Source organism: Paucibacter sp. KCTC 42545 (assembly GCF_001477625.1).
In the GTDB taxonomy this organism is placed as follows: domain Bacteria; phylum Pseudomonadota; class Gammaproteobacteria; order Burkholderiales; family Burkholderiaceae_C; genus Paucibacter_A.
In genome coordinates this window covers 849,703-907,373 of record NZ_CP013692.1, presented here as the reverse complement: position 1 = coordinate 907,373, position 57,671 = coordinate 849,703, and the positions used below count along the sequence as shown (strand labels likewise).

Genomic DNA, 57,671 nt, shown 5'->3' with positions numbered 1-57,671 from the left:
ACGCCGGCGAAGCGGTTGAAGTAGAGGTCGATGTAGTCGCGCGCGGCCTTTTGCTCGATGCCCAGGGACTGTGCCAAACCGAAAGCGCCCATGCCGTAGATCAGGCCGAAGTTGATGGTCTTGGCATAGCGGCGCTGCTCGGTGGTGACCTCGCTCACCGATGTATTGAACACTTCTGAAGCGGTGGCGCGGTGCACGTCCAGGCCTTCGCCGAAGGCGCGCAGCAGGCCCGGGTCTTCGCTGATGTGAGCCATGATGCGCAGCTCGATCTGCGAATAGTCGGCGCTGACGATGCTGTGGCCGGGCAGCGCCACAAAGGCCTCGCGCACGCGGCGGCCTTCCGCGGTGCGGATGGGAATGTTCTGCAGATTGGGCTCATTGCTCGACAAGCGTCCGGTCACCGTCACCGCCTGGGCGTAATTGGTGTGCACCCGGCCGGTCTGCGCATTGATCATCAGCGGCAGCTTGTCGGTATAGGTGCTTTTGAGCTTGGCAAGGCTGCGGTATTCCAGAATCTTGGCCGGCAGCGGGTAATCCAGCGCCAGCTTGTCCAGCACTTCTTCATCAGTAGAAGGCGCACCGGTGGCAGTCTTCTTGACGATGGGCAAACCCTGCTTGGTGAACAAAATCTCGCCGATCTGCTTGGGGCTGCCCATATTGAAAGGCTGACCGGCAATGTCGTAAGCCTCTTGCTCCAGCGTCAGCAAGCGCTGACCCAGCTCATGGCTTTGCGCTTGCAGGCGGCTGGCGTCGATCAGCACGCCTGTCGATTCGATGCGGGCCAGCAAGGCGCTGGTGGGCATCTCGATGTCGCGGTAGACCCGCAGCAAGCCGGCTTCGGCCTCGATCTGCGGCCACAGCTGCTGATGCACCTGCAAGCACATGTCCGAGTCTTCGCTGGAATACTCCGCCGCCTTGGCCACTTCCACCTGGGCAAAGGGAATCTGATTGACGCCCTTGCCGCACAGGTCTTCGTAGCTCAGGCCGGCGCGGCCCAGGTGCCGCTCACCCAAGGCGCCCAGGCCATGGGTTTTGTGCGCTTCCAGCACATAGCTTTCCAGCATGGTGTCGTGCTGCACGCCGCGCAGCTGGATGCCGTGATTGGCCAGCACATGGGTGTCGTACTTGAGGTTCTGGCCGAGCTTGTGCGCATGGGCGTCTTCCAGCCAGGGCTTGAGCTTGGCCAGCACTTCTTCTAGAGGCAGTTGGGTCGGGGCGTCCGGCCCTTCGTGGCGAAGCGGAATATAGGCCGCCTCACCCGCTTTGACGCAGAAGGAGATGCCGACGATGCGCGCGCGCATGGGGTCGAGCGAATCGGTCTCGGTGTCCAGCGCGGCCAGGCTGGCGGACTGCAGCTTGGCCAGCCAGGCGTCAAAGCTGGGCCAGTCGAGGATGGTGCTGTAGTTACGTTCCTGCACGGCGGCGGGCAGTTGCGGCGCCGATGCATCGGCAGATCCGTCGCCGAACAAATCGCCGCTGGTGGCACCGGTGGAAGCGGGCGCGGCAGTCTTGGCGCCAGCGCCGGCCAGCTCCTTGAGCCAGGTCTTGAAGCCGAAGCGGGTATAGAAATCCTGCAAGCCGGCTTCGTCCACCGGCTTAAGCGCCAAGGCGTCCAGCTGCGGCCAGCCCGGCACAAAGCCGTTCAGGTCGCAGTCCAGCTTGACGGTGACGAGGCGGCGGCCCATCGGCAGCCAATCCAGGGCTTTGCGCAGGTTCTCGCCGGCCACGCCCTTGACGGCGGCCGCGTTGGCGATCACGCCGTCCAGCGAGCCGTGCTCGGCAATCCACTTGGCGGCGGTCTTGGGGCCGACCTTCTCGACACCAGGCACGTTGTCCACCGTGTCACCCATCAGGGTCAGGTAGTCAATGATGCGCTCCGGCGGCACGCCGAACTTGACGCTCACCGCCGCCGGGTCCAGCACCTCGCAGTCGATGGCCGGGCCACCCCAAGGCGCGACGCTACCGGGCACGGCGGCGGCCTTGTTCATGGTGTTGATCAGGGTGGTGTCGCTCGTCACCAGTTGCGCCAAATCCTTGTCGCCGGTGGACACCACCACCGCGTGGCCGCTTTCGGCCGCCACGCGGGCCAGGGTGCCGATGGCGTCATCCGCTTCGATGCCGGGCACTTCCAGCACCGGCCAACCCAGCAGCTTGACCACCTCGTGGATGGGAGTGATCTGTTCGCGCAGCGCATCGGGCATGGGCGCGCGCTGCGCCTTGTATTCGGGGTACCACTCGTCGCGGAAGGTCGGGCCCTTGGCATCGAAGACGCACACCGCATGTTCGGCCGCCACTTGCTCGCGCAAGCGCTTCATCATCGCCACCATGCCGTGAATCGCACCGGTGGGCACGCCCGCCGGGCCACGCAGATCGGGCAGGGCGTGATAGGCGCGGTACAAATAGCTGGAACCGTCGACCAGCAGAAGAATGGGTTTGCTCATGCCGCGCATTGTCGTGCAGGCGCGGGGTGCCAGCCCTGCCAGTGAGCGCAGGCGGGTTGCTGAGCTGGCGCGAACTAGAATGAGGCCATGGTTCGCTACATCCCTCATTCCGGCCCGGCTGCCCCTTCGACCCTGTGGGCTCAGTCTGCCTTGACAGCCCTGGCACTGGTGCTTTGCCTCAGTGCCAGCCTGGCCCGTGCCGAAGCGCCGGCTGACAAGCCAGCCCAGGCACCGGTGCTGAAGGATGAGCCGGCCACCCGCAAGACCCCCGATGCCAAGGTTGAACAGACCGTGATCGAGGACGACAGCAACCGTGTTGAAGAGACGCGTGTGCGCGGCCAGACCCAAAAGGTCACGGTCCAGCCCAAAAACAGCCCCCTGCCCAGCTACGAGATCATCATGGGCGACGCCAGCCGCGACCCCTCGCAAGGCAATTCCGCGAGCCGCGGCGCTGCCGGCGCGCGAGTTTGGCGCTTGCTGACCTTTTGACGCGCAGCAGTAAGCCAGTCAGCCACGGCACCCAGCAGCTCAAGTTGCACTGCTTGCCCCGCTCGCTTCAACCGATCTCGTCCGCCTCACCCTCTTCTTTGACGCCCCGATAAAAGCGTTCTGTTGCCATGGCCGTATTCACCCAAGTCACCGAAGCCCAGGCGCAAGCCCTGGCCACCCGCCTCCATCTCGGCCAATTGCAGTCGCTGCGCGGCATCAAAGCCGGCATCGAAAACACCAACTATTTTCTGGACACCGACAAGGGCGAGTTCGTGCTGACGGTGTTCGAACGCCTGAGCTTTGAACAGCTGCCCTTCTATCTGCAACTGATGAAGCATCTGGCGGCGCGCGGCATCGCCGTGCCCGACCCGCAGGCCGATTCGCAAGGCCACATCCTGTTTGAGTTGCAAGGCAAGCCCGCCGCGGTGGTGAACAAGCTCAGCGGCGGCCACCAGTTGGCGCCCGATCTGTTCCATTGCGCCCAGGTCGGCGCTGGCCTGGCCCGCATGCATCTGGCGGCGCAAGATTTCCCGCTGGACCAGCCCAATCTGCGCGGCCTGGACTGGTGGAATGAAACGGTTCCCGTGCTGCTGCCTTTTCTGGACCCGGAGCGCAGCAACTTGATTCAGCAAGAGTTGGCCTACCAGCAAAGCCTTGCGGCCTCCGCCAGCTATGCCGAGCTACCCTGCGGCCCCATCCACGCCGATCTATTCCGCGACAACGTCATGTTCGATGGTTTACCCGGCCGTGAGCGCTTGAGCGGCTTCTTCGACTTCTACTTCGCTGGTGTCGACACCTGGCTGTTCGACCTGGCCGTGTGCCTGAACGACTGGTGCATTGACCGCGACAGCGGCCGCCTCGATGAAACCCGCGCGCAAGCCTTTGTGGATGCGTATGAGACCGTGCGACCCTTGAGTGGCACCGAGCACCGCCTGCTGCCCGCGCTCTTGCGTGCTGCGGCGCTGCGCTTCTGGGTCTCGCGCCTGTGGGACGTTTACCTGCCGCGCGACGCCAGCCTGCTCACCCCCCACGACCCCGGCCATTTCGAACGCGTGCTGCGTGAGCGCATTGCGCGCCCCTGGCATGCGCTGGCCAGCGCCTAGTACCGTGCCGCGCAAGTAGAGGAACAAAATGAAAACGATGGATTCGCCTTCAGGCCAAGGCGCAAACCGCAGCCATAGCCGTAGCTATGGCGAGGATTTGCAACGCGGGCGTGGAGGCGAAGACGCGCTTTCATGTTCCGATACTCGCGCGGCACGGTACTAGTTCGACCATGGCTCGCACGCGCAAAGCCGAGCGTGCTTGTCCGGCCGCCTGAAACTCCCTACCCTTGAGCCTTTTGACCTTGAGCACTCCCCCTCCGATGATCTTGCACCTGCAAACCGTGCCCAGCCGCAATGGCATGTTATGGATACGGCATGGCTTCAAGGTCTTTCAGCGCAAGCCCATGGCCCTGGCCGGGCTGTTCTCGGTGTTTTTGTTCGCCGCCATGGTGATACTGATGTTGCCGGGCGCAGGCGTGATGCTCTTGCTGATGGCGCTGCCGCAACTCAGCCTGGGCTTCATGCTGGCCACCCATCTGGTGCTGCAAAACAAGACGCCCACCGCCGGGGTCTATCTGATGCCCTTCCGGCTGACCAAAGAGCGCCGCAATACGCAGCTGCTGCTGGGTGCCTGCTACGCCTTGCTCACCATCGCCATCAGCTTCATCTCGGGCTGGGTGGACGGCGGCAGCATGGATGAGCTGCAGCAACTGATGGCCGACGGCGCCTCCGCCGAGAAGCTGTCCGAGGCGGCCGCCAACCCAGCCCTGCTGTGGGGCGCCATCACCCGCGTGGTGCTGGCAGCCCTGGTGTCCATCCCCTTCTGGCATGCGCCGGCCTTGGTGCATTGGGGCGGCCAGGGCCTGATGCAGTCCATGTTCTCCAGCACCCTGGGGGTGTGGCGCAACCGTGGTGCTTTTGCCTACAACGCCCTGCTGTGGGGCGCCCTGATCATGGGCTTGGGGCTCATCGGCAGCGTGCTTGCCAGCCTGCTGGGCCTGGGGCAGCTCGCGCCCATCATCGCCATGGCTTGCGGCTTGCTGCTGTCCACGGTGTTCTACGCCAGCCTCTACTTCACCTTCATTGACTGCTATATGTTCGGCGCTCCGGGTGACTTGCTGAGCGACAAGACTTAAGGCCTTCGGCGCCCGCCGGAACTGATCAGAAACTGATCCGGATGGGCCATGTTTGCGACAACTTCGTCGCCGTTCTGTCATCAAATAGACACTAGCTTTCCCTACATTCACGGCCGTGCCTGACGCGGGTTTCCACCAAGTTACGTGGACACCCCCGCTCAACGCCTCACCGCAAACCGCCTGGCGGTTTGACCAAACAATGTACGGAAGGAATGCAAGTGTCCAAACCCAACACGCTCGTCACGACCCGCCGCCAGGCTTTGAAGTTCCTGGGCGCGCCGATGATGCTGCCTTTGACCGGCGTTGCCGGCGTGAGCGCGAGCGCACTGCTGAGCGGCTGCGGCGGCGGCGATGACGTCGAGGCCGCGCAAATGGTCTCGGCCAGCTTCAGCCCCATGGCTGCCCCCAGCCTGAGCAACCCGGCCGCCATGGCCACCACCTATGTGGCCTCCAGCCTGGACGTGAGCCTGAGCGACGGCAGCAAGCAAAGCTTCAAGCTGGCCTACGCCCCCTTCTTCATGACCGGCAGCCAAGTGCCCGACGGCAAGGGCGGCACGGTGCTGGCCGGCGGCTATGTGGACATCAAGAACCAGCCCATCATCGACAAGTCGGTGGCCGGCAAGGAGCGCCAGTTCTTCTCCGACTCGCCGGACGGCACCTCGCTGCTGAGCCTGACCAACCCCACCGTCACCGGCATCAAGGGCAAGGCTGTGTTCGCCGTGGTGCAATTCGAATACACCACCCGCGCGCTAGACGAAAAGACCGATATGTACGGCAAGTTGCCGTCGCCGATCGCCGTCTTGACGCTGGATCAAGACCAGAGCACAGGCAAGCTGAGCCTAGTCAAGTATCACAATGTGGACACCTCCTCAGCCCATGGCCTGTGGATCACGTGCGGCTCCAGCCTCTCGCCTTGGGGCACACACCTGTCCAGCGAAGAGTACGAGCCCGATGCCTTCGCGCTGCTGGCCAAGACCCCGAGCAAGAGCCAAGCCGATACCCAAGCCCAATTCAAGGCCTACAGCAAAAATCTGTTCGGCGACGAGACCAAAGCCAACCCCTACCACTACGGCCATCTGCCCGAAGTGACGGTCAATCCCGACGGCACTGGCAGCATCAAGAAGCACTACTGCATGGGCCGTTTGTCGCATGAGCTGATCCAGGTCATGCCCGACAACCGTACCGCCTTGATGGGCGATGACGCCACCAACAGCGGCTTGTTCGTCTTCGTGGCCGACAAGGAAAAAGACCTGTCCGCCGGCAGCCTGTATGTGGCCAAGATTGGCGCCGGTTTCTCGCTGGACCCGGCCGCTGCGGGCGCAGCGCTGAGCTGGATCAAGCTCGGCTCCGCCACCAGCGCCGAGATCGAAAAGCTGGCCGACACCTTGAAGCCCAACGACATCATGGACGTCGCCTTCAGCGACCCCAAGGATGTCACCTTCACCAAGATCTGGATCGACGGTGGCAACCAGTGGATCAAGATCAAGCCCGGCATGGAAAAGGCCGCCGCCTTCTTGGAAACCCACCGCTACGCCAGCTATATGGGCGCCAGCATGGCTTTCACCAAGATGGAAGGCACCACCGTCAACGCCAAGGACAAGGTCGCTTACTCGGCCCTGCAAAACATGCAGAAGTCCATGGTGCGCAATGGCGCGGGTTGGAACGAAGCCCATGGCGTGACGCTGGAAAAGGCCGTCAACGCAGGCGCCGTCTTGGCACACACCTTGGCCGGTGGCCAGAAGGACACGGCCGGCGCTGCCATCAACAGCGAATGGATGCCGACGCTGACCAAGGCCTTGCTGGTGGGCGAGGACATCGCCGCCGACGCGCTGGGCAATTTGGCCAACCCCGACAAGATCGGCGCGCCGGACAACCTGAAGTTCTCTGAGAAGCTGCGCACCCTCTTCATCGGCGAAGACAGTGCCTACCACGTCAACAACTTCGTCTGGGCCTATAACGTCGACACCAAGCAGCTGAGCCGCCTGATGTCCATGCCTGCAGGCGCCGAAGCCACCGGCCTGGGCGTGGTGGACGATCTGAATGGCTGGACTTACATCACCAGCAACTTCCAGCATGCCGGCGATTGGATCACCAATGCCACGGCCACCGGCCTGCATGACAAGGTCAAGGCGACGCTGGACCCCCTGGTGCGCGCCAACTACAACGATCGCTTTGCGTCTGCCGTCGGCTATCTGACAGCCGAAGCTACCAGCGTGAAGCTGAGCAAGGTCTAAGCAAGCCCTGGCGCAGACTCCGCGTTAGCGCGGCGGCTGCTTGCTCTTGCACGAATGGCAAGGCCCGAGAGGGTCTTGCCATTTGTCGTTTCACGGCCAGCATCTGGCCCCAAGCTGCATACACTGGCACCCCCTCCCTGCCATCGCCCTATGCAAGCCCTGCTCGACGCCATCACCGCCCTGCCCGCCATTCCCAGCGATGCCTGCCGCATCTTCCATGGCCGCGGCGGCCTGTACCCGGGTTGCGAGCATTGGACGCTGGACTACTTCGCCCCCGTCTGGGTGCTGACCAGCTTCCAGCCCGTGAGCGAAGCCGAGCTTGGCACGCTACAGAACGCCCTGGCCCAGCGCCAGCAAGCCTTGAGCCCCGAGCAACCGGAACTGAATCTGATCTACCAATGCCGCCAGGAAGGCGACAACACCGAGACCCGCTTGTTATCCGGCAGCGTGCCCTCGCCGCACATCGTCAGCGAGGCCGGCACGCGCTATCAGGTGCATGTGAGCCGGGGCCAAAACCACGGCCTGTTTCTGGACATGGCGGCGGGCCGGCGCTGGGTGCGCGAGTTCTGCGCCCAATTCCATGCCGCCAATCCGCGTGGCGGCGCCAAGGTGCTGAACCTCTTTGCCTACACCTGTGCGTTTTCGGTCGTGGCCCTGCAGGGTGGTGCGAGCAAGGTGCTGAACCTGGACATGAGCGCCGGCGCCCTGTCCATCGGCAAACAGAACCACGCGCTCAACGAGGTCGGCGCCGAGGCCATGGGCAAGGCCAGCTTTCTGCCGCACGACATCTTCACCACCTGGGGCAAGATCAGCCGCGGCGGCCCTTACGACCTGATCATCGTCGACCCGCCGAGCTTCCAAAAAGGCAGCTTTGTGGCCAGCAAAGACTACGCCCGCCTGATGCGCCGCCTGCCCGATTTGCTCATGCCCGGCGGCCATGCCCTGCTGTGCCTGAACACGCCCAAGCTGGGCCTGAGCTTTTTGACCGAGCAGATGAGCGAGTTGGCGCCCGACTTGGTCTTGGTCGAGCGCCTGGCCAACCCGCCCGCCTTCGCCGATGTGGACGAAGACCGCGCCTTGAAGGTGCTGCTTTACCGCGCGCCAGCGCTGGCCTGACAGCCTGGCCTAAACCCCTCGCTCAATGCTTGGGGTAATGGGTGATGTGGCGGATGGAACGGTACAGCGGCGACAAGCGCGCATACATGCGGCGGTAGACCTCGCGGTAGAGCCGGTCGTAGAGCTGCACCATGTCGGCCTCGGGCTCAAACACCTGGCCGGGGCGCGACATGGCAGCCACTGCCTCACCATGATTCTTGAAGAAGCCCGCGCCCACCGCCGCATTGATGGCCGCGCCTAGGCCCGAGGCTTCGTAGGTGTGGATGCGCTCGGCCGGCAGGCCGAAGATATTGGCGGTGATTTGCATCACCCGGTCGCTTTGTGATCCGCCGCCCGCCACGCGCAGGCGGCGGATGGGTTGGCCATTGCGCCGCTCCAATTGCTCCTTGCCCTGGCGCAGGGCGTAGCCCAGGCCTTCGATGATGGCGCGGTACAAATGAGCGCGGGTATGCACATCGCCAAAGCCAATTACCGCGCCCTTGGCCTCGGGGCCGGGAAAGCGCACGCCGGGGTTCCAAAACGGTTGCAGCACCAGGCCCATGGCGCCGGCCGGCGACTGCTCCAGCAGACCGTCAAACAGCAGCTCCGCTGCAATGCCTTGCTCCTGCGCCTGCAGCACCTCTTGCGCAGCGAATTCGCGCTTGAACCAGTTCACCATCCAGTAGCCGCGCTGCACGATGATTTCGGAGTTGTAGCGCTTGGGCATGGCGGCCGGATAGGCCGGCACAAAGGGCATGGGCTCGACGTAGCGGCTATTGCTGGTGTTGATGGTGGCGGTGGTGCCGTAGCTGATGCAGCCCACTTCGGGGTCAATCGCACCGCAGGCCAGCACCTCGCAGGCCTTATCGGCTCCGGCGGCAAAGAGGGTTAGCCCCTGCGGGATGCCGGTGTGTTGCGCGGCCTCGGCGCTGATCAGCCCCAAGGGTTCCGCCGCCTGCACCAACTCAGGCATTTGCTCGCGGCGGCTGCGCAGGGCACGCCATTTGATGTCAGATGCTGCCGCCCAGTCCTGGCGCTTGTGGTCGAAAGGCACATAGCCCACTTGCGAAGACACCGCATCGCGCAGCTGCCCGGTCAGCAAATAGCTCAGATAGGCGGAAATCTGCACAAAGTGGCGGGTCTTGGCCCAGACCTCGGGGAAGTCCGCCGCCAGCCAATTGCACTCGGCCTTGGACTGCAGCTGGTACATCATGTGTTCCAGGCCACTGACCTTGATGCCCGCGCGCAGCCACCAGGGCAGCTTGGGATAGTTGTCACTGCGGCGCGAATCCAGCCAGATGGTGGCCGGGCGCAGCGGGCGCATCTCGGCGTCCAGACAGATCATCGAAGCGCGCTGGCAGGTCAGCGCCACGGCGGCGATGCGCTCGCGCAGCTGCGGATGTTCGGCCCACAAGTTCTGGCAGGCCTGGCCGAGGTTTTTCCAGAAGTAGTCGCCATGCTGCTCGGCCCAGTTGGGCTGCTCAGAAAAATAGGGCGTGATGTGCTGCTGCGACTTGGCGATCAAATTGCCGCGCAGGTCAAACACAATCGCGCGCACGCTTTGCGTACCTTGGTCAATCGCGAGCAGCAGATCAGGTGTGGCCATGGCGAGCTTGTGGTGAAGAGAAAAGGAAATGAGGGCAACAGCTTTGACAGCAACTTAGGCCGCCGCCTCAGCGCGATAGCTGCGCGCGATGATCTGCAAATAGCGCGCGCACTCGCCCGCCCACGCCGCATCGTCCCAGCCCAGCTGGGCCTGGCAGAGGGCTTTGAGTTGGGGCAGCAAGTCCTCACCCGCATCGGGCAGCAAATTACCCAGGCGCAGGCGGCGCAGCATCAGGTCGTCGAGATGGGTCACCATCTCGTGCTGCAAAGCCCAGCGGGCTTGGTCCAGCAGCGCCTCGCCCTGCGCCAGCGGCGCCAAAGGATGGCTCATGCCCGGCGGCTCGGCCACTGCATGGTTGAAGCAGCGTTGCGCGCGGTCGCGATGGGCGCGATGGGCGCGTTTATGGCTGGCCGCATCGATCAAGCCTGCCGCCTTGAGGGCGTCCAGCGCGATCTGCCGGAAGGTGGTCAGCTTGCCGCCGGAGACCGAGATCACGCCCGGCGACTGCCACACCAAATGGTCGCGCCGCTCCTTCGAGGGCTTGAGCCCCTTGCCCGAGGCAATGATAGGCCGCACGCCGGCCATGGTGGACATGATGTCGGCCCGCGCCAGGCCCAAGCCCGGCAGCGCACCGTTAACGGCGTTCAGCAAATAGTCGATCTCGGCGCTGCTGCAATGCGGCTCATCTTGAATGTCTTGGCGGTGATCGAGATCGGTGGTGCCGATGCAGGTCTGGCCACGCCAGGGGAAGACGAAGACCGGCCGGCCATCCTCCGGATGCATCAGCGTCAGGCAATCCTGCACCGGCGCGCGTTCGGCCGCCACGAAGAGATGGGTGCCGCGCTGCTGGCGCACCCGGGGCCCGGTGCCGGAGAGGCGATCCGCCCACATGCCGGTGGCATTGAAAACCTGCTTGGCGCGGATCTCCAGCTTGGCGCCGCTGAGGGCATCTTGCAGGCTCAGCACAGAACCCTCGGCCGTGGGCGTGATGGCCAGCACCTCGGTATAGCTGCGCGCCTGGCCGCCTTCCAGGCAAGCCTCCTGCAGCACCCGCAGCACCAGGCGGGCGTCATCCGTCAGGGCATCGGTGTAGCGCATGGCCCCCAGCAAATCCGAGCTTTGCAGCAGCGGATAGGCTTTGAGCAAATCCTGGCGCGGCACCCAGCGCTTGTCGCTGATGCCGGCCAACAAGTCGTAGACGCTGAGGATGAAGCTCATCGGCCAGCGCCCGGGGAATTTGCCTTTGCGGATCGGGAAGAGATAGGGCAAGCGCAGCACCATCTCGGGCAGTTCGGTCAGCAGACGCTCGCGCTCTTGCAGCGAATGCCGGGTCAGGCGCACATCGCCCTGCGCGATATAGCGCAGGCCACCATGCACCATTTTTGAGGAACGGCTAGAGGTTCCCCAGGCGAAGTCTTTTTGCTCCAGCAGCAGCACCCGCAAGCCACGCCGCGCCGCTTCCAACAAAATGCCCGCGCCGGTGATGCCGCCGCCAACCACCACCGCGTCCCAAGGCGCGGCGGAGTCCAGCGCTGACAAGTCCTGGCGCTGATTCAACAGGCCTGGGGCCGCTAACGATGAAGCAGTGCGGCCTGAATCAGGTTGATGGTTTGAAGTCACCCAAGCACCCCTTGTTCAACAACTGCTCGCCATCGAAATAGTTGATGACTTGGCCGATCGCCGCCATGCCCAGCTCACCCTTCTCGGCCGGCAGCCAGGGCGCATGGTCGCGGCCCACGCCGTGCTGGTGGCTGATGGTGCCGCCCAGGGCGCTGATGGTGTTGGACGCCGCCTCCTTCATCGCGCGCCAGCGCGCCAGGGTCTGCGCGTAGCTGGGCGAGTTGCGGAAAAAGTAAGTGGTGTAGATGCTGGAACCCTGGCTGTACATATGCGAGAGATGGCTCAGCACATGGGCTTGCTCGCCCTCGCCGCAATGGCTGGCAATGGCCGCTTCGATGCGCTGCATCGCCTCCGTCACCTTGGACCAGTTGACGCAGGTCTCCAGCGTGTCGACCGAATAGCCATGCTCCCAAAAACCGTGGCGCAGATAGGGCGAGCGAAAGCGCGAATGCTCCCACTTCTTACCCATGAAGGTGCCGGCGTAAAAGCCGCCCGCCGCCCGCACATGGCGCTTGACTTCGCCGAGGGTGAAGCGCGCCTGACGCGCACTGCCGGTGGTGCCGAAGGTGACCATGCACTTGCCGTCGCGGCTGCCGCGCAGAGCGGCATAACGGTCCAGCAAAGCGGCTTGCCAGGCTTCGGCGCCCAGGCGCAGATGGGAGCGCGTTTCTTCGGCATTCGATAAGCGCAGCATGGACACCGCCACCTTGGCCTGCACCAGGCCACGCACAAAACCCAGCGCCGACTCCCAATCGGGCAAGAAGGCGACGTGGAAAGACTCATGCTCGGGCAGGCGCTGCACCCGCACATCGACCTCGGTGATGATGCCCAGGCGCCCTTCCGTGCCCATGAAAATCTCACGCAAGTCCGGGCCGGCGGACGAGGCCGGAATGGCCGGAATCTGCATGCTGCCGCGCAGGGTTTCGATGCGACCACCGGCGAACAATTGCTCGATGCGGCCATAGCGAATCGACTGCTGGCCGGAAGAGCGGCTAGCGACCCAACCGCCCACGGTCGAGAGCTCAAAAGACTGCGGGAAGTGACCCAACATATAGCCGCGCGCGGCCAGCTGACGCTCCAGCTCCGGGCCCGGCGTGCCGGCGCCGAAGCGGGCGACTTGGCTCACCGGGTCGAGGTCGATCAAGAGATTCATCCGCGCCAAGGAGAGCGTCAACACCGGCTGCTCGCTGGCCTGCGGCGTGATGTGGCCAGCCACCGAGGTGCCGCCGCCGTAGGGGATCACCTGCACCTGCTGCGCTTGCGCCCATTGCAGCAAGCTCTGCACCTGGGCGGAGTTCTCAGGCTGCGCCACGCCGTCCGGAAAAATGCCGAACTCACCCGAGCGCATGGCATACCAATCCGGCAGGCTTTGGCCGCGGGCATGGCGCAGGCGCACTTCGGGGTCGGTGGACACCAAGGGATGCGCCGGCATGCGGCTGGGCGGCACGCTGGCCAGCACCTGCTGCAGGGTGGCGTCGGGCAATACTCGGCCGGGGCCGATCTTGGCCTGGATATGTTTCAGGCCCGCTTCCCGCAAGGGAAAGCTGTTGTTCTCATCGCCCCAACCATTCCATCGCCGCATCGGTCTTGCCCCTTGAGTTTGGCCGCGCCTTTTTCGGCGCCGAAGTTCATGCTGGCGGATTGTGGTGCGCGGGTCGCCCTGGCGATAGACATTGGCGGTCAGGTTTTTGACATATCTCGCCAATGCACAAGCCCGCTGGGGCTCAAAGCCAAACAAGCGCGGGCAAACCCGCAGGACTCATGGCGACGGCAGGTTCACACGCCCACCAACGGCCGCAGCCTGCTGGGCCGCACGCCGAAAGGCCAGCGGCGAGCCTTGGGTCCAGCGCCGGAAGGCTCGCGTGAAAGCGCTTTGCTCGGAATAGCCCAGCAGGCCGGCAATCTCGGCCAGTTGCAGGCGTTGATCCTGCAGATACTGGCGCGCCAGGCGCAGGCGCAAGGCCTCCAGCACGCCGCGGAACTGCAGGCCCTGGGCGGCGAGGCGGCGGTGCAAGGTGCGCGGGGAAATATGCAGGGCCAGCGCCGCCTGCGCCAAGCTGGGCTCGCCGCTCAACAGCATTTGGGTCAGGCACAGGTCCAGCTGCCTTTGCAAATCATCACGCGGCCCGAGTTCGGCCAGCAAAGCATCGGCCTGCTGGCTGAGCATCTCCAGCAGCGCCGGATCGGGCGAGCGCAAAGGGTGCTGCAAAGCCGCGATGGGCATGGCGATGCGGGTGCTGGGCTGATCAAACAGCACCGGGCAGTCAAAGTAATCCAGATAGGGTTGCAGATCCGTCGGCGCCGGGTTGACGAAGCTGACGTAACGCAGGCCTAGGCCGACCTGTACTAGGTCGCGCGAGAACTGCACCAAGGCCGTCACCGCGCATTCATCCACCAGTGGGCCTGGGCGGCCCTGCTCCACGCCCCACTCGAACACCACTTCCTCGGGGCTGGCGATCAGGCGCAGCGGATTGACGTCGTAGAGCAGACGCTGGTACTGCTCAAAGCGCGCCAGAGCCGCACCCAGATCACCGCAAGCCAGCAAAACATAACCCAACATACCCAGGTGCCGCGGCGTGATGGTGCTGCCCAGGTGCAGGCCCAGCAGCGGGTCGTTCAGGCACTGCGCCGCCTTGGCCAGCAAAGCGCCCCAAGCCTGCACGTCATAACGCCCCGGGCCGCCGCGGTCCACCGCGGGTTTAGGCGCACCGAGCAAGCGCTCAGCATCCAGGCCCATGCGGGCCAAATACTCGTAGAGCAGATGGACGTAGGTGACGGGAACAATCCCTTGCGGGACGGGCGGGCTGATCATCAAGGGCAAAGAAAAGCTAAACGACTCGACGCGAGAGAGACAGCCCTAACAAAAGCGCTGCGGGTGATTGGGCAAGGCCCGCAGTTTAAGCACCCGCGCCCAGGTCAGCGGGCGGGCCTCCCGGCCAGCCTGCTCAAACGCTGATCAAACCCCGATGGGAAGGCGGCGGTTCAGCCCGGCCAAGTCGCGGCAGAAGAACTCATCGCGCAGATAGGCGGGCTCGTATTCACGCACGTCGTAATGCACCCAGGTCGGCGCAATGTCGGCCGGCTCCAGCGACTTGCGGTTGCGCGCCAGCCAGCCAATTTGCGCATTCGCCTTTTCAACCAGCAGGCCACGGATCGCATTGCAGCGCTCCATGTCCTCGCGCTTGCCCATGCCTGGCGGCAGCACCGTGTCGATGTCCACCGCCTTGCCATGATGGTTGGTGGTGGTGCGGCCCTTGCGCTCGTTCTCCACCGCGCAGCGGTAGCCCGAGGAGAAGAGGAACTTCACATCCTCGCGATAGGCAAACAAGGCCCGCGCCGCCCACAGAATCAGGCGATGCACGCCCGGGTATTCGTAGCGGTGAAACTGCTCCAGCCCCTTGCCGCCGGGCATGTACAGGCCTTTGAAGCGGCCTTGGCCGAAACCGTCACACACGCCGCAAGGGCAGCGCAGCTGGCGGAAGTCGATGGGAAAACGATCAGCGAAGGCGTCGATGGCCTGAAAGGTCGCGCGGTCCACCACGCCGCTGGGCTGGCTCAGCCGCATCACATCGCGCTGAAAGGCCTTCACTTGCAAGGCCGTGCCGGGCCCGAAGTCGCCGTCCAACAGCGTGCCGCGAAAGCCCGCCAAGCGCAATTGCAGCTCAGCGACATCGTCGCCCCGAACGCCTTGTTGCAATACCCGATCGCCGTATGCCATGACTGCTCCTTGTTGCTGCGACTCGGTTGCATTCGCTTGCCCTCGGCAGCATTCGGTTGCGCCTTGCGAGCGGGCAGCTACGAAGCGCAGCGCCCACCCAAGGCTGGGCTGACGGTAGGCGGGTGGCGCGCTGCGGTCAAGCCCGCGGGTCGCAAAGCTTGGGCTGCCTGTCCTCTACCTGCAGGACAGCCCGCCACGCCGGGCCGGGCCAGCGCGCAGGCGCTTGACCGGCCGCAGCGCCGTGATCAGGGCAGCACAGGCGAATCTGGCCTGGGCGCGCCCTGCGCCACCAAGGCCTCCACGACACCGGCGTAGTCGCCGCCCGGCGCGGGCATGTTTTCGGCCGCATGCAGGCAGCTGCCCAGGGCATTGCCACCGAAGCCATTGCGCTCATCCCAGTGCGCGCCATGCTGGATCAGCAGGCGCACGAGGCCGACGTCACCGCGAAAAGCCGCCTGGTTGAGCGCGCTGGCGCCCCAGTCGCCCCGGCAAGCCACCGGCCAACCCAGCGCCAGCATCAGTGCGACGGCGGCATGGGCGCCGCGCTGCGCTTGATCTGGCAGCAGGCGCAGATCGGCCTCATCCAGTTCCTCGATGGCCTGCGGATGCTGGGCCAAATAGGCGCTGGCGCCGGCCTCGTCAGCCGCGGCACAGGCGGCCAAGAAGGCGGCGCGGTTCTGTGGCACCGCAGCTACGTGCGCGAACTCATCACTCAGTCGCGCGCCATGGGCCTGCAAGAGTGGCAGCAAATGACGCTCGCCCAGACGCAAAGCATGTTCCGCCACCGTGCGCCCCGTGCCGTCGCGGGCCTTAACGTCAGCGCCGGCCTCCAGCAAGAGCCGCAGGCAGTCTGCCGAACGGCAACGGCTAATGGCGTGATGCAGTGGCGTGCTGCCGCCAGGGCCGGCCTCGTTCGGGTCGGCGCCCAGCGCCAGCGCCTGAGCCAAGCCGGCAGGGTCTTCAAAGTCCAGCTGACGCAGCAAGGCATTGGTGCCAGTCCAGCGCGCCCCCGCTTGCACCAGGGCGGCCAGAATGCGGCGGTCGCTCTGCTCGGTAGCGTGATAGAGCGATTCGCCATCGTTGGGCTCGGCCCCGGCCGCCAACAAGCGCTGCACCATCTCAATGCTGGCGGCCCGGTCCACGGCACCGTAGAGCAGAGGCAGTGGCTGCTCGCCGGCCTCCGGATCCAGCACGCCGGCATTCGCGTCTGCCCCTTGCGCCAACAGCCAATCCAGGCAAGCCAGCAAACCGGGGCGGTAAACCGGCAGCCGCGCCAGCGAGGAGAAGCACACCCACGCAATGGGCGGCGCCTGCAGTGGCGCCACGGGCTGCAGCAGCTGGGCCGGCTTGAGGAGTTGGCGCAGCGCGGCAAGGTCGCCGGTCAGCAAGGCGGTCTGCAAACTAGGCCTGTGGTCTTGACCCAGCCAGGCCTGGGCACGCTCGGGCTGCGGGCGAGTAAACCCCTCCCCGATGGCCAAGTTCAACAACTGCGCCAGCCAGACCGCCTCATCCAACTGCGGGCGCTGCTCCACGGCTTTGATGAGTTGCGGCCAACTGGCAAAGCCGTGTTCGCGGGCCAGCACCAAATGGGCTTGACTGAGGCGCGGCGGCGCAGGCAGGTGATAAGGGGCGGCGCGCTGTAGCGCCAAGTGATCGCCGGCTTGCCAGGCGCGCAATAACTCGCGGGCTTGACGGCGCAGTTGGCCCAGATCCGGGCGTGAGGGCAAAGATTGGCTCATAAATCCTCCATGCGTGGCGCCTGTGATCCGCGTTTCATTCAGGCCGCACAAAGGTGGGCAGACATCGACAAGGGCAAGACGGGTGGGCTCAGCCCTTAGCCGCGGATCCGCAGGCGCCCCGTGTTGGCGCCGACGCGCATGATGGCAATGCGGCAAGGGCCTGTCAAATCAGGCCTGTCGCCCCGAGGCGCTTCAGCCTTGGGCGGCCACTCGCAGGCGATCCAAGCGTGGCTTCATGTAAAAGCCCATGAACAAGCCGATCAGCACACCCACCGGTAATGAACGGCTGAAAGCCATCCACCAAAGCCCTGCGAACTCAGAACTGCCCGCTCCACTGATCAAGGTCAGCGCCAAAGCCAAGATGCTTTCAATCATGAGCGCCGCCAGCATGGAGACCAGCACGGTGCGCGCGAACTTGGACAGGGTGGTGAACAAAACCTCCACCCGTTTTTCCAGAATACCCAGCAGCACCAGAACCATAGGCAGCACCAAGAGGCAAGTCACAAAACCTCGCGCCCAACGCGGCAGGAAGAGTTCACCAAAGCCGACATTGGCCCAGGTCATGACGGCGCTAAGCAGCAGGGCCACCGTCGGCAGCAAGATCAAAGCCGGCGGGATTTGCGGAAGGCCGCGGCGGGAGGAAGACTTTTTCGTCGGAGTGTTCATGCTTATCCATATCATTGACAAGTTCAACATTCTATCGATGGTTGATTATGTCAACAATATCCAAACGCAAGTCTGCCCCCCCTGCTTCCGTGTCAAACGACACGTTTGAGGTCAGCGCCTTCGTGCGCCTCATGGCTCTATTCGGCGGCGCCCAACAAGTGCTGAAAGCCCGAATGCAGACGGACGCCGAGCTTGGCTTGGGGCCCGTCGATATGGCTGCCCTGTGCCTGTGTCAAAAGAACCCGGGCGGCACCCAGCAGGATCTGGTCAAGGCCATGGGCAAGGACAAAGGCCAGATCGCCCGCCTGACCGGCGAGCTGGAAAAACAAGGCCTGCTGCTGCGTACACCCGATGCCCAGGACGGGCGGGTGTGGCGCTTGTCCGTCACCGCCGAGGGCGCCAAAAAGTGCACGTGGTTTTTCGCCATCGAGGCCGAGCTGGCACACGCACTGTTCGGGGAATTCAACAAGACCGAGCGCGCCCAACTCGACAATATGCTGACTGCGCTGCGGGGCCGCATGGACGAGGTGATTACCACTTTGGAGTAAGCGCTCAGCGTTCGGCCGCCGAGGTTTAGTGCCGGCACGATGCAAGGGCGGTTCCTGCCGTTTGAGCAGCACTTCACGAAAGCAGCCACTTCGCCGCTGCCGCATCGCCTGCTTGGCCTTGCGTCACAAGAACCGTCCAGATGATGAATTAGGATCAATATCCCGAGGCCGGCAGGATCGCTGACGGGAAGCAGCAAGCAAAACTATTGGCGTATTGCGCGCCCTTTCGACTCAGCCGATTGCCTCAGCCCAATGCCCGACGAACAGCCGTTTCGCCCGCTGACCTCCTACTTGATCCGCAAAACCACCATGTGGGCCAGCATCTGTACGCTGCTGCTGGCCACCGTGCAGGGTTGGCTGAGCTATCAGACCGTGACGGAGCGCAGCCTTGCCAGGCTCGAACAGGTGGCCTTGGCGCAAGCGCCGGCGTACGCGGAGGCCATTTGGTGGGTGGATATCGTCAGCGTGCGCCTGATGCTCGAAGGTCTTCGACGCACAACAGACATTGGCTATGCGGAGATTCGGGAGCCGTCCAACTACGCCACGACTTCGAACAAACGCGAATACCGAGTCGCTGTTCAAGACGGCGATCCCCGCTGCAAGGATAGATGCGCCTCCACCACCGCGCCACTGCTTCGCAATGGACTACAAGAACCGATCGGTGAGCTATTCCTGACCATCGACCCTCGCCTCGTTTACCTGGAGGTGGGACGCACCGTCGCCGCGGTGCTGATTTCCAGTGCTTTGAGCACCTGCTTGCTCCTGGTCGTCGTCATCTTGGTGCTGAAGCGCGATCTGCAGCGGCCCTTGACCCGCTTGAGCCGTTTCGTGAACGATCTGGCGGCCGCCGAGTTGACGCAAAAATTGGACTTGCAACGCCCACCACGTCGGCACCAAGACGAAATCGACCAAGTGGATGAGGGCTTCCAACTGCTGCAAGGCCGCCTGGCCCAACACATCCAAACCCTGGAAGAAAAGGTTGCCGACCGGACCGCCCATCTGGCCCAGGCGCTGGCCGAATTGCAGACCCTGTCGACGACCGATGCGCTGACATCCTGCCGCAACCGTCTCTACTTTTCCCAGCAACTGGGCACGGAGATCCAACGCGCCCAGCGTTATCAGAGGCCGCTGTCCGTCGTGTTCTGCGACATTGACCACTTCAAGCAAGTGAACGATCTGCACGGCCACGCGGCAGGCGACCAGTTGCTCAAAGCGACCGGCCAACTCTTGCGCGGCGAGCTTCGGGTGAGCGCCGATTGGGTGGCCCGTTATGGCGGGGAAGAGTTTGTCTTGGTTCTGCCGGAAACTGCTTTGAGCGACGCCATCGCCCTGGCCGAGCGCATCCGCCGGCACATCGCCGAGGGACCCGGCATCCGCTTGCCCGACGGCAACGCGCTCAAGCGCACCATGAGCTTCGGCGTCGCTGAATTTGCGGCGGACGAGACAGAGTCCGCCCTGCTCCAGCGCGCCGACCATCTGCTTTACGAAGCCAAGCGTGGCGGGCGGAATCGGGTTTGCGCGGCCGCCCCGGTGGTGGCCTGATACCCGCGTCCAGTGGTCGCCAAGGCTCGGATGCAGCATCAATGACAAAAATATTGCAGCAAATTGGCCTAAACCGACGCCAAGCGGCCGGATTAGGGTAATGACTGAGTTAACATACGGCCCGCTATCAGCGCAGGGTGAATCCGCTTCACCCGATCAGTTTCAAGGGTGGCTGTAGCTCAGTTGGTAGAGTCACGGATTGTGATTCCGTTTGTCGTGGGTTCGAGTCCCATCAGCCACCCCAAAGACAAAGCCCCCAGGCTCAGGCCATGGGGGCTTTTTCATTTCTGCGGCGCAAGACCAGCAGCTCTGCTGGCATTACTGCGGCCCGGCGCGCATCTGCGCGCAAAAGTCAGTTCACGCGCACTGCGGCCACACCAGCAGTTAGTGAATCAATCAATCGGCGTCAGCTTGGCCACCGACAGCGCCAGCCACTTCATGCCGTGGCGGCCAAAGTTGACTTGCGCGCGGGCATCCTGGCCCGAGCCTTCCAGCGTCATCAAGACGCCCTCACCAAACTTGGTGTGGAACACGCCCTTGCCGACCTTCAAGCCACCAAACTCGGCAGCCACTTTCTCGGCGGCGGCCGCCTTCATGCTGCGCGGCACAGGCGGCTGGGCGTACTCCGCCTTTTCGCTGCGCCCTGCGCCCACCACCGACTTCAAACCCGAGCCGCGTGACCAAGCGTCTTGATACTCTTTGGCATAGCCCGAGCCAAAACCCTGATTGCGCGGGGTCAGCCATTTCAGCGAAGCCTCAGGCAGTTCATCAAAGAAGCGGCTCTTGACGTTGTAGCGGGTCTGGCCGTGCAACATGCGGGTCTGGCTGAAGCACAGGTAGAGGCGCTGCCGAGCGCGGGTGATGGCCACATACATCAGGCGGCGCTCTTCTTCGACACCGTCGTGATCGGTCAGGCTGTTCTCATGCGGGAACAGGCCTTCTTCCAAGCCGGTGATGAAGACAGCGTCGAACTCCAAGCCCTTGGCCGAGTGCACCGTCATCAGTTGCACCGCGTCCTGCCCGGCTTGAGCTTGGTTGTCGCCAGCTTCCAGCGAGGCGTGGGTGAGGAAGGCGGCCAGGGGCGACATGATCTCGCCGGTCTCAGCATCCGGCATGGCGAAGTTGGCAGGGGCGACGGCCTGCGGGAAACCGTCCGAGATCGCACCGGGCGAGAGCTCATCCACCGGCAAGGCCACGGCGTCTTTGCCAAAGCCTTCCTGGGTCACAAAGGCCTCGGCCGCGTTGACCAATTCACCCAAGTTCTCCAGCCGCTCGGCGCCGTCCTTGTCATTGCGATAGAACTCGGCCAGGCCGCTGGTTTCCAGGATCTGCTCGATGATCTCGCGCAGGGTCAGGCCTTGCGTGAGATTGCGGGTGCTGTCGATCAGGCTGGTGAAACCCATTAGATTGCTACCGCCCTTGCCGGCCACCGCGCCCACGCTTTGATACAGGCTGCGACCACTGGCGCGAGCCGCATCTTGGAGCAACTCGATCGTGCGGGCGCCGATGCCGCGCGTCGGGAAGTTCACCACGCGCAGGAAGCTGGTGTCGTCGTTGGGGTTCTCCAGCAAGCGCAGATAGCTCAGCGCGTGCTTGACCTCGGCACGCTCAAAGAAGCGCAAGCCGCCGTAAACACGATAGGGAATGCTGGCATTGAACAGCGCCGACTCGATCACCCGCGACTGCGCATTGCTGCGGTAGAGGATGGCGATTTCCTTGCGCGACAGCCCTTGGCGATGCAAGGCCTGAGCCTCTTCGATCAGCCAATGCGCCTCGGCGAAATCGCTGGGCGCCTCGTACACGCGCACCGGCTCGCCGGGGCCGGCTTCGGTGCGCAGGTTCTTGCCCAGGCGCTTGGTGTTGCGGCTGATCAGCTCGTTGGCGCTGTCGAGGATATTGCCGAAGCTGCGGTAGTTGTGTTCGAGCTTGATGACCTTGGCGACTCGGTACTCACGCTCAAAGTCGACCATATTGCCGACCCGCGCACCGCGGAAGGCGTAGATGCTTTGATCGTCATCGCCCACCGCGAACACGGCTTGCTGCTTGCTTGGCGGCGCGAACATCTTCAGCCAAGCGTATTGCAGCTTGTTGGTGTCTTGGAACTCGTCCACCAACAGATGTTGGAAGCGGCGCTGGTAATGGTCGCGCACGGCGGCGTTATCGCGCATCAGCTCGTAGGAGCGCAGCATCAGCTCGGCAAAGTCCACCACGCCTTCACGCGCGCATTGGTCTTCATAAGCCTGGTAAATGGCCACCATGGTTCGGCTTTGCTCATCGTGCGGCTGAATATCGCGCGGGCGCTGGGCATCTTCCTTGGCCGAGGCGATGAACCAGCTCACTTGTTTGGCCACATAGCGCTCTTCATCCAGCTTCATGGCCTTGATCACGCGCTTGATGGCGGAAACGGTGTCGCTGGAATCCAGAATTTGAAAGCCTTGCGGCAGGCCGGCCAACTTCCAGTGCGCACGCAAGAAGCGGTTGCACAGGCCGTGGAAGGTGCCGATCCACATGCCGCGCACATTGACGGGCAGCATGGTGCTCAGCCGCGTCTGCATCTCCTTCGAGGCCTTGTTGGTGAAGGTGACGGCCATGATGCCGCCGGGCGATGCCTGGCCGGTTTGCAGCAGCCAGGCGATGCGGGTGGTCAGCACCCGGGTCTTGCCCGAGCCCGCCCCGGCCAGGATCAGCACCGGCTCGGCAGGCGCCGTGACGGCAGCCAGCTGTTCGGGGTTGAGGTTTTTCAGCAGGCCGCCAGGCTCGGCTGCGAAAGAAGGCGCGGCGGCCTCGGCAAACAAATGGTCATCAGGCAGAGGCAGGTTCATCCCTGCATTTTAGAGACCCCAAGCCTTCAGGCATGATGCGAGCCGATGAAAGATCCGAACACGCCCTGCCCCTGCGGCAAAGCCCTGCCCCACACCTTGCCCCACACCCTTCCCTACTCGGCCTGCTGCGGCCGCTTCCACAGCGAATTCGCGGCCAGCGGCAGGCTGACCGCGCCCGATGCCGAAAGCCTGATGCGCTCGCGTTACACGGCCTACACGCTGGACTTGCTCGACTATCTGCGCGCCAGCTGGCATCCCGACACCCGGCCCGCGCTCTTGCAGCCCAATGAGCCCGGCCTGCGCTGGCTAGGCCTGCAAGTGAAAAAGCATTTTCAAGGCCAGGACGCCGACCATGCCTTTGTGGAGTTTGTGGCGCGCAGCAAGCTGGGCGGCCGCGCCCATCGCTTGCAGGAGCTCAGCAGCTTTGAGCGCGTGGAGGGCGTCTGGCTGTACCGCGATGGCTTGTTGAGCTGAGGAAGCTGAGCCGAAACGATCAGATCCGCGGAGGACGACTCAGGCAAATTCCTGGCGCACGCCACGCGTGTTGAGGCAGTAGGCCAACCACACCAAGCCGGCACTCAGGCCCAAGCAAACCAGCGCCAGCGCAATATTGGCGCCGGTCAGCCAAGGCAAGGCCGGCACACTGGGCACCAGGGCCAGCAGCAAACCCAGGCAGAGCTTGCGACCCCACTCGAAGCGCCGCAGCAGGCCCTGGCCGCCGGCCAGCGCCAGCACCGACACCAGCAGCAAACTGGGCAAGCCGATCAGCCCAACCAAGCTGCGCGCCGCGGGCGAAAAGCCCAGCAAGTAGCCGCACAGCCCCAAACCCGCCAACCCCAAGCCCATCAACAGCCACGCCACCGCGGTGACGAGGGGGGAACGGTATCCAACGTGGAAAACTTGCGGCATGGCGATCTACTCCGATGGCGACACGGGGCATGATGCGCGGTGTCTGTGTCAGCATTCTTTCGACCGGGTCGGGTCAACACCACCCCCTCTTTTTGGGGACCGTCAGTAACAATTTGTGTCGCCATGCCGATGCATCCCGCTCAGAGTGCAAACACGGGCAATGCGCCGCACAAACCGGCAAAGAGCCAGGGAAAGAAATCACAAGTTCAATGTTGCCAATCATCCACATCGACGAGCACCTCGTGGCCATCAACAAGCCCGCCGGCATGCTGGTGCACCGCACCGGCCTGGATGCGCAGGAAAGCGTGTTCGCGCTGCAGCTCTTGCGCGATCAGTTGGGCCGGCAGGTGTGGCCGGCGCATCGGCTGGACAAAGGCACCTCGGGCCTGCTGCTCTTCGCACTGGACGCGCCAACGGCCTCCAGCCTGGGGCAGATCTTTGAGCAAGGCTTGGCGCGCAAGACTTATCGCGCCCTGGTGCGCGGCTGGCCGGCCCAGACGCAAGGCCAGATCGACCACCCGCTGGCACGCGACCCCGAGCTGCCATCGAAAGGCCAGCAGATGCTGGAGTCACGCACCGACTGGCAACGCCTGGCGCGCGTCACTTGGCCCTTCAGCACCGACCCGCGTTTTACCGACACCCGCTTCGCCTTGCTGGAGGCCTGCCCTTTGAGCGGGCGCCGACATCAGATTCGCCGCCACCTCAAACATCTGACCCACCCCATCATTGGCGACTCCACCCACGGCAAAGGCCCGCTGAACCGGGCCGCGGCGCAGTTCCTAGGTCTGCAAAGGTTGTGGCTGCACGGGATGAGTCTGGCCTTCACCCATCCGGTGACGCAGCAAGCCATGCAGTTGCAAGCACCGCTGGGGCCGGAGTGGCAGACGCTGCAGCAAATGGGCGACTGGCAGCATGACTGACAATGGGTGCCAGTCCAACCCGGTGGCGGCAACTTTTGCGCACACGCCGACGTCACCGCACCATGAATCCATGAGAAAGCCCCGCCGATGAATCAAGGCGTGATCTATGCCGCCCTGGCCTATCTGGCCTGGGGCCTGTTCCCCTTGTACTTCCGGCAAATCGCTCAGGTGCCCGCGCTCGAAGTGATCATGCACCGCACGCTGTGGTCGCTGGTCTTTGTGCTGGGCATCTTGCTGGTCTTGCGGCGCTGGGCCTGGCTGGGGCCGGTGCTCAAGTCGCGCCAGCTCTTGGGGCGCTTTGCGGTATCGGCCCTGCTGCTGTCGTGCAACTGGCTGGTTTATGTGTGGGCGGTGCAGAACAACCATGTGCTGGACGCCAGCCTGGGCTACTTCATCAACCCGCTGGTCAATGTGGCCCTGGGCTTCATCTTCTTGCGCGAACGGCCTCGGCCCTTGCAGTGGCTGGCCGTGGGCCTGGCAGCAGCCGGTGTGCTGTGGCTGGCCGTGCAGACCGGCCATATGCCCTGGGTGGCATTGACCCTGGCGCTGAGCTTTGGCTTTTACGGCCTGATGCGCAAGGTAGCCAGCTTAGGCGCGCTGGAGGGCTTGGCGCTGGAAACCATGCTGCTGGCCCCCATCGCGGCTGTGGCCTTAGGCTGGATGAGTTGGCAAGGCCAGAGCGCCTTGGCCGAAGGCAATACCAGTACCCTGGGCTGGCTGCTATTCGCCGGGCCGCTGACCGCCGTGCCGCTGCTCTTGTTTGCGGCAGGCGCACGCCGCATCCCGATGAGCACACTGGGCCTGCTGCAGTACATCTCGCCCTCTTTGCAGTTCCTGCTGGGCGTATTCCTGTTCAACGAAGGCCTGCAGCCGGCCCGCCTGATTGGCTTTGCCCTGATCTGGGCGGCGCTGCTGGTCTACAGCGCCGAAGGGCTGTGGGTCAGCAAGGCCCGTGGCCGCGCTGACCCCGCCGCTTAGCTGCTTAGTTGCGCATCAAGTGGTCGAAAGCGCCCAGCGCGGCCTTGGCGCCATCACCAGCGGCAATGACGATTTGCTTGAAAGGCACGGTGGTCACGTCACCCGCAGCGAACACGCCGGGCAGCGAGGTCTGACCCTTGGCGTCAACGATGATCTCGCCGTGCTTTGACAACTCCACCACGCCCTTGAGCCACTCGGTATTGGGCACCAAGCCGATCTGCACGAACACACCTTCCAGTTCGATGTGATGCGCCGCGCCGCTGATGCGGTCGGTGTAGCTCAGGCCATTGAGCTTGCCCTCGGCACCGGTGAACTCAGTCGTTTGGGCGCTGGTGTGGATGCTGACATTGGGCAGGCTCTTGAGCTTGTTGACCAGCACCGCATCGGCTCGCAAGGCATCGCCGAATTCCAGCAGGCTGACATGGGCCACGATGCCGGCCAGGTCGATAGCCGCCTCAACGCCGGAGTTGCCGCCGCCAATCACAGCCACGCGCTTGCCCTTGAACAGCGGGCCGTCGCAATGCGGGCAGTAGGCCACGCCCTTGTTTTTGTACTCGACCTCGCCGGGCACATTGACATTCCTCCAGCGTGCGCCGGTAGAGAGGATGACGGTTTTGCTCTTGAGTGAGCCGCCGTTAGCCAGTTTCACCTCGATCAGCTCGCCGGGCGCGGCCGCGGGGATCAGCGCTTCGGCGCGCTGCAGATTCATGATGTCAACGTCGTAGGCTTTGACATGCGACTCCAGCGCCGCGGCGAACTTCGGCCCATCGGTCTCCAGCACCGAGATGTAGTTCTCGATCGCCAAGGTGTCATTGACCTGGCCGCCGAAACGCTCGGCTGCCACGCCGGTGCGAATGCCCTTGCGGGCCGCGTACACGGCTGCCGCAGCGCCGGCCGGGCCGCCGCCCACGATCAGCACATCAAACGCCGGCTTAGCGCTGAGCTTGGCCGCGTCACGCGCCGCAGCACCGGTGTCCAGCTTGGCGACGATTTCTTCCACCGTCATGCGGCCAGAGCCAAACACTTCGCCATTCAGATAGACCGAAGGCACGGCCATGATCTCGCGGGCGTTAACTTCGTCTTGGTACAGGGCGCCGTCGATGATGACGGTTTGCACGCGCGGGTTCAGCACGGCCATCAGCGCCAAAGCCTGCACCACGTCCGGGCAGTTATGGCAGCTCAGGGACATATAGACCTCGAAGCGGTAGTCGCCGTCCAGGGCCTTGATCTGCTCAATCACTTCGGGCTCAACCTTGGGCGGGTGGCCGCCCACCCACAGCAGGGCCAGCACCAGGGAGGTGAACTCATGGCCCATGGGAATGGCAGCAAAGCGCAGGCTCATGTCGTTGCCGCTGCGCTGCAGGCTGAAGGAAGGCTTGCGGGCGTCTTGCCCGTCGGTCGTCAGCGTGATCTTGTCGGACATCGAGGCGATGTCTTGCAACAAGCCCAGCATTTCGCTGGCACTGCTGCCTTCGTTCAACGAGGCCTTGATTTCAAACGGCTGGGTGACGCGCTCAAGATAGGCCTTGAGCTGGGTCTTCAGGGTGTCGTCCAACATACGTCTTATCTCCTTGGGTTCAGGCGTGGCCAAGCAAAGCCACTCTGAAAACACCCACAGGGATGGACGTTTTCAGCGGGGCTTGAGAAGCCTTGGGGTGACTGCAAGCCCGCTGGGGCTTGCAGTGAGATCGGTCATGCGATCTTGAGGAACTAAGTCCAGCGGGGCAGTACAGCGCGGCGAATCTCCGCGTGCGGCTGGCCTGCCCCTTGGGACATTAGATTTTGCCGACCAGATCCAGCGAAGGCGTCAGCGTCTTTTCGCCTTCCTTCCACTTGGCGGGGCAAACCTGGCCGGGGTTCTTGGCCACGTACTGGGCGGCCTTGAGCTTGCGCAGGGTTTCCTTGACGTCGCGGGCGATGGCGTTGTCATGCACTTCGGCAGTCTTGATTTGGCCTTCGGGGTTGATCACGAAGGTGCCACGCAGGGCCAGGCCAGCTTCTTCGATGTGCACACCGAAAGCGCGGGTCAGTTGATGCGTCGGGTCGCCGATCAGGGGGAACTTGGCCTTGCCCACAGCGGGCGAAGTCTCGTGCCACACCTTGTGCGCGAAATGCGTGTCGGTGGTGACGATGTAGACCTCAGCGCCGGCAGCTTGGAACTCGGCGTAGTTGTCGGCCGCGTCTTCCACTTCGGTAGGGCAGTTGAAGGTGAAAGCAGCGGGCATGAAAATCAGCACCGACCACTTACCGGCCAGGCTGGCTTCGCTCAGGTCAACAAACTTGCCGTTGTGGAAAGCGGTTGCCTTGAAGGGCTGAACTTGGGTATTGATCAAAGACATGGCTGTGTTTCCGTCTTGGTTAAGGGATGACGGAATCATATCGAGAACAGCTAGGTCTTAGTTTTGATTAATCAAATGACCGCCATTGGCTTAGCCTATGCGGTCATTCGATCAGTCCCTCACAGGGCTTCCAGCGCCAGCAGTTCTTCCACGCTTTGGCGGCGCCGAATCAGGCGCTCAGTTGCACCGTCCACCATCACCTCGGCGGCCAAGGGGCGGCTGTTGTAGTTGCTGGACATGGAGGCGCCGTAAGCGCCGGTGTCATGGATCACCAGCAAGTCACCCACCTGTGCGGCAGGCAGCTCGCGCAGTTGCACCACGCCGCCCTCGCCCTGGGTGAACACATCGCCCGATTCACACAAAGGCCCGGCGACCACAGTGGGCCGCATCGCAGCTTGCTGCCCCGATTGCGGCAGCACCGACATGGCATGGAAGCTGCCATACATGGCCGGGCGCATCAGTTCATTGAAGCCGGCATCGACCAAGGTGAAGTGATTGGCGCCGGCCTGCTTGGTGGCGCGCACCTCGGCCAGCAAGACACCGGACTCGGCGACCAAGTAGCGGCCCGGCTCGATCTCCAGCGCCAGGGCATGTCCCAACAACGCTTCCGCCTGCTTGCGCGCCGCGTCCCATAGGCCGAAATAGTGGGCGGTGTCGATGAGCGGCTCACCCGCGCGATAAGGAATCGACAAGCCGCCACCGGCGGAGATGCCTTGCAGATCATGACCGGCCACCTGGGCCTGACGCACCAACTCAACCATGGCGCCACAGACTTCGGAAAGATGGCCGTAGTCCACGCCCGAGCCAATGTGCATATGCAGGCCCACCAGTTGCAAGCGATGCTGGGCGATGGCGGCCAGAGCGGCGGGCAGATCGCTGTGCCAGATGCCGTGCTTGCTGTGCTCGCCGCCGGTATTGGTCTTATTGCTGTGGCCGTGGCCAAAGCCGGGATTGATGCGCAGCCACACCGCGTGGCCGGGCGAGGCCGCGCCCAGCTGATGCAGCATATCGATGCTGCCGGCGTTCACCGGCACTTGATGCTCGACCACCGTGGCCAGAGTTTCTCGGTCCAGCAAATCGGCGGTGAAGACGATTTCCGCATGCACGCCGCCGCCAGCGCGAAAGCCCGCCGCCAGCGCCCGCAACAACTCGCCGCGCGAGACCGAATCCACCTTCACCCCCTGCTCACGCAGCAGGCGCAGAACATGGGTGTTGGAGCAGGCTTTTTGCGCAAAACGAATGGTGTCAAACGCAGACAAAGCGGCCACGCGGGCCCGAATGGTGTCGGCGTCGTACACCCACAAAGGCGTGCCAAAGCGCTGCGCCAAGGTCTGCAAACGGGCGGGAGTGAACGAGGTAGGGATGCTCATGGGATTGGCCTGCTGATCGATCTAAGTTGACGACCATCATGCCGCCGGCAACCCATTCATTCAAATGCTTTATATTTCAATTGTCATTCATATTGGATATACATCAGCATGAGTCTGGCCATCACCCACCGGCATATCGAAGTCTTCCGCGCCGTGATGACGGCCGGCAGCGTGACCGGCGCCGCCACCCTGCTGCACAGCTCGCAACCCACCTTGAGCCGGGAACTGGCGCGCCTGGAATATCTGCTGGGCTATGCCTTGTTTGAGCGCGGCCAAGGCCGCTTGCGGCCGACCGCACGCGCGCTGGCACTTTTCGACGAAGTGCAGCGTTCCTACCAAGGCCTGGACCGCATCAGCAGCCGCGCCCAGCAATTGGGTCGCGCTGACCAAGCCCTGCTTTCAGTGCTGTGCCTGCCGGCCCTGAGCCACGCCTTGCTGCCCGGCGCTTGCCGGCGTTTCTTTGCCCGCCATGCCAGCGCCCGCCTGTCGATCACGCCGCAGGAGTCCCCGCTGTTGGAGGAATGGATGAGCGCCCAGCGCTTTGATCTGGGCCTGACTGAGCAGACTCAAGCCGTGCCCGGCACCGAGTTGCTGCCGCTCTTGAGCCTGGATGAGCTGTGTGTGCTGCCCGCCGGCCATGGCTTGCTGGCCAAGGCGGTTTTGACGCCGGCGGATTTCGAAGGCCAGGACTTCATCAGCCTGTCGGCCGAGGACCCCTACCGCCAGCAGTTTGATGCCCTCTTTGCCGCCCAGGGCGTGCAGCGCCGGCTGCGCCTGGAAACCCACAGTGCGATTGCCGTTTGCGCCATGGTTCAGGCCGGCTTAGGCCTGGCCATCGTCAACCCGCTGACGGCATTGAGTTGCCGCGGCGACGGCCTGCAGCTGCGGCAACTGAGCGTGTCGGTACCCTTTCAGGTTAACGCCCTGACACCGAAGTTTCGCCCCCGGCAAGACTTGCTGGAGGACTTGCTGGCCAGCTTGCGCGAACAGATCAGCAGCGTGGAAGCCGAGTTGGCAAGCGCCTTGACGGTATGACTCAGGCGCTTGCTATGGTCAAACCTGGAAATCAGGCACGCTCAATACGAGCTTCAGTCGAGCACTTGTGACAAGGGCTCACATCGCCATTCGATGTGAGCCCTTGCCCTGATCGTTTAAGCGCCCTTCGGGCGCTTACGCAACGCGCAATTTATGCGCGCTCAATGCGCGCATAAGCCGAATGATTGTGAATGGACTCAAAGTTCTCCACATCCACCGTGTAGCGGCCAATCCGAGCGTCAGCATTCAGGCGCAAGGCGACATCGCGCACCAAGTCCTCGACGAACTTGGGGTTCTCGTAAGCGTGTTCAGTGATCCACTTCTCATCGCTGCGCTTGAGCAGCGGCCAGATCTCGCTGGAAGCACTTTCCTCGGCGAAGCGCACCAGCTCTTGCCAGCTGACCGCAGCCGCCTCAGCCATCTCAGCGCGGATGGTCACCAAGGAGCGCTGGTTGTGCGCGCCGTAGTCCGAGATTTCTTTGGAGCAAGGGCACAAGCTCTTCACCGGCACGGCCACCTCAGCCCACACGGAGGTCACACCGGCACGGGTCTCGGAGATCAAGGCGCCTTGATAGTCCAACAAGCTTTCGATGCCAGACACCGGCGCACGCTTGCGGATGAAGAAGGCAAAACGCACCTCGATGCGGCCTTCTTGCGCTTCCAGCTTGCTGAGCATCTGGCCATGCAGCTCACGCAGCGAGGCGGGCTCCAACGGGGCCTTGAGCGCATCCAGCCAGGCGACGAAGCGCGACATATGCGTGCCCTTCTTCTCGGCAGGCAGGGCCACGTCCAGGGTCCAGGTGCCGACCGTCGGCTGGGCTTGCTTGCCCACCAGAACTTGCAAAGGGTAGCGAACATCCTTCACGCCAACGCGTTGGATCATCAAATGGCGCTCGTCGCGCTCGCTCTGGGTATCGGGAATATGCAGGGCGCTGGTAACTTGGTTCATGCGTAATTATCGACCGGCGGCCAAAAGCCGCATAAAAACAAGGCGGCGCTAAGTTTGCTAGCGCCCCAAACATCCAGCGTGAAGCCCGGAAGCTAAGCCACCCGCCAAGCGGCAAGGCAGGCAAGAAGCGCCATCATTACTGATTGGCAGCAGGACGCACCAGCGCCGGACGGCCACCGAAGCGCTTCAGAATGGATTGCTCGATGCCTGCGGCATCCAGGCCGCATTGCGCCATCAGAACGCCGGCATCGCCATGCTCAACGAACTCATCCGGCAGACCCAGTTGCAAGACCGGTACGTTCAGCCCAGCAGCCGCCAGGCTTTCCATCACGGCAGAACCAGCGCCACCCATCAGGCAGCCTTCTTCCACGGTCACCAGGGCATCGTGAGTGCGCGCCAACTCGGCGACCAACTCATGATCCAACGGCTTGACGAAACGCATATTCGCCACCGTCGCATCCAGGCTTTCGCCCGCAGCCATGGCGGGATACAGCACGGTGCCGAAGGCAAGAATGGCGATGCGCGGATTGCTTTGCGAAAGACCAGCATTGGCGCCACTTCGAGATGCGGGCTTGCTGGAGCTGCGGCGAATCTCACCCTTGCCCCAAGGCTGGGCTTGCATTTCTTTTTGGACCGCCACACCGGCTCCTGCGCCGCGCGGGTAACGCACCGTCACCGGCCCCGTATGTTGGTAAGCAGTGAACAAAGCTTGGCGGCATTCGTTCTCATCGGCCGGGGTCAGCACCGCCATATTGGGAATGCAGCGGGTGAAGGCGATGTCGTAATTGCCAGCATGGGTGGCGCCGTCGGCCCCCACCAAACCGGCACGATCCAAGGCGAACACGACCGGCAGGTTCTGCAGCGCCACGTCATGCAGCATCTGGTCATAGGCACGCTGCAAGAAGGTGGAATAGATCGCCACCACGGGCTTAAGCCCCTCGCAGGCCAGACCGGCGGCGAAGGTCACCGCATGCTGCTCGGCAATGCCAACATCGTGATAGCGGGTCGGGAAACGCTTGTGGAATTCCACCATGCCCGAACCTTCACGCATGGCGGGCGTGATGCCGACCAAGCGCAAGTCCTGCTCAGCCATATCGCACAGCCACTCGCCGAAGACCTGGGTAAAGGTGGTCTTGGCCGGCGCCGTTGATTTGACGAAACCCACGGCCGGGTCAAACACGCCCGATGCCGCGTGGTACTTGACCGGATCGGCTTCGGCCAGCTTGTAGCCCTGGCCCTTCTTGGTCACGATGTGCAGGAACTGCGGGCCTTTTTTGTCGCGCAGGTTTTCCAGTGTGGGAATCAGAGCATCAAGGTCATGGCCGTCGATGGGGCCGACATAGTTGAAGCCGAATTCTTCAAAAATGGTGCCGGGCACGACCATGCCCTTGGTGTGCTCTTCAAAGCGGCGGGCAAACTCATACAGCGGGGTGTTCTTCAACACCGTCTTGGCGCCCTCGCGGGCGGCCGAATAGAAGCTGCCGCTCATCAAGCGCGCCAGATATTTGTTCAGCGCGCCGACCGGGGGGCTGATCGACATATCGTTGTCGTTCAGGATCACCAGCACGTCACCCATCAAGCCACCGTGCGGCACACCGGCATTGTTGAGGGCTTCGAAGGCCATGCCGGCCGTCATCGATCCATCGCCAATGATGGCCACCGCCTTGCGGTCTTCGCCCTTGATCTTGGCGGCCATGGCCATGCCGTGCGCGGCCGAGATGGAGGTGGATGAATGCCCGGTCCCGAAGGTGTCGTACTCGCTCTCGTCACGGCGCGGGAAGCCGCTGATGCCGCCCAATTGGCGCAGCGTGGACATTTGATCGCGACGACCCGTCAACACCTTGTGCGGATAGGTCTGGTGACCCACATCCCAAACCAGACGGTCATGCGGCGTGTTGAACACATAGTGCAAGGCGACGGTCAATTCCACCGCACCCAGATTGGAGCCCAGATGCCCGCCAACCTTGGAGCGTGACACCGTGTCCAGCACATAGGCGCGCAACTCGCCGGCCAATTTGACCAGTTCCGTGCGCGGCAGGCGGCGCAGATCGGCCGGGCTGTTGATCGTCTGCAGGAGGGAATAGCTAGAGGTCATTGCGGATCTATTCGGAGTCTCGGGAATGACACAGTCGTTCAGTGCTGACGCTCGACCACCATATCGGCCAGCAAGCTGAGCCAGGCGGTATGGGTCAGACCACTCTCAGCCAAGGCCTTGTGGGCCTGCGCGCGCAGTTGCTCGGCCAACTCACGGGCATGTTCCATGCCCATCACGCTGACATAGGTCGGCTTGTTGGCGTCTTGATCTTTGCCTGCGGTCTTGCCCAGCACGGCGGAGTCCTGGGTGACATCCAGGATGTCGTCCACCACTTGAAACGCCAAACCCAAAGCCGAGCCGTATTCGGCCAAGGCCGCCGTGGCTTGTGCAGAGGCTTGACCGCAAGCGGCACCCATCATCACGCTGGCCTGCAAGAGCACGCCGGTCTTGCGGCGGTGCATATCGCGCAGGGTGCATTCATCCAATTGCTGGCCGACGCTGGCCAAATCGATGGCCTGCCCGCCCGCCATGCCGGCATGACCGGCCGAGCGTGCCAACAAAGAGCAAAGCCGCGCTTGCAGAGCCGGCGGCATGGCACTGTCCAAGGCACAAGGCGTCAGCACCTCAAAGGCCAGGGCTTGCATCGCGTCACCCGCCAGCATTGCTTGCGCCTCGCCGAACTTGACATGCGCGGTTGGCTTGCCGCGGCGCAAGACATCGTCGTCCATGCAGGGCATATCGTCATGCACCAGCGAGTAGGCGTGGATCAGCTCCACCGCGCAAGCCGCACGCAGGGCGGCCTCGGTATCGCCGCGAACGGCGTCGCAAGCGGCCAAAACCAGCAAGGGGCGCAGGCGTTTACCACCATCCAGCACCGCATAACGCATCGCTTCACCGAGACCCGCGGGCGAGTCGATCGGCACAAAGCGATCCAAAGCCTGTTCACATGCAGCCAGTGAGCGCTGCATCCATTGTTCAAAAATACCTGCGTCCACGCTCAGGAATCTCCCCATTGTTTCAATCCCTCACCCTCCAGCACCTTGACTTGTTGTTCTACGGCCTGAAGGCGAGCACGGCAAAATCCGAGCAATTCTGCGCCCCGTCGGTAACTCTCAAGTAACTGATCCAGCGGCAACTGGCCCGCCTCCATGCCCATGACCAAGCGCTCCAGTTCGGCCAACGCCTGCTCGTAGCTAGGCGCGACCGCGTCACTGGACGCATTTTTGTTAGATTGGCTTGATTTGGGCATAGCAGGAGGCGAAAACGCGGATTGTAGTCAGTGCAGTTACGGAGCATGTCATTCAAGCGCCACGCCCTGGCGGGGGATAGGCTTGACAAGGCGACCGACTTGCGACTGTCAACAGGTACAATCCCCGGCTCGCGACAGGCGAGGCAAGGCGGAGCGATGCGAAAGCAAGGGCGAAGGCGATGGCTTCAAGCGGATTGTCAATGGGGCGTTTTGATCAGGACTGGATCTTGCGTGAATTGGCCTCATCTGAGAATCGTCAGCAAGCCCGTTTGCATGCAAACATCCTCACTTCTTGCGACGCGGCCTTGCCCCCAGGGCCGCAATTCAGCCACGCCGGCATGACAAATTGTCACTAGTGCCGGTTCTTTGTTTCACACCCGACGTCCGGGCCGTCATGCTTCTCTGGCCAATCCAATTGGTTTGAGTGGCTGACTATTGGTTTCTTGGAGACCCACTTGGATCATGTCCGACCTGAGTATTTCCCTCGCGGCTCTTGAACGCAGCGATACGCAGCTGCCTGTTTCCTCCTATTTCGACGAGGAGCTGTTCCGCAAGGAACAGGATGTCATCTTCAAACTTGGACCACGCTACCTCGGACACGCGCTGGCGGTGCCCGAGGTTGGCGACTACTACGCGCTGCCGCAGGAACAAGAAGGTCGGGCCCTGGTGCGCACGCCGCAAGGGCTGGAGCTGATCTCCAATGTTTGCCGCCACCGCCAGGCGGTGATGCTGCGTGGCCGCGGCAATACCCGCAGCAATATCGTCTGCCCGCTGCACCGCTGGACCTACGACCTCAAGGGCGAGCTGATCGGCGCCCCGCATTTCGACCACGACCCCTGCCTGAACCTGAACCGCTATGAGTTACAGGAATGGAACGGGCTCTTGTTCGAAGCCAATGGCCACGATGTGGCCAGCCATTTGCAGGCACTGGGCCCCAAGGCCGAGTTGGACTTCACCGGCTATGTGCTGGACAAGGTCCATGTGCACGAGTGCGACTACAACTGGAAGACCTTCATCGAGGTCTATCTGGAGGACTATCACGTCGGTCCCTTCCACCCCGGCTTGGGCCACTTCGTCACCTGTGATGACCTGGCCTGGGAGTTCGGCCGCAACCATTCGGTGCAGACCGTAGGCATCCACAAGGATTTGGCCAAGCCCGGCTCGGCCATTTACCAGCGCTGGCATGAGCAAGTGCTCAAGTTCCGCGGTGGTGAGCCACCCAAAGCGGGCGCCATCTGGTTGACCTACTACCCGCACATCATGGTGGAGTGGTACCCGCATGTCCTGGTGGTGTCGACCCTGTTCCCGCAAGGCACGCAGAAGACCGCCAACATCGTCGAGTTCTACTACCCCGAGGAAATCGCCGCCTTCGAGCGCGACTTTGTCGAGGCCCATCAGGCCGCCTATATGGAAACCTGCATCGAAGACGACGAGATCGCCTTGCGCATGGACGCTGGCCGCAAGGCCTTGATGCTGCGCGGTGATAACGAAGTCGGCCCCTACCAAAGCCCGATGGAAGACGGCATGCAGCACTTCCACGAGTGGTACCGGCGCGAGATGAAGCTGGGGCGCTGAAGCCCCAGGTCGATCACAAAGCAGTCAGCGCCCCAACAGTCGAGCAGCCAAACACTAACAACAGGACCCAGCATGAGCCCCGTTTTCCAGACCTTGATCACCGTGTCGGAACTGCAGGGCCTGCTAGCTCAAGCTGAGGGAAATGGCAGCAAGCCGCCTTTGCTGATCGACGCGAGCTTCGACCTGGCCGACCCTGCTGCGGGCGAGCGCGCCTACCGCACCGGTCACCTGCCCGGCGCCCATTATTTGCACCTGGATCGCGACCTCAGCGGTGCGAAGAGCGGCAGCAATGGCCGCCACCCGCTGCCCGAACGCCAAGTTTTCGCGCAAAAAATGGCGGATCTAGGGCTGTGCGCCGGGCGCCAAGTGGTGGTCTACGACGCCCAAGGCAGCATGTATGCAGCAAGGCTGTGGTGGATGTTGCGCTGGCTCGGCCATTCGGCCGTGGCGGCTCTGGACGGCGGCCTCAGCGCCTGGTTGAGCGCACCCCATGCTGACAAGACTAGCGGCAGCAGCGACATCATCCCGGCGCCCTCGCCCGCCACATTCCAAGCCTCCGAATCGCTGGTCAGCAGCATTGACGCCGACACGCTGCAAGCCCAACTCGGCACGATTCGCCTCATCGATGCGCGTGCGCCGGAGCGCTTCCGCGGCGAGGTCGAGCCGCTCGACGCCAAGGCCGGCCATATTCCAGGCGCCAGCAACCGCCTGTTCAAAAACAATCTGGCGGCGGACGGCCTGCACTTCAAACCGGCCGCGCAGCTGCGCGAGGAATTCCGGGCCTTGCTCGGCGCCTACACGGCGGATCAGGTCGTGCATCAATGCGGCTCCGGTGTCACCGCCTGCCACAACCTGCTGGCGATGAGCCATGCCGGCCTGACCGGCGCCAAGCTTTACCCCGGATCTTGGAGTGAATGGTCCTCCGACCCGCTGCGGCCCATCGCGACGGCTTGACGCACTCCCCTTCGAGCTTGATTTAGCGCAAGATGCAGTTTGGCCGAGCAGGCCAAACTGAACGCTATCGGCCAAGCCTAAACCGCTGCGCTTGATGCCATCTCGTCACGCCAAGGAGGATCCAAACCATGTTCAAACGCATTCTTGTCCCGACCGACGGTTCCGAAATCAGCGCCAAGGCACTGAACACCGCCATCGGTCTGGCACGCATTCACGGCGCCAAGCTTTTCGCCCTGAGCGTGAAAGAACCCTTCCCCTACAGCGCCGTCTCGGAAATGCAGCCGACGCCGCCGCAAGAGTTTTTTGACGCGCAAGAGCGCATCGCCGGCGCCCGGGTCAAGGCCGCTTTGGACCTGGCCGCTGCGGCCGAAGTGCAATGCGAAGGCTTCACCGTCGAAGCCCTGCATGCCTGGGAAGCCATCATCGAGTATGTGGCCGACAACCAATGCGATCTGGTCGTCATGGCCTCGCATGGCCGCCGCGGTGTGCAAGCCCTGCTGCTGGGCAGCGAGACCCAGAAAGTGTTGACCCACTGCACCACGCCGGTGTTGGTGGTGCGCTGACCGAGCCCTTGCGCCAGTCAGCAATCAGAAATTAGCTATCGAAGCTCAGTGGTCGTGCGCCGAAACAGCCACGACCACGACGACCAAGCCGATACCCACCGCCAACCAGGCCAGTTGCGCGACCGTCTCGCGCCAAGGCAGGCGGCGCTGCAATTGCGGAATCAAGTCGGCCACCGCCACATAGACAAAGCTGCTACTGGCCGCGACCAGCAAGTAGGGGAACAAGCTTTCCCACGGGCCCACGACAAAGTAGCCCACCACCCCGCCCAGCACCGCTGCCAAGCCTGAAATAGCATTGAAGAGCAGCGCCTTGGAGCGCGAGAACCCGGCATTGAGCAGCACGATGTAGTCGCCCACCTCTTGCGGAATCTCGTGCGCGATGATGGCCAGCGAGGTCACCACACCCAGATGCGGGTCGGCCAAAAAAGCCGCCGCGATGATGATGCCGTCGCAGAAATTGTGGATGCTGTCGCCCACCAACACGCTCAAGCCACCGCGCCCAGCCTGCTCGGCATCGAAGTGATGATGGTGATGATGGCCATCACCCTCGTGATGATGGGTGTGGCGATACAGCTCCACCTTCTCCAGCAAGAAGAAGAACATCAAACCGCCCAGCAGCACCATGAATAGCGCATGCGGGCTGGCCTTGCTCTCGAAGGCCTCGGGCAAGACATGTAGCAAGGCCGTGCTCAGCAGCACCCCGGTGGACAAGCTCACCAAGTTCTTGACGATGCGGCTCAGCAGGCTAACGGTCAGGCTCGCCGCAATCAAAACGGAGAGCAGACCGCCGGCGAAAGTGGCCAGCACGATATAAAAAAGAGTCATCAAGTTTCCGTTGCGCGGCAGACCAAAAACAAACCGCGCCCAAAGTCGGCGCGGTCTGGCTCAGCATGCAGCACTGCTACTTCATCTACAAACAACAAACACCGGCGCCAGACCCGTTTTTTGCCTGGCCGGCTTGCCACCCCTCATTGGCCACATCCTGGCGAAAGCTGGGTCGGGCATCTGCATTGAAGGCCTGCGGCGCAACCGGTTCGATCGAAATCGATGGGGCATACAGCGTCTGACATTGCCTTCTAGTCAGCACTCATCTTATCAACCGTGTCAATAGCCCTGCGCCGACGCCGGGCCGGCATCATCGCCAGCCTCATCCGCTGCACGCTTTACGCCGATCAGATCCACCCCTGTCGCATCAGGCCGTTGCTTTTCAGCCGCCGAGCGCCAAGGCCCCGCCTTCCGTCACGTCCGCGCCCAAGTTTGCCGCGACAATCGCGGGCATGAATTTGCTGCCCATTCCGGTCACCCCCGACATCGCCGCCCCACTCGCCGCCATCGATATGGGCTCCAACAGCTTCAGGTTGGAAATTGCCCAGCTGCCGCGCGGCCAATACAAGCGCCAGGAATATCTGAAAGAAACCGTTCGCCTGGGCGCCGGCCTGGACGAAGAAGGCATGTTGACCGAGGCCGCCATGCAGCGCGGTCTGGAATGCCTGCAGCGCTTTGCCCTGCGCCTCAAGGGCTTCCCGGCCGCCCGTGTGCGCGCCGTGGCCACGCAAACCCTGCGCGAAGCCAAGAATCGCAATGCCTTTCTCGCCCGCGCGCAAGAAGCCCTGGGCTATCCCATCGAGGTCATCTCCGGCCGCGAAGAAGCCCGGCTGATCTACGCCGGCGTGGCGCGTTTGCAGCCCTCAGACGAGCCCCGCCTGGTGATCGACATCGGCGGCCGCTCCACCGAGATGATTCTGGGCCGTGGGCGTCGCCCGGCATCGGCCGAATCCTTCCAGATCGGCAGCGTCAGCCTGTCGATGCGTTTCTTCCCTGACGGCGTCTTCACCGCCGACGCTTTCCGTGCCGCGCAAGTGGCCGCAGGCGCTGAGCTGGAAGAAGCCCTGACCCTCTTCAAGCCGGCCCTGTGGCAGCGCGCGTTGGGTTCCTCCGGCACGGTGGGCGCGGTGGCGCAGATCCTGGCGGCCAGCGGTGTGACCGATGGTCGCATCACGCCCGAGGCCTTGCGCTGGTGCATCGAGCAATGCATTGCCGCCGGCAATATGAGCCGCATCGACTTACTGGGCCTGAAGGAAGACCGCCGCGCCGTGGTGGGCGGGGGCCTGTGCATCCTCTACACCTTGCTGACCCAATTCGGCATTACCGAGCTGTTCCCGGCCAAGGGCGCGCTGCGCCAGGGCGTAATCTTCGATCTGGTCGAACGCCTGGAAGCCGCGCGCACCAGCGACGGCGCCGCCAAGCAAGACATGCGCGAGGCTTCGGTGGAGGCCTTGCAAAAGCGCTTTGCGGTCGACCTGGCACAGGCCGCCCGGGTGCAAGCCACCGCGCAAAGTCTCTACAAGCAGTTGGCGCCACGCGCGCCGCGTGAACGCCAGCGCGAACTGGCCTGGGCCGCGGCTCTGCACGAGATGGGCATGATGGTCTCGCACCACGACCACCACCGCCACAGCGCCTATTTGCTGGCCCATGTGGACGCGGCCGGCTTTTCGCAAAGCCAGCTCAAGCGCCTGGGCGACCTGGCGCTGGGGCAACGCGGCGGTCTGCGCAAGCTCGACGGCATCCTCGGTGACGAAAGCCTGCTGCTGCAATTGCTGAGCCTGCGCCTGGCCGTCATCAAAGCCCATGCCCGTGAAGCCGTAGACAGCCAAGCCCTGCGCCTCAAGCGCGAGGGCAAGCGCTTCACCTTGAGCTTGCCCAAATCATGGGCCCTGCAAAACCCGCGCACCGCCTACCTCTTGCAAGAAGAAGCTGCGGCTTGGGCGCGCAGCGGGGTGTTGGAACTGGTGCTGGCTTAGTCAGCGGCGGACACGACTCGGGGCATAGCCCTCGGGCGGTCTGTCACGCAAGTTCTAGTCAGTTGGTGACAGCCTCGCCGCGCGGATCGCGGCAAGTCCTTCGTCAGCCGAGCCAAGCCTCCCGGCTTGTCTGTGCAGCCTCAGAGCTACTCGGGGAGTACCCCTAGATCGGTCTGTCACGCAAGTTCTAGTCAGTTGGTGACAGAGCTACTCGGGGAGAACCCCTCGGGCGGTCTGTCACGCAAGGACTAAAGAAAGTCCGGTGCCTGCACCGCTTGCAGCACCACTTCCGAATGGCCGTCGCGCTGGCGCGAACGCAGCCACCAGACGCCCCCCTTTTTCACCGCCCAGGGTTGGGCCGTGCCGGTCAAGAGCAGCGAGGCCAACAAACCCAGTGTCGGCTGATGGCCCACCATCAGCACCGGCTCGCTGGACTGCGGCCAGCGCGAGGCGGCCAGCAAATCCTGCACCGAAGCGTCGGGCGCAATGCTGTTGACGATGCGCACTTCGCGCCCCAAGGCCGCCGCAGTGCCACGCGCCCGCTCGGCGGGGCTGACCAGCACGCGGGTGGATGCGGCCAGGCGATGATTCAGCCAATCCGACATGCGCGCGGCCTGGCGTTCGCCCTTGGCGGTCAGGCAGCGTGCCATATCGGTGCTGCCTTCGCGCAGCAATTCCGCTTCAGCGTGGCGCCACAGAATCAGGTCCATGCCAGCAATCCCTGTACTTAGTCGCGCTGCGCCTTGAAGCGCTGCATCAAGGCTTGCTGGGCGCTCAGGCCGCTAGTGGAAACTCGGCTAGACCGGCCGTCCGGCCCGAGCTGCCAAGCATCCAGCCCATCGTGCAGATAAGGCACCAAGGCTTCGTCGATGATGCGCTGGCGCAGCTTGGGGTCGCTGACCGGCCAGGCGATCTCAATCCGGCGGAACATATTACGGCTCATCCAGTCGGCGCTGGCCAGGTACAGAGCCACTTCGTCTTCGCTGGCACCCCACTGGAAATAGCAGACCCGGGTGTGCTCCAAAAAGCGCCCGACCACCGAGCGCACCACGATGTTGTCACTGACGCCCGGCAGGCCCGGCGGCAGCATGCAGGCACCCCGCACGATCAGGTCCACCTTGGCGCCAGCTTGGCCGGCGGCCAAGAGGCCGTTGATCAACTCGGCATCGGTCAGCGCATTGATCTTCACGACGATGCGCGCCGGCTTGCCGGCCCGCGCCGCCGCGGCCACCTGCGCCAGATGCTCCATCATGCGGCTGTGCATATTGAAAGGCGCCAGCAGCAAGCGCTTGGGCGTTTTGATCTTGCCCAGTGAGGCCAGCTGACGGAAGACCGAGTCAGCGTCCGAGGTCAACTCAGGGTCAGCGGTCAGATAACCTAGGTCGGTATAGAAACGCGCCGTCTTGGGGTTGTAGTTGCCGGTGGACAAGTGCGCATAGCGGCGGAACTTCGCGCCCTCGCGGCGCGTCACCAGCAACAGCTTGGCATGGGTTTTGAAACCCACGATGCCGTACACCACCTGCGCGCCCACGGCCTCCAAGCGCTCGGCCCAATTGATATTGGCCTCTTCGTCGAAGCGCGCTTTCAACTCCACCACGGCCATCACTTCCTTGCCGCGCCGCGCTGCTTCGATCAGCAAGTCACCCAGCACTGACTTGCTGCCCGTGCGGTAAATGGTCTGCTTGATGGCCAGCACATCGGGGTCGTCTACCGCCTCGCGCAGAAACTGCACCACCGGGTCGAAACTCTCGAAAGGGTGATGCATCAACACATCGCCCTTGTTGCGCAGTCGCTCGAAGATGGACTTCTGGCGCGGCAGGGACTGCGGCCAAGCCGGCTCATGCGGCTCGAAACGCAACTCAGGCGCATCGGTCTGATCGATCAGCTCGTTCAGGCGCACCAGATTGACCGGTCCGTTGACCCGGTAAAGCGCGGCGGCCGGCAGATCAAATTGTTCCAGCAGGAACTGCGCCAATTCGCCCGGGCAGGTATTGACCACCTCCAAACGCACAGCGCGGCCGAAATGCCGCGTCGTCAGGCCCGAACGCAAAGCATTGCGCAGATTGGCGATTTCTTCCTCATCCACTTCCAGATCGGAATCGCGGGTGACCCGGAACTGCGAGAAAGCCTCGACCTTGCGGCCCGAGAACAACTCCTCCAGATGGGCGCGAATCACGCTGGTCAGCAAGGCAAAAGCCTGGCGCCCATCGCTGATGGCGGCCGGCAAGCGAATCACCCGCGGCAGCACCCGCGGCACTTTGACAATGGCAATACGGTTATCGCGCCCGAAAGCGTCTTTGCCCGAGAGGCGGGCGATGAAATGCAAGGACTTGTTGGCCACCTGCGGGAAGGGGTGGGCCGGGTCCAGGCCGACGGGCACCAACAGCGGGCGCACCTCGCGCTCAAAGAACTTGGCCACCCAGGCGCGCTGCGCCTCGTTGCGGTCCGCGTGGTTGAGGATCACGATCTTCTGCTCGGCCAGCAAAGGCATCAGCTGCTCATTGAAGATGGCGTACTGCTCATCAATCAAGGCGTGGGAGGCACGCGCCACCCGCTCCACATCGCGGTTGTCCACCGAACCCAGGGGGTCACGGGCAGCGTCCAGCATGTCGGCAAAGCGCACCTCGAAAAACTCGTCGAGGTTGGAGGACACGATGCAGATGTAGCGCAAGCGCTCCAGCAGTGGCACATCCAGGCGCATGGACTGGGCCAGCACGCGACGGTTGAACTCCAGGATGGCCTGCTCGCGGTTCAGCAAGGCGGGGGGAGGCAAAACACTTGGGTTTGTCGGCATCGATTCAGCAGCACTCATTCTTTGATTCTAGGTGCGCTAAGCCAGCACTTCTGGCCTAGCCGCAGGCAGGCCTGGTTCGGTTAAGGGAGCGGATCCAGCAGCCAAGACCTGACCCCAATCGAGGATTTCCAAGCGTCCATCGGCATGCTCTACCAAGGCGGTCAGGCTTTCCACCCAATCGCCATCGTTGCAATAAAGGATGCCGTCAATATCGCGCATCTCGGCAAAGTGAATATGACCACAAACCACGCCATGCACGCCGCGCTTGCGTGCCTCCCGCGCCACAGCTTCTTCGAAGTCAGACACATAGCTGACCGCCCGCTTGACCTTGAGCTTGAGGTATTTGGACAAGCTCCAGTAAGGCAGGCCGAACTTGGCGCGCAGATGGTTCAGGTAGCGGTTGAGTTTGAGCGTGAGCTCATACGCCCAGTCGCCCACATGGGCCAGCCACTTGGCGCACTGGATCACCCCGTCGAACAAATCGCCATGGGTGATCCACAGCTTGCGCCCGTCGGCGGTCTCGTGGATCCATTCCTTCACCACCTCAATGCCACCGAAATTGTGGTTGAGGTATTTGCGGGCGAACTCGTCGTGGTTGCCAGGCACAAAGTAGACCTTGCAACCCTTGCGGGCCTTGCGCAGCAACTTTTGCACCACATCGTTATGGGCTTGCGGCCAGTACCAGCTGCGGCGCAGCTGCCAGCCGTCGATGATGTCGCCGACCAGAAACAGCTCCTCGCACTCGACTTCGCGCAAAAAGTCCAGCAAGGCATGGGCCTGACAACCGGGCGTGCCCAGATGCAGGTCTGAAATCCACACCGTGCGGTAGCGGCGGCTGGGCTTGCCGCCGCCGTCCACGCCCTCGGAATCTGCCACATCGACCGATGTGGGCAGGCTGGTCAGGGCACCCGCTGCAGTCGCGGCGGCGCGCATCAAGGCGTGGTCGTTCTGCATGGCTAATGAGTTTGGTCCCGGGCCGTGTCCAGCCCATGGCAGCTTGATGAAGCTTGTGTGACAGGCACCCTCCCCTCCATTCAAGCGGCCAGCGCCTGCCAAGCCAAAGCCTGCGCAGCGTCTGGCCAAGCACCGCACTCGATAATGGCCACCATGCACCTGATGATTTCCCACGCCAGCGCCCTCGACGAGGCCTGTAAGCACACCCTCAGCCACTTGGCCCTGCCGCACCTGGCGGCCTTGCTAGGCCTGCTCAAACCCGCCGGCCCGGCACTGGGCAGCGATGAGCAAAGCCTCAACACCCCCTTCGAGCACAGCCTGGCCCGCCTGCGCGGTAGCGTCCAGCCCCACGCTGACAGCGATGGCCTGCTGCCCACCGCCGCCTGGGCGGCCGAAGCCACTGGCGAAGACCCACACCTGCCCTGGGCCCTGCTGACACCGCTGCACCTGGCCGTGGGCAGCGATCAGGTCAATGCCTACGCACCCGAATCATTGGCGCTGACGGATGAAGAGTCGCGCCAGTTCTTTGCTGCCCTGGCCGAGCTGTGGCCGGCCAACGAGGGCTGGCGCGCGTGCTGGCTCTCGCGCTACCAATGGCTGCTGACGCACGACAGCCTCGCTGGCTTGAGCAGCGCCAGCGTCGAGCGGGTGCTGCTGCGCAATGTCGACCCCTGGATGCCCACCGCCCGCCGGCTGCGCACCTTGCAAAACGAGGTGCAGATGCTGCTACACCGCGAGCCCTTGAATGCCCAGCGCGAAGCACGGGGCGCCCTGGCGCTCAACTCGGTGTGGATCAGCGGCTGCGGCGCCGCGCCCGACACGCTGACGCCGCTGCCCGCCAATCTGCAAATCGACAGCAGCTTGCAAGCGTCGCAGCTGGCCGCTGACTGGGCGGCGTGGGCCGAGGCCTGGACGCAGCTGGACGAAGGTGCGGTGTCGGAACTGCTGCAGCGGGCGCGGCTGGGCGAACCGGTACAGCTCACACTGTGCGGCGAACGCTTCGCGCAGAGCTACCAGCTGCCGCCGCGCGGCGCCCTGCAAAAAACTCTGCAGCGCTGGCTGCCACCACGCGCCAATGCCGCCGCCGCGCTGGAGGCTTTGTGATGGCCGCTAACGCCCCGCAACTGCTGACCCGTGAGGTACCGCCCCGCGCCGCCTGGGCCTTGGAGCAAGCCGGCCACACGCCCCTGCTGGCGCGCCTGTTTGCCGCCCGTGGCGTGCGTGAGCCGCTGGAATTGGACGACGGCCTGGCTCGCCTGCTGCCGCCCGAATCCCTGCTCGGCGCCAGCGCCGCGGCCCAGCTCTTGGCCGATGCCATCCTTGCTGGCGAGCGCATCTGCCTGGTGGCCGACTACGACTGCGACGGCGCCACCGCCTGCGTCGTCGCCCTGCGCGGCCTGGCTCTGCTGGGCGCCAAGCCCGAGCAACTCGGCTACGTCGTGCCCGACCGCGCCGTGCATGGCTACGGACTGACGCCCGCCATCGTCGAGCTGGCCCTGCCGCAGCGCCCGCAGGTCTTGATGACGGTGGACAACGGCATCGCCAGCATCGCCGGTGTGGCCCATGCCAAGGCCTTGGGACTGAAGGTGCTGGTGACCGACCACCATCTGCCCGCCCTCATCGACGGCCAAATCGTGCTGCCCGCGGCCGACGCCATCGTCAACCCCAACCAGCCCGCCTGCAGCTTCGAGAGCAAGAACCTGGCGGGCGTGGGCGTGGCCTTTTACGTGCTGCTGGCCCTGCGCAGCGAGCTGCGCCGGCGCGGCGCTTTTGACGCCGCCAGCCAGCCCAAGCTGGACGGCCTGCTGGACCTAGTCGCACTGGGCACAGTCGCCGATGTGGTCAAACTCGACGCCAATAACCGCCGCCTGGTCGCCCAAGGCCTCAAGCGCATGCGTGGCGGCCGCGTGCAGCCCGGCGTGCAAGCCCTGTTCACGGCAGCCGGGCGCGACTGCAGCCGCGCCACCGGCTTCGACCTGGGCTTTGCCCTGGGGCCGCGCATCAATGCGGCCGGGCGGTTGTCCGATATGACACTCGGCATTGAATGCCTGCTCAGCGATGAGCCTAGCCGCGCCTTGGAACTCGCCAAACAGCTCGACGCCATCAACCGTGAGCGGCGTGAGATTGAGGCCGATATGAAGGAGCAGGCCGAGGCCAAGCTGGATCACATCATGAGCTTGCTGGACGGCGAACCACCCGCCGCCCTTTGTTTGTTCGAGGCCGACTTTCACGAGGGCGTGGTGGGCATCATTGCCTCGCGCCTGAAGGACCGCGTCCATCGCCCGACCTTTGTGTTCGCACAAGGCGCCGATGGGCAGCTCAAGGGCTCGGGGCGCTCGATTCCGGGCTTTCATCTGCGCGACGCGCTGGACTTGGTCAGCAAACGCCAGCCCGAGCTGCTGAAGAAATTCGGCGGCCACGCCATGGCGGCCGGCTGTACCTTGGCGGACCCAGAAAGCTTTGCTGCTTTCAACCAGGCCTTGCAAACCGTTGCCGCCGAATGGCTGGACGCGGCCGCCCTGACCCGCACCCTGCGCACCGACGGACCACTCTCGCCCGAGTTCTTCACGCCCGACACCGTGCGCAGCCTGGACGCGCAGGTCTGGGGCCAGGCTTTCGAGGCCCCGCTGTTCTGCGATCAGGTGGACGTGATTTCGCAGCGCATTGTGGGTGAGCGCCACCTCAAGCTGCGCATTCGACAGGCCGGCGTGCTGCGCGACGCCATCTGGTTCAGCCATATCGACCCAGTGCCCGAGAGCGGCCGCATGGCCTACCGCCTGAGCCTGGATGAATACCAGGGCCAACAGCGGGTGCAGATGATTGTTGAGGCGCTGGTCTAGGCCAATACTGATACGCCGCTGCCACACAGCGGATGCCGCCAGGCGCCAACGAGCCACACAGATTGCCGACCGCAGGGCTTGCCAGCCGAAAGGCCAAAGGGCCAGGTCCTGCCTTTGACGGCAAGACCTGACCCCTTAACTCATGCCCCGCTCAAGGTCGCAAGAAGCGCTGAGCGAAAGGTTGCCATTTCAGGGCGCCACTTGAGCGCCTCAGAAATTGAAATTCAGCCGCGGCGGCGATTGCGCATGCCGGCCAGGCCGACAACACCCGCCAACATCAAAGCCAAGGCGCTTGGCTCGGGCACGGCGGAGATATTGTCAAAACCCACGGTGCCGGCGCTGCCCACCAGGTCGAAAGACTGGGCGGTGCCGTTGAAGCTGATGGTTTGCTTGCTCCAGACGTCGTAGGCGCTGCCGTTGGCGGCCAGGTCGAAAGTACCCAGCAAGGTGCCGGTGCCGTTCAAGCCAGAGTAGGCCTTGATGGCGCCAACGACGGCCGTGGGGCTGGCGTAGTAGAACGACAGGCTGTTGGTCACACCGGCCGCCACATTGATGTAAGCGCTGGTGGCCAAAGCGTCGACATAGGCGGTGCCCAGCGGTGTCGGTGCATTGTTGAAGTAAGGGCCCAGCTCGTCATTGGACAGGCCGAACACGCCGACGAAGGACACGCCCAGATTGGCGCTGTTGCTGCTGCCGTCAGCGGCCGTACCGCCGTTGTAGTACTCGCTGACAGCGCTGTTGTCGTAAGCCCAGTTGTGCTCGAAGTCGATGTTGAAAACAGCGTTCTCAGCAAAGGCAGGCGTAGCACTGAACAAGGCAACAGCGGCCAAGGCGGAAAGCGAGGGGGCGAGCAGTCGTGTGAGCTTCATCGGGAATCTCCTGGTGGAAGTTGGTGCATGAGTGGATGGATGCAATGCGCAGCAAACAAGCCGCAGCCCAGTTGCTTCGGGTCGCAGTCTAGGCATGCCCTCACGACAGCACTGTGACGGTGCCGCATCCGTTTGGCGCTTTCACGGCCCCAGGCGGCAGCCGCGTCGGGTTTCGCGCCACAACTCACCCCTGTCATCAATTGTTCATCTGGCCCGCCTAGGCTGCGCCGATTCCTCTTCCAAGATCCAAAGGACTCGCCGTGCCCCTGCTGCCCGCTCTTCACCGCCGCGCCCTTTTGCAGGCCTCGCTGGCCAGCGGCCTCAGCCTCGTGCTGGGGCGGCCCGCGCAGGCCTGCGAGTTCTTCACCACCACGCTGCGGGTAACCCACCCCTGGACGCGGGCGTCCAAACCGGGTGCCAGCACGGCGATCGTCTGCATGCGCTTTGACGAGGTCACCGTGGCCGACCGTTTGATCCGGGTCAGCTGCCCCTTGGCCAGTGGCGCCGAAATTGGCGGCCACGCCGCCCATCCCAAAGTGGACTTCTTGATTCCCGCCGGCCAAGAGAGCGTGCTCAGCGAAGAAGCCAGCTATGTGCGCCTGCTGGGCCTGCGTGAGCCGCTGGAGATCGGCCGCAGCTACCCGCTGACGCTGGAGTTTGCGCTCGGCGGTGTCGTGCAGGCTGACCTCAGCGTGGACTACGAGGCCCTGCCGGCCTGAGCCCATTTGCGCAGCCACTGCGCAAGAGCGGCCGAGGCGTTTCGGCTCATGACACAACGTCACGCCCCAGTCATCTGCCCCACCTAGCATGCGCGCAGACCGCACAAAACGGCAGCACAGCGCCTGCATAGCGGCAACACCGATCCGGCCCGGCCGCCCATGCCGTGCGGCCGAGCCTAGTTCAAACAGGAGTCCTTCGTCATGCCTATCCGCTTCAGCAAGAACCAGTTGGCCCTCGCGGCCCTCGCCACCCTCAGCATGGGTGGCTTGGTCGCCGCCCCCGGCATCTCCACGGCAGCCTCGGCCGTCCCGGTCGGCAAGACGCCAGGCCAGTACGTCACCGGCGACTTCCACAACCACACCACTTGCTCGGATGGCGCCATCTCGATGCAAAAGCTGGTCAAGAAGGTCACCGACAAGACTAGCAAGGGCGGCGATACGCCTTGGGGCCTGGACTGGTTTGTGCAAGCCGGCCACGGCGGCAACGGCAACCGCAATTGCACCTTGGTGGAAGACGCCTCGCTGAGCACACCCGCCTATCCCTACGTGGCCGGCAAGGGCCCGACAACGACCTGGGAAAACAGCGGCGTTACGCCCAAGGGCGACGTCAGCGGCTCCAGCCCGAACCGCAATATGTGGCGCTGGCAGTCGATTCAAGAATTCCAGTACCCCTTGGTTGAGTACCTGGCTGCTTCCAAGAATCTGCCTTTGTTCATCGGCATGGAGTCGGTGGTTGCCGGCCATGAGCACGCTTCGATGAGCATCATCACCGGCCAGATGCCCAGCCAGCTGGACAACGCCACCATGCCCACATCGCCCGGCTACACCGCCCTGGGCAATGCCAACGCCCTGTCGCAATGGTCGTATTGCTTTGACCGCAACGACACCGACAAGAGCCGCGGCAACATCGCCGGCTCGGCCCTTGGCAACAACTGGAATTGCTCGGTCGCAGGCAGCAATAGCGCCAGCGATGTCAGCTGGAACGTCACCGCCCAAAAGCTGATGCCCGCCAGCGGTACCGGCAACGGCAACAAGGGTCATCTGAAGACTTTGGAAGCCATCAAGTGGATGGCCCAAAACCACGCCACCGGCAGCTACTACGTGCCTGCCCACTTGGAGCGCGCCGGCCCCTTCAACCCCGACGGCAACCAAGGCTTCAACATCGAGCATCTGCGTAACCTGAACAACGCAGGCCCGGACATCGCCTTCGGCTTCGAAACCCAACCCGGCCACGGCGCTTCGTCCAACCGCGGTGAATACCAAGTCTTGCGCAACAACTTCGGCGCTAACGGTGGCTTGGTCGACTCGGTCGGCGGCACCACCTACGGCGGCACCGGTGTTTACGGCGCCCAAGTCGGCGGCGTGTGGGACGCCTTGCTCGGCGAAGGTCGCAACTTCTGGTACTTCGCCTCGTCTGACTGGCATAACCGCGGCGCCTTCGGCCCGGATGACCGCCGCTCTACGCAAGACTTCTACCCCGGCGAATACGCCCGTGACTTCGTCATGGTGCGCAACGGCGCCGACAAGCTGCGTCCGCAAACCATTGTTGACGGCCTGCGCACCGGCAATAGCTTCGCCGCCAGCGGCCAGCTGATCGACCGCCTGGCCTTCGTCGCCTGCGCTTCCTACGCTGGCCCTGCCGCTCGCAGCAATGCTGCCGTGGAAGCACTGGCCACGGCCGCTGCCACCAATAACCGCGACGTCGATGCCAGCGGCTGCGCCACCATGGGCGAAAAGCTGGTGGTGCGCCCAGGCGCCGAGATCGTGGTCTCGGTGGTGGTGCGTGATCCCGAAGGCGAAAGCTTCTCGCCTTACACCTTCCCCAACCCCGCTTTGGCGCAGATCGGCCGCGTCCAGCCGCTGAACAAGCCGGTGCTGGATCACATCGACCTGATCCGTGGCCTGGTGACCGGCTACAAGACGCCAGGTGCCGCTGACTACTCGGGCGAATGGCCGCGCAACACCGCTTGGCTGAAGGCCGACGGCACCACCGCTGACCTGTCGGTTGTCCCCGCTGCCGCCAAGAACACCAGCGCTGCAGTGATCAAGACCTTCAACGGCGATGGCGCCACGCCTTGGGTGGCCTTCGCTTCGGGCGTGGACAACACCAAGTTCCTGAAGATGACTTACCGCATCCCTGCGGTGACGGCATCCCAGTATGTGCGTCTGCGCGGCAGCAACTTGCCGGCCGCTGTGCCCTATGAGACCGACTCCAAGGGCAACCCGATGGCCGACGTTTACACCAACGCCAACGACACCAGCCGCCTGACCATCCCATGCAAGACACCGCACAGCGCCGGCAACCAGTTCGACGGCTGCCCGGACCACTTGGCCACGGCCACCGGCGCCTCGCCGATCGCCGGCCAGAAGGCGGTGTCTTACGACGTGGCTGCTTGGTCTGACCTGTGGTTCTACAGCAATCCGATCTACGTCCAGGTGACGGGTTCGAGCGTGGTGGCGGGCGTCAAGTAAAGCCCAGCCCTCGCTAGCCTCACAAGCGCCGCGCGGCCAAGCGCGGCGCTTTTTCCCGTTTTCAGATGTCACCTTTTAGCAAGCCCATGCCAAGCAGCCTGCCCGCCCAAGCGCAAGATCACGCCCAAGTTCAAGCCACCGTCCAAACCACGCCAGCAGCCCCTCGCCGCGCCCTGCCCGAGTGGGCCCGCGAGCCCCTGCTGCACTTCATGCTGCTAGGCGGCTTGCTGTTTGCGGCCGATCATCTGCTGAGCCGCCGCGCCGACGACCCGCAGCGCATCGTCATGGACAGCGCGGTTGACGCCGAAGCCAGCCAGGTCTTCAGCGCCAGCCGCGGCCGCGCGCCAGACGCCAAGGAATTGGCGGCGCTGCGTCAGGTCTGGCTGGACAACGAAGTGCTGTACCGCGAAGGCCTGGCCCTGCAAGTGGACAAGGGCGACAGCGGCATCCGCGAACGCGTCATCTTCAAGGCGCTGAGCGTGGTGGAAGCCAACCTCAAGCTGCCGGCGGTGAACGACAAGATCTTGCAAGACTGGTTCAACAGCCACCGCGATAAATACGAAGAACCCGCGCGCTTTGATTTTCAAGAAGCGCTGCTGACCGGCAACGACGGTGCGCCCGCATCGGAGGCCCAGGTGCGCGCCTTTGTGGCCGCGCTCAATGGCGGCACACCGGGCGACGCCAAAGCTGGCCTGCGTGTCTTCAAGGGCCGGCCCGAAGCCAATTTGCAGCAAAGCTACGGCCCCGACTTCGCCAAGAACCTGGCCGAAGGCCCGGTGGGCGAATGGCGTGCCCTGGCCAGCCGGGAAGGCTGGCGCGCCATTCGTCTGGATGGTTTGAGCGCGGCCAAAGCTGCCGACTTCCAAGCCTTGCGCAACGTCGTGCAGCAGGACTGGACCGACGCCACCATGTCCGAACAGCGCAGCGCCGCCGTGCAGGCCCTGGCCAAGAAATACAAGATCGTCACCGAGCAGGCGGCCAAGCCATGAGCAAGCCGTCCGCTTCTCTGGGGCTCAGGCTGGGGCTGCTGCTCAAGTTGCTGATGCTGACGCTGGGCCTGGCGCTGAGCGCGGGCGCCAAGTCGCATGAGATGAGCATGGCCGAGCTGCAACTGCGCGAACTGTCGCGCGGTGAGTTCCTCTGGCAATGGAGCGCCGGCGAGAAAAGTGCGCCTGCCGATGTGCTGCGCCCCATCTGGCCCGAAGCTTGCCAGACCGACAGCAATATGCTGCGCTGTGGCACAGGCGGCCTGCAAGGCAGCATGAGCGTGGACGGCGTGGGCAAGAGCTATTCCGCCGTGCTGGTCAAGGTTTTCTGGCTGGACGGCCAGAGCCGCGTCTACACCATCACCGCCGGCCAAACCAAGGTACAGCTCTACGGCGCAGCCGACGATGCGCGCGGCATGGGTGAAATCGCCCAGGCCTACACCTTGCTGGGCATCGAACACATCCTCAGCGGCATTGACCACCTGCTCTTCGTCATCAGCCTGCTCTTTCTGGTGGGCTTCCAGCGCCGCTTGTTCTGGACCATCTCGGCCTTCACCCTGGCACACAGCCTGACCCTGGCCAGCAGCGCGCTGGGCCTGCTGGTGCTGCGCTCGCCCCCGGTGGAGGCGACGATTGCCCTGTCCATCGTGCTGGTGGCGGGCGAGGCCCTGCACCGCCGCGAGACCATGGCCCGGCGTTGGCCGGCCCTGGTGGCCTTCTTGTTCGGCCTGGTCCATGGCCTGGGTTTCGCCGGCGCGCTGAAAGAAATCGGCCTGCCCGAGCAACATCTGAGCGTGGCCCTGCTGACCTTCAATGTCGGCGTGGAAATCGGCCAGTTGATGACCGTGGCCGCTGCCTGGGCACTGTGGCGCCTGGCCACCCGCTGGCCCCAAGCCAGCAAAGCGCGCCAACCCTTGCTCTACCTCATCGGCACGCTGGCGGCCTACTGGTCCTGGCTGCGCATTGCCACCATTTTTGGCTGAAGCCACACCATGACAGACGAAATCATCAGCCTGTTCCCGACGCCTTTTTTGCGCGCCCCCGCCACCCTGCCCAAGCCCTTGGTGGACGCGCTGGTCGCGCATTTCAGCACCGAGGCCCTGCAGGCCAATAATGCCTCGGACCATCTCTCCCACACCCGCATGCTCAAGCCCAGCGACAGCCCGTTGCTGCTGGACGTGGCCGGCCTGCTGACGCCCAAGCTGAGCGAGTTTGGTGCCCTGATGTTCGGTGAACAAATGGGCTGGTCGCTCAAGGAAATGTGGCTCAATGTGCTGGACCAAGGTGGCCGCCAGGCGGCGCACAACCATGCCAATAGCTTCATCTCCGGTGTGGTCTACCTCACGCCCACGCATGAGTCCTCGCGCACCGTGTTCATGAAGAGCCCGGGCGGCACCGACTTCAGCTTCAAGAACGACCATGCCGGCAGCATCACCGGCCCCTTCAATGCCGACAAGTGGATCAGCCCGCAACCCGAGCCGGGCGACCTGGTGCTGTTCCCGAGCTATCTGATGCACGCGGTGCCGCCCAATGCCGGCGAGCGCCGCATCACCCTGGCCTTCAACGCCATTCCGCTGCGACTTGATTCCTGGGGCTACCGCATTGGCTTCAGTGGCTGAGATGCAGCAGCAAGAGCTAGGAAAACGAGGGCTAGCACGCCGCAGCGCCGCCCTGGGCCTGATGCTGGCCTCGGGCTTTGCGGGCCTGGGCTACCAAATCATCTGGACCCAGCAGATGGGCCTCTGGTTGGGCCACGAAAGCGTGGCCGTGCTGGCGGTGGTGACGGCCTTCTTCGGCGGCCTGGCCCTCGGCGCGCTGGGGCTGGGCCAGCGCATCGAGCGCAGCGCACGGCCCTTGCGCTGGTATCTGGCTTGCGAGCTGCTGATCGCCGCCTGGGGCGTGGCCCTGCTGCTGGGCATGGGCCCGGCCAGTGAATTCCTGCTGCGTTTGACCGGCGCGCAAGCCAGCGCCGCTTGGCAATGGTGCGTCGCCTTCCTCGGCTGCTTTGTCTTGCTGCTGCCCGCCACGGCCGCCATGGGGGCAACCTTGCCGGCCATGGAGCGGGTGCTGGCAAGCTGGCTGCAAGCCGGCCCGAAAACAGCGGCGACAGCAGCGAGCCGCTCGATTGCCCCCTTCTACGCCGCCAACACCCTGGGCGCCGTGCTGGGCGTACTGGCCAGCGCCTTCTGGCTCTTGCCCACCCTGGGGCTGGCGCGCAGCGCTGGCTTGTGCGTGGCGCTGAATCTTCTGTGCGCCGCCGTCGCTTGGCTGAGCCTGCCCGCATGCACCCCGCTGCCCCCCGCTGCGGCCACTGGAAGCTGCGACAACAAGGCGCCCAGGCGCGCCATCATGCTGCGCCTGGGCCTGAGCGGCCTGCTGGGCATCGGCTACGAGGTGCTGGTGGTGCGGGTGCTGAGCCAGGTGAGCGAAGACACGGTCTACACCTTCGCCCTGCTGCTAGCGGTCTATCTGATCGGTAGCGCGCTGGGCGCTGCGGTCTGGCAAAGCCGTTGGGCCCATTCGCCGCCGGATCGCGCCGCACGGCAAGCCGACTACTTGCTGCTGGCCCTAGCCGGCGCCTGCCTGCTGGGCCTGGCGAGCTTGTGGGGGGCCGAGACCATCAAATCATGGCTGCTGGACGCCGCCACACCCAGCATGCGCTCGGCACTGCTGGCCGAGGCCACGCTGGCCGCTGCCGCTTTTGCCCTGCCCACCGTGGTGATGGGCGCCCTGTTCAGCCAGCTGAGCCAAAACGCTCAACGTGTTGGCCTCAGCTTTGGCCAGGCCTTGGGCATCAATACCTTGGGCGCTGCCGCCGCCCCCATGCTCTGCGGCCTCATCTTGGCGCCTTGGCTGGGGCCGAAGCTGGCGTTGCTCTTGGTGCCGGCGGGCTATCTGGCCTTGGCGGCCGGCCCCGCGTGGCGCCGGCCCTGGCCGTGGCTTGTCGCCGGGCCGGCTGTGGCACTGGCGGTGATGGCGCCGCCGCTGGCCTTCGTCACCCTCCCCGAGGGCGGCCAAGTGCTGAGTTATCAGGACGGCAGCATGGCCGCGGTCAGCGTGGTGGAAGACGCGCAAGGCGTCTCACGCCTGCGCATCAACAATCGCCAACAAGAGGGCAGCAGTTCCAGCCTGGCCTTCGATGCCCGCCAGGCTCTCTTGCCCCTGCTCTTGCTGCCGCAAGCCCCGCAGCGCGCGCTCTTTCTGGGCCTGGGCACGGGGATGACAGCGGCCTCCGCCGCGCAAGACCCGCACGTGCAGGTCGACGCCGTGGAGCTGCTGCCGGAAGTGATACGCGCTTCTGCCTTCTTCACCGAGCCAAGCCCCAATCTGCATCTGATTGCCGCCGATGCCCGGCGTTATGTGCGTGCCAGCGCGCAGCCCAGCTACCAGCTCATCGTTGCCGACAATTTCCACCCCGCCCGCAGCGGCTCCGGCGCGCTCTACACGGTGGAGCATTTCCAAGCGGTGCGCGCTCGCCTGGCCGCCGGCGGCCTGTTCTGCCAATGGTTACCCCTGCATCAGCTCGATCTGGCCAGCTTGCGCAGCATCACCCAGTCCTTTTTGCAAGCTTTTCCCGAGGGCCGAGCCCTGTTGGCCAATAACAGCCTGGATACGCCCACCCTGGGCCTGATCGGCCGCGCTGCTGGCGAGCAAGCAGGCTTTTCCAGCAGCGTGGCACGCCAGCGCCTGGCCCAGCATGGCCTGCCGCAAAGCCTTGCCGCCTTTGGCATCGAAGACGAATACGCCCTGCTGGGCAGCTTCATCGCCGGCCCCCGGGCCTTGCGGCAGTGGGCGGGTGAGGCGCCACTCAATACCGATGACCACCCGGTCGTCAGCTATTCGGCCCCCCGCATGACTTACGCGCCGGACTCACAAGCCCGCGAGCGCTTGTTGAGCGTGCTGGAAGCGCTGTCCGAGCCAGCGGCGGAACCCCTGAGCACGACAGCCGAAGACCAGCCGGCCGAGCTGAGGCTGGCCGCCTATCGGCGCGCGCGCCTGAGTTTTGTGGCCGCCGGTAGCCAGGTACGCCCCAGCCCCGACGTGCAGCAGATGTTGGCCCAGGTACGCGAGCCCTTGCTGGACGTGCTGCGCCGCAGCCCGGACTTCCGCCCCGCCTACGACCCCCTGCTGCGCATGGCCGGCGCGCTGGCGCGCAGCGACGGCCCAGGCGCCCGCCGTCTGTTGCAAGACTTGCAAGCCTTGCAGCCCGCACGCGCCGAGGCCGGCCAAGCCTTGCTGCAACTGGCAAGCCAGGGGCAATGACCTTGCGCAAGGCCGGCCGGCGCCGGCCACCTAAAATGGGTGGGTGAATAACAGCCCAACATCCCAGCCCTCCGCCAACATCGCCATTGGCAGCCCACGCAGCGTCGACGCCAGCACCAACGCCGACCTGCACTGCCATTCGCGCGTGTCCGACGGCACCCTCACGCCCGAAGAGCTGGCGCAGCGCGCCAAAGCCAATGGCGTCGAACTCTGGGCCTTGACCGACCACGATGAAGTGGCCGGCCAACAGCGTGCAATGGAAGCCGCCTTGGCGCAGGGCATGGCTTACCTCACCGGGGTGGAAATTTCGGTCAGCTTTGCCGGCCGGGTGGTGCACATCGTGGGCCTGGGCTTTGATCATCACAACGCCGCCTTGATCCAGGGCTTGCGTGAAACCCGAGGCGGCCGAGAAGCCCGTGCCCGCGAGATGGCGGCCGGCCTGGCGCAAGTGGGCATCAAAGATGCGTACGAAGGCGCGCTGCAATTCGTTGGCAACCCCGAGTTGATTTCACGCACCCACTTCGCGCGCTTCTTGGTCGAGGCAGGGCATTGCCAGGACGTCAACGAAGTGTTCCGCCGCTTCCTCACCGAGGGCAAACCGGGTTATGTGGAACACCGCTGGGCCCGCCTGAGTGACGCGCTACGCTGGATCAGGCAAGCCGGCGGCGAAGCCGTCATCGCCCACCCGGCTCGCTATGCCTTCAGCCCCACCGAAGAGTACGCGCTGATCACCGAATTCATGGCCCATGGCGGGCGCGGCATCGAGGTGGTGACCGGCAGCCACTCGGCCGCCGAGGCCATCAAGTACGCCGACACGGCGCTGGAGTTCGACCTCTTCGCCTCCCGCGGCTCGGACTTCCACTCCCCCGAGGAAAGCCGCACCGATCTGGGCCGGCTGGACGGCTTGTCTGGCCGCCTGAAGCCGGTTTGGCAGGCTTTGGCGGATCGCATCCACTGGGCCTGAGCGCCAACTTCAATCGCCGCCAGAGCTAATGATGAGCATGCTCTCACGGCAATAGCGATTCTTTGTCCGCGACCTTCCCGGGCAATGCCGACAAACATGGGATCAGCCGTCGCGTTTTCGGCAACAGCTCTAGCCGGCTGTGCCGCAAGCCGCTGGCGGCGATGGACAATGCGGCATGGCCCAATATTTCGAAGTCCACCCCGAGAACCCGCAAGCACGCTTTCTCAAGCAAGCCGCGCAGATCCTGCATGGCGGCGGCGTGGTGGCCATCCCCACTGATTCCAGCTATGCCCTGGTTTGCCGTTTGGACGACAAAACCGCGGTGGAAAACCTACGCCGCATCCGCGGCATTGACGACAAGCACCACCTGACCCTGCTCTGCCGCGACCTGAGCGAGCTGGCCAGCTATGCCCGGGTCGACAACCAGCAATACC

At 63.9% G+C, this 57,671-nt stretch carries 47 protein-coding genes and 1 tRNA gene (2 of these 48 only partly in view); 26 read left to right on the top strand and 22 right to left on the bottom strand.

Annotation, left to right across the window (positions count from 1 at the left end):
- Positions 1-2,450 carry the 5' portion of a DNA polymerase I gene (gene polA, locus AT984_RS03965; protein ID WP_058719002.1) on the bottom strand. Its footprint begins 394 nt before the window's first position, so only the first 2,450 of its 2,844 coding nucleotides appear in the window; the start codon lies at positions 2,448-2,450; the stop codon falls past the left edge of the window.
- Positions 2,451-2,528: 78 nt separating this feature from the next.
- Between polA and AT984_RS03960 the strand changes: the two genes are divergently transcribed.
- From AT984_RS03960 to AT984_RS03940, 5 genes are all read left to right on the top strand, one after another.
- Positions 2,529-2,930 carry a hypothetical protein gene (locus AT984_RS03960; RefSeq protein WP_156421882.1) on the top strand — a complete coding sequence of 134 codons (402 nt, stop codon included), beginning with the start codon at positions 2,529-2,531 and terminating at the stop codon, positions 2,928-2,930.
- 128 nt (positions 2,931-3,058) lie between these two features.
- Positions 3,059-4,033, top strand: a complete 975-nt coding sequence (locus AT984_RS03955) for a homoserine kinase (RefSeq protein ID WP_058719000.1) — start codon at positions 3,059-3,061, stop codon at positions 4,031-4,033.
- 242 nt (positions 4,034-4,275) lie between these two features.
- Positions 4,276-5,109, top strand: a complete 834-nt coding sequence (locus tag AT984_RS03950; RefSeq protein ID WP_156421881.1) for a BPSS1780 family membrane protein — start codon at positions 4,276-4,278, stop codon at positions 5,107-5,109.
- Between the two features lie 212 nt (positions 5,110-5,321).
- On the top strand, positions 5,322-7,343 hold the full coding sequence (locus tag AT984_RS03945) for a PhoX family protein (RefSeq protein ID WP_058718998.1): 2,022 nt from the start codon (positions 5,322-5,324) through the stop codon (positions 7,341-7,343).
- 150 nt (positions 7,344-7,493) lie between these two features.
- Positions 7,494-8,459, top strand: coding sequence for a class I SAM-dependent methyltransferase (locus tag AT984_RS03940; protein ID WP_058718997.1), 966 nt, complete (start codon positions 7,494-7,496; stop codon positions 8,457-8,459).
- Positions 8,460-8,481: 22 nt separating this feature from the next.
- Here AT984_RS03940 and AT984_RS03935 read toward each other — a convergent pair whose 3' ends face one another.
- The 7 genes from AT984_RS03935 to AT984_RS03905 all read right to left on the bottom strand — a co-directional run bounded on the left by AT984_RS03935 (position 8,482) and on the right by AT984_RS03905 (position 17,787).
- Complete coding sequence (locus tag AT984_RS03935) at positions 8,482-10,044, bottom strand: FGGY-family carbohydrate kinase (protein WP_058718996.1); 1,563 nt, start codon at positions 10,042-10,044, stop codon at positions 8,482-8,484.
- 54 nt (positions 10,045-10,098) lie between these two features.
- Positions 10,099-11,601, bottom strand: a complete 1,503-nt coding sequence (locus AT984_RS03930) for a glycerol-3-phosphate dehydrogenase/oxidase (protein ID WP_197418240.1) — start codon at positions 11,599-11,601, stop codon at positions 10,099-10,101.
- A 40-nt stretch (positions 11,602-11,641) separates the two neighbouring features.
- On the bottom strand, positions 11,642-13,246 hold the full coding sequence (locus AT984_RS03925) for an FAD-binding oxidoreductase (RefSeq protein ID WP_058718995.1): 1,605 nt from the start codon (positions 13,244-13,246) through the stop codon (positions 11,642-11,644).
- Between the two features lie 177 nt (positions 13,247-13,423).
- On the bottom strand, positions 13,424-14,476 hold the full coding sequence (locus tag AT984_RS03920) for an AraC family transcriptional regulator (protein ID WP_058718994.1): 1,053 nt from the start codon (positions 14,474-14,476) through the stop codon (positions 13,424-13,426).
- Positions 14,477-14,620: 144 nt separating this feature from the next.
- Positions 14,621-15,382, bottom strand: coding sequence for a peptidoglycan-binding domain-containing protein (locus AT984_RS03915; protein ID WP_058718993.1), 762 nt, complete (start codon positions 15,380-15,382; stop codon positions 14,621-14,623).
- Positions 15,383-15,627: 245 nt separating this feature from the next.
- Positions 15,628-17,121 carry an ankyrin repeat domain-containing protein gene (locus tag AT984_RS03910; RefSeq protein ID WP_082679773.1) on the bottom strand — a complete coding sequence of 498 codons (1,494 nt, stop codon included), beginning with the start codon at positions 17,119-17,121 and terminating at the stop codon, positions 15,628-15,630.
- Between the two features lie 192 nt (positions 17,122-17,313).
- Complete coding sequence (locus AT984_RS03905) at positions 17,314-17,787, bottom strand: DUF2798 domain-containing protein (protein ID WP_197418239.1); 474 nt, start codon at positions 17,785-17,787, stop codon at positions 17,314-17,316.
- 89 nt (positions 17,788-17,876) lie between these two features.
- Between AT984_RS03905 and AT984_RS03900 the strand changes: the two genes are divergently transcribed.
- The 3 genes from AT984_RS03900 (at position 17,877) to AT984_RS03890 (ending at position 20,121) form a co-directional block, all read left to right on the top strand.
- Entirely contained in the window at positions 17,877-18,335 is a 459-nt protein-coding gene (locus tag AT984_RS03900; protein WP_197418238.1) for a MarR family winged helix-turn-helix transcriptional regulator, read from the top strand.
- 252 nt (positions 18,336-18,587) lie between these two features.
- Positions 18,588-19,877 (top strand): GGDEF domain-containing protein, encoded by a 1,290-nt coding sequence (locus AT984_RS03895; protein ID WP_058718990.1) that lies wholly within the window; start codon positions 18,588-18,590, stop codon positions 19,875-19,877.
- A 168-nt stretch (positions 19,878-20,045) separates the two neighbouring features.
- Positions 20,046-20,121: transfer RNA gene (locus tag AT984_RS03890), tRNA-His, on the top strand.
- Between the two features lie 148 nt (positions 20,122-20,269).
- Here AT984_RS03890 and AT984_RS03885 read toward each other — a convergent pair.
- Positions 20,270-22,699, bottom strand: coding sequence for a UvrD-helicase domain-containing protein (locus AT984_RS03885; protein ID WP_082679770.1), 2,430 nt, complete (start codon positions 22,697-22,699; stop codon positions 20,270-20,272).
- Between the two features lie 45 nt (positions 22,700-22,744).
- Between AT984_RS03885 and AT984_RS03880 the strand changes: the two genes are divergently transcribed.
- On the top strand, positions 22,745-23,173 hold the full coding sequence (locus AT984_RS03880) for a YchJ family protein (protein ID WP_082679769.1): 429 nt from the start codon (positions 22,745-22,747) through the stop codon (positions 23,171-23,173).
- A 39-nt stretch (positions 23,174-23,212) separates the two neighbouring features.
- Here AT984_RS03880 and AT984_RS03875 read toward each other — a convergent pair whose 3' ends face one another.
- The gene (locus tag AT984_RS03875) at positions 23,213-23,608 is read right to left on the bottom strand and encodes a hypothetical protein (protein ID WP_156421880.1); all 396 of its coding nucleotides are present in this window, start codon (positions 23,606-23,608) and stop codon (positions 23,213-23,215) included.
- 209 nt (positions 23,609-23,817) lie between these two features.
- Between AT984_RS03875 and AT984_RS03870 the strand changes: the two genes are divergently transcribed.
- The gene (locus AT984_RS03870; RefSeq protein WP_058718988.1) at positions 23,818-24,528 is read left to right on the top strand and encodes a pseudouridine synthase; all 711 of its coding nucleotides are present in this window, start codon (positions 23,818-23,820) and stop codon (positions 24,526-24,528) included.
- Between the two features lie 87 nt (positions 24,529-24,615).
- The gene (gene rarD, locus AT984_RS03865) at positions 24,616-25,506 is read left to right on the top strand and encodes an EamA family transporter RarD (protein WP_058718987.1); all 891 of its coding nucleotides are present in this window, start codon (positions 24,616-24,618) and stop codon (positions 25,504-25,506) included.
- Between the two features lie 4 nt (positions 25,507-25,510).
- Here rarD and ahpF read toward each other — a convergent pair whose 3' ends face one another.
- The 3 genes from ahpF to lysA form a co-directional block, all read right to left on the bottom strand.
- Positions 25,511-27,064 carry an alkyl hydroperoxide reductase subunit F gene (gene ahpF / locus AT984_RS03860; RefSeq protein ID WP_058718986.1) on the bottom strand — a complete coding sequence of 518 codons (1,554 nt, stop codon included), beginning with the start codon at positions 27,062-27,064 and terminating at the stop codon, positions 25,511-25,513.
- 217 nt (positions 27,065-27,281) lie between these two features.
- On the bottom strand, positions 27,282-27,845 hold the full coding sequence (gene ahpC / locus AT984_RS03855) for an alkyl hydroperoxide reductase subunit C (protein ID WP_058718985.1): 564 nt from the start codon (positions 27,843-27,845) through the stop codon (positions 27,282-27,284).
- Positions 27,846-27,964: 119 nt separating this feature from the next.
- Positions 27,965-29,215: a diaminopimelate decarboxylase gene (gene lysA, locus AT984_RS03850; protein ID WP_058718984.1), complete on the bottom strand. Its 1,251-nt coding sequence runs from the start codon at positions 29,213-29,215 to the stop codon at positions 27,965-27,967.
- Between the two features lie 108 nt (positions 29,216-29,323).
- On the opposite strand from lysA, the gene AT984_RS03845 reads away from it, so the two are divergent.
- On the top strand, positions 29,324-30,250 hold the full coding sequence (locus AT984_RS03845) for a LysR family transcriptional regulator (protein ID WP_058718983.1): 927 nt from the start codon (positions 29,324-29,326) through the stop codon (positions 30,248-30,250).
- A 151-nt stretch (positions 30,251-30,401) separates the two neighbouring features.
- Here AT984_RS03845 and folE2 read toward each other — a convergent pair whose 3' ends face one another.
- The 4 genes from folE2 to AT984_RS03825 all read right to left on the bottom strand — a co-directional run bounded on the left by folE2 (position 30,402) and on the right by AT984_RS03825 (position 34,483).
- Complete coding sequence (folE2, locus tag AT984_RS03840) at positions 30,402-31,199, bottom strand: GTP cyclohydrolase FolE2 (protein WP_058718982.1); 798 nt, start codon at positions 31,197-31,199, stop codon at positions 30,402-30,404.
- Positions 31,200-31,335: 136 nt separating this feature from the next.
- Entirely contained in the window at positions 31,336-33,294 is a 1,959-nt protein-coding gene (dxs, locus tag AT984_RS03835) for a 1-deoxy-D-xylulose-5-phosphate synthase (RefSeq protein ID WP_058718981.1), read from the bottom strand.
- A gap of 38 nt (positions 33,295-33,332) precedes the next feature.
- Positions 33,333-34,247 carry a polyprenyl synthetase family protein gene (locus AT984_RS03830; RefSeq protein ID WP_058718980.1) on the bottom strand — a complete coding sequence of 305 codons (915 nt, stop codon included), beginning with the start codon at positions 34,245-34,247 and terminating at the stop codon, positions 33,333-33,335.
- A complete protein-coding gene (locus AT984_RS03825) occupies positions 34,232-34,483 on the bottom strand; it encodes an exodeoxyribonuclease VII small subunit (RefSeq protein WP_058718979.1) in 252 nt (83 codons plus the stop codon). The genes AT984_RS03830 and AT984_RS03825 overlap by 16 nt, the downstream gene beginning before the upstream one ends.
- Before the next feature lie 462 nt (positions 34,484-34,945).
- On the opposite strand from AT984_RS03825, the gene AT984_RS03820 reads away from it, so the two are divergent.
- The 3 genes from AT984_RS03820 (at position 34,946) to AT984_RS03810 (ending at position 37,575) form a co-directional block, all read left to right on the top strand.
- Positions 34,946-36,058 (top strand): aromatic ring-hydroxylating oxygenase subunit alpha, encoded by a 1,113-nt coding sequence (locus AT984_RS03820; protein WP_058718978.1) that lies wholly within the window; start codon positions 34,946-34,948, stop codon positions 36,056-36,058.
- Between the two features lie 72 nt (positions 36,059-36,130).
- A complete protein-coding gene (locus AT984_RS03815; RefSeq protein ID WP_058718977.1) occupies positions 36,131-37,012 on the top strand; it encodes a sulfurtransferase in 882 nt (293 codons plus the stop codon).
- 128 nt (positions 37,013-37,140) lie between these two features.
- Positions 37,141-37,575, top strand: a complete 435-nt coding sequence (locus tag AT984_RS03810; protein WP_058718976.1) for a universal stress protein — start codon at positions 37,141-37,143, stop codon at positions 37,573-37,575.
- Positions 37,576-37,620: 45 nt separating this feature from the next.
- Here AT984_RS03810 and AT984_RS03805 read toward each other — a convergent pair whose 3' ends face one another.
- Complete coding sequence (locus AT984_RS03805) at positions 37,621-38,400, bottom strand: ZIP family metal transporter (protein WP_058718975.1); 780 nt, start codon at positions 38,398-38,400, stop codon at positions 37,621-37,623.
- Between the two features lie 452 nt (positions 38,401-38,852).
- Here AT984_RS03805 and ppx point away from each other — a divergent pair, with 452 nt between their 5' ends.
- Positions 38,853-40,376: an exopolyphosphatase gene (ppx, locus tag AT984_RS03800; protein ID WP_058718974.1), complete on the top strand. Its 1,524-nt coding sequence runs from the start codon at positions 38,853-38,855 to the stop codon at positions 40,374-40,376.
- 248 nt (positions 40,377-40,624) lie between these two features.
- Here the strand turns inward: ppx and AT984_RS03795 are convergent, their stop codons facing one another.
- Genes AT984_RS03795 through AT984_RS03785 form a run of 3 tightly spaced genes read right to left on the bottom strand, consistent with a single transcriptional unit; the run spans position 40,625 to position 44,124 of the window.
- Positions 40,625-41,086, bottom strand: coding sequence for a SixA phosphatase family protein (locus AT984_RS03795; protein ID WP_058718973.1), 462 nt, complete (start codon positions 41,084-41,086; stop codon positions 40,625-40,627).
- Positions 41,087-41,103: 17 nt separating this feature from the next.
- On the bottom strand, positions 41,104-43,188 hold the full coding sequence (gene ppk1 / locus AT984_RS03790; protein WP_058718972.1) for a polyphosphate kinase 1: 2,085 nt from the start codon (positions 43,186-43,188) through the stop codon (positions 41,104-41,106).
- 18 nt (positions 43,189-43,206) lie between these two features.
- Positions 43,207-44,124, bottom strand: a complete 918-nt coding sequence (locus tag AT984_RS03785; RefSeq protein WP_082679768.1) for a UDP-2,3-diacylglucosamine diphosphatase — start codon at positions 44,122-44,124, stop codon at positions 43,207-43,209.
- Positions 44,125-44,277: 153 nt separating this feature from the next.
- Between AT984_RS03785 and AT984_RS03780 the strand changes: the two genes are divergently transcribed.
- Both AT984_RS03780 and recJ read left to right on the top strand, forming a co-directional pair.
- Complete coding sequence (locus AT984_RS03780) at positions 44,278-45,228, top strand: hypothetical protein (RefSeq protein ID WP_156421879.1); 951 nt, start codon at positions 44,278-44,280, stop codon at positions 45,226-45,228.
- On the top strand, positions 45,228-46,964 hold the full coding sequence (gene recJ, locus AT984_RS03775) for a single-stranded-DNA-specific exonuclease RecJ (protein ID WP_058718970.1): 1,737 nt from the start codon (positions 45,228-45,230) through the stop codon (positions 46,962-46,964). The genes AT984_RS03780 and recJ overlap by 1 nt, the downstream gene beginning before the upstream one ends.
- A gap of 224 nt (positions 46,965-47,188) precedes the next feature.
- On the opposite strand, the gene AT984_RS03770 is transcribed toward recJ, so the two are convergent.
- On the bottom strand, positions 47,189-47,833 hold the full coding sequence (locus AT984_RS03770; protein WP_058718969.1) for a PEP-CTERM sorting domain-containing protein: 645 nt from the start codon (positions 47,831-47,833) through the stop codon (positions 47,189-47,191).
- Positions 47,834-48,093: 260 nt separating this feature from the next.
- Here AT984_RS03770 and AT984_RS03765 point away from each other — a divergent pair, with 260 nt between their 5' ends.
- From AT984_RS03765 to AT984_RS03730, 8 genes are all read left to right on the top strand, one after another.
- The gene (locus AT984_RS03765; RefSeq protein ID WP_197418236.1) at positions 48,094-48,552 is read left to right on the top strand and encodes a copper chaperone PCu(A)C; all 459 of its coding nucleotides are present in this window, start codon (positions 48,094-48,096) and stop codon (positions 48,550-48,552) included.
- Positions 48,553-48,753: 201 nt separating this feature from the next.
- Positions 48,754-51,024, top strand: a complete 2,271-nt coding sequence (locus AT984_RS03760; RefSeq protein ID WP_058718967.1) for a hypothetical protein — start codon at positions 48,754-48,756, stop codon at positions 51,022-51,024.
- 86 nt (positions 51,025-51,110) lie between these two features.
- Entirely contained in the window at positions 51,111-52,013 is a 903-nt protein-coding gene (locus AT984_RS03755; protein WP_082679765.1) for a peptidyl-prolyl cis-trans isomerase, read from the top strand.
- Positions 52,010-52,993 carry a HupE/UreJ family protein gene (locus AT984_RS03750; RefSeq protein WP_082679764.1) on the top strand — a complete coding sequence of 328 codons (984 nt, stop codon included), beginning with the start codon at positions 52,010-52,012 and terminating at the stop codon, positions 52,991-52,993. The genes AT984_RS03755 and AT984_RS03750 overlap by 4 nt, the downstream gene beginning before the upstream one ends.
- A 9-nt stretch (positions 52,994-53,002) precedes the next feature.
- Positions 53,003-53,629, top strand: a complete 627-nt coding sequence (locus AT984_RS03745; RefSeq protein WP_058718966.1) for a putative 2OG-Fe(II) oxygenase — start codon at positions 53,003-53,005, stop codon at positions 53,627-53,629.
- Entirely contained in the window at positions 53,622-56,273 is a 2,652-nt protein-coding gene (locus AT984_RS03740; RefSeq protein WP_231741702.1) for a fused MFS/spermidine synthase, read from the top strand. Before AT984_RS03745 ends, AT984_RS03740 begins: the two co-directional genes overlap by 8 nt.
- An 85-nt stretch (positions 56,274-56,358) precedes the next feature.
- Complete coding sequence (locus AT984_RS03735; protein ID WP_058722069.1) at positions 56,359-57,237, top strand: 3',5'-nucleoside bisphosphate phosphatase; 879 nt, start codon at positions 56,359-56,361, stop codon at positions 57,235-57,237.
- 175 nt (positions 57,238-57,412) lie between these two features.
- Positions 57,413-57,671, top strand: partial view of an L-threonylcarbamoyladenylate synthase gene (locus AT984_RS03730; protein WP_058722068.1) — the 5' end (the start) only. 377 nt of this gene lie beyond the right edge of the window; the window shows 259 of its 636 coding nt (coding positions 1-259); it begins with the start codon at positions 57,413-57,415; its stop codon lies beyond the right edge, outside the window.

What these genes read in the sequence shown, in the direction of transcription:
- AT984_RS03820 (WP_058718978.1), top strand. Translation starts at nt 34,946, where the DNA reads ATGTCCGACCTGAGTATTTCCCTCGCGGCTCTTGAACGCAGCGATACG.
- AT984_RS03915 (WP_058718993.1), bottom strand. Translation starts at nt 15,382, where the DNA reads ATGGCATACGGCGATCGGGTATTGCAACAAGGCGTTCGGGGCGACGAT.
- AT984_RS03955 (WP_058719000.1), top strand. Translation starts at nt 3,059, where the DNA reads ATGGCCGTATTCACCCAAGTCACCGAAGCCCAGGCGCAAGCCCTGGCC.
- recJ (WP_058718970.1), top strand. Translation starts at nt 45,228, where the DNA reads ATGGCCGCTAACGCCCCGCAACTGCTGACCCGTGAGGTACCGCCCCGC.
- AT984_RS03905 (WP_197418239.1), bottom strand. Translation starts at nt 17,787, where the DNA reads ATGAACACTCCGACGAAAAAGTCTTCCTCCCGCCGCGGCCTTCCGCAA.
- ppk1 (WP_058718972.1), bottom strand. Translation starts at nt 43,188, where the DNA reads ATGAGTGCTGCTGAATCGATGCCGACAAACCCAAGTGTTTTGCCTCCC.
- AT984_RS03910 (WP_082679773.1), bottom strand. Translation starts at nt 17,121, where the DNA reads ATGAGCCAATCTTTGCCCTCACGCCCGGATCTGGGCCAACTGCGCCGT.
- AT984_RS03875 (WP_156421880.1), bottom strand. Translation starts at nt 23,608, where the DNA reads ATGCCGCAAGTTTTCCACGTTGGATACCGTTCCCCCCTCGTCACCGCG.
- AT984_RS03960 (WP_156421882.1), top strand. Translation starts at nt 2,529, where the DNA reads ATGGTTCGCTACATCCCTCATTCCGGCCCGGCTGCCCCTTCGACCCTG.
- AT984_RS03945 (WP_058718998.1), top strand. Translation starts at nt 5,322, where the DNA reads ATGCAAGTGTCCAAACCCAACACGCTCGTCACGACCCGCCGCCAGGCT.
- AT984_RS03935 (WP_058718996.1), bottom strand. Translation starts at nt 10,044, where the DNA reads ATGGCCACACCTGATCTGCTGCTCGCGATTGACCAAGGTACGCAAAGC.
- AT984_RS03920 (WP_058718994.1), bottom strand. Translation starts at nt 14,476, where the DNA reads ATGATCAGCCCGCCCGTCCCGCAAGGGATTGTTCCCGTCACCTACGTC.
- AT984_RS03760 (WP_058718967.1), top strand. Translation starts at nt 48,754, where the DNA reads ATGCCTATCCGCTTCAGCAAGAACCAGTTGGCCCTCGCGGCCCTCGCC.
- AT984_RS03805 (WP_058718975.1), bottom strand. Translation starts at nt 38,400, where the DNA reads ATGACTCTTTTTTATATCGTGCTGGCCACTTTCGCCGGCGGTCTGCTC.
- lysA (WP_058718984.1), bottom strand. Translation starts at nt 29,215, where the DNA reads ATGAGCATCCCTACCTCGTTCACTCCCGCCCGTTTGCAGACCTTGGCG.
- AT984_RS03755 (WP_082679765.1), top strand. Translation starts at nt 51,111, where the DNA reads ATGCCAAGCAGCCTGCCCGCCCAAGCGCAAGATCACGCCCAAGTTCAA.
- ahpF (WP_058718986.1), bottom strand. Translation starts at nt 27,064, where the DNA reads ATGTTGGACGACACCCTGAAGACCCAGCTCAAGGCCTATCTTGAGCGC.
- AT984_RS03845 (WP_058718983.1), top strand. Translation starts at nt 29,324, where the DNA reads ATGAGTCTGGCCATCACCCACCGGCATATCGAAGTCTTCCGCGCCGTG.
- folE2 (WP_058718982.1), bottom strand. Translation starts at nt 31,199, where the DNA reads ATGAACCAAGTTACCAGCGCCCTGCATATTCCCGATACCCAGAGCGAG.
- AT984_RS03885 (WP_082679770.1), bottom strand. Translation starts at nt 22,699, where the DNA reads ATGAACCTGCCTCTGCCTGATGACCATTTGTTTGCCGAGGCCGCCGCG.
- AT984_RS03895 (WP_058718990.1), top strand. Translation starts at nt 18,588, where the DNA reads ATGCCCGACGAACAGCCGTTTCGCCCGCTGACCTCCTACTTGATCCGC.
- AT984_RS03815 (WP_058718977.1), top strand. Translation starts at nt 36,131, where the DNA reads ATGAGCCCCGTTTTCCAGACCTTGATCACCGTGTCGGAACTGCAGGGC.
- AT984_RS03795 (WP_058718973.1), bottom strand. Translation starts at nt 41,086, where the DNA reads ATGGACCTGATTCTGTGGCGCCACGCTGAAGCGGAATTGCTGCGCGAA.
- ahpC (WP_058718985.1), bottom strand. Translation starts at nt 27,845, where the DNA reads ATGTCTTTGATCAATACCCAAGTTCAGCCCTTCAAGGCAACCGCTTTC.
- AT984_RS03770 (WP_058718969.1), bottom strand. Translation starts at nt 47,833, where the DNA reads ATGAAGCTCACACGACTGCTCGCCCCCTCGCTTTCCGCCTTGGCCGCT.
- AT984_RS03830 (WP_058718980.1), bottom strand. Translation starts at nt 34,247, where the DNA reads ATGGGGAGATTCCTGAGCGTGGACGCAGGTATTTTTGAACAATGGATG.
- rarD (WP_058718987.1), top strand. Translation starts at nt 24,616, where the DNA reads ATGAATCAAGGCGTGATCTATGCCGCCCTGGCCTATCTGGCCTGGGGC.
- AT984_RS03870 (WP_058718988.1), top strand. Translation starts at nt 23,818, where the DNA reads ATGTTGCCAATCATCCACATCGACGAGCACCTCGTGGCCATCAACAAG.
- AT984_RS03785 (WP_082679768.1), bottom strand. Translation starts at nt 44,124, where the DNA reads ATGCAGAACGACCACGCCTTGATGCGCGCCGCCGCGACTGCAGCGGGT.
- AT984_RS03780 (WP_156421879.1), top strand. Translation starts at nt 44,278, where the DNA reads ATGCACCTGATGATTTCCCACGCCAGCGCCCTCGACGAGGCCTGTAAG.
- AT984_RS03745 (WP_058718966.1), top strand. Translation starts at nt 53,003, where the DNA reads ATGACAGACGAAATCATCAGCCTGTTCCCGACGCCTTTTTTGCGCGCC.
- AT984_RS03925 (WP_058718995.1), bottom strand. Translation starts at nt 13,246, where the DNA reads ATGCGGCGATGGAATGGTTGGGGCGATGAGAACAACAGCTTTCCCTTG.
- ppx (WP_058718974.1), top strand. Translation starts at nt 38,853, where the DNA reads ATGAATTTGCTGCCCATTCCGGTCACCCCCGACATCGCCGCCCCACTC.
- AT984_RS03825 (WP_058718979.1), bottom strand. Translation starts at nt 34,483, where the DNA reads ATGCCCAAATCAAGCCAATCTAACAAAAATGCGTCCAGTGACGCGGTC.
- AT984_RS03880 (WP_082679769.1), top strand. Translation starts at nt 22,745, where the DNA reads ATGAAAGATCCGAACACGCCCTGCCCCTGCGGCAAAGCCCTGCCCCAC.
- AT984_RS03810 (WP_058718976.1), top strand. Translation starts at nt 37,141, where the DNA reads ATGTTCAAACGCATTCTTGTCCCGACCGACGGTTCCGAAATCAGCGCC.
- dxs (WP_058718981.1), bottom strand. Translation starts at nt 33,294, where the DNA reads ATGACCTCTAGCTATTCCCTCCTGCAGACGATCAACAGCCCGGCCGAT.
- AT984_RS03940 (WP_058718997.1), top strand. Translation starts at nt 7,494, where the DNA reads ATGCAAGCCCTGCTCGACGCCATCACCGCCCTGCCCGCCATTCCCAGC.
- AT984_RS03750 (WP_082679764.1), top strand. Translation starts at nt 52,010, where the DNA reads ATGAGCAAGCCGTCCGCTTCTCTGGGGCTCAGGCTGGGGCTGCTGCTC.